Origin of the sequence: Streptomyces sp. NPDC057623 (assembly GCF_042800355.1) — a bacterium.
Taxonomy (GTDB): Bacteria; Actinomycetota; Actinomycetes; order Streptomycetales; family Streptomycetaceae; genus Streptomyces.
This window is the reverse complement of record NZ_JBHVGZ010000026.1, coordinates 1-57413: the sequence shown is the minus strand read 5'-3', so window position 1 is coordinate 57413 and position 57413 is coordinate 1. Positions and strand designations below refer to the sequence as shown.

The following is a 57413-nucleotide window of genomic DNA, read 5'->3' as shown; positions in this document are numbered from 1 at the left end:
CTCCGGCGTCACCACGATCGAGCAGTGCAAGGGCGTCGTGGTGGGCAACGACCGGCTCTACGTGGAGACCAAGCAGCACGACGGCAGCAAGGGCTCGTACGGCATGACCAACGAGATCGTCGCCTTCGACCTGGCCACCGGCAAGCAGACCGGGCAGCGTGCGGACGCGGGCGACAGGTACACGATGACGCCGCTCCGGATGGACGGCGGCAACGTGATCGCGTACAAGCGGCCGCCGTACGACAAGGGCGGGCAGATCGTCAGCATCGACGGTGGCACCTTCAAGGAGACGGAGCTGCTGGAGAACCCGGCGTCCAGGTCGGTGCGGGATGTGGAGACCCGGTTGTCTCCGCAGTACTCCGAGATCATCTACGCGCAGGGGCATCTGTACATGTCCGCGGTGTACGCGAGTGAGTTGACGAGTTCGGACACGAAGAAGGTCCATGTGGTCGCGTTTGGGGCGCAGGGCTGAGCCGCTGGGGGTCCCGGTGGTGTCATCGGCGCGCAGGTACGGCTGCTCCTCGCCGCCGTTTCCGCCACCGCAGCAGCGGGCGAAGTGCTGCCAGGTTTCCTACCCCGGCTACTCACTCAACTCCCTGAGTAGCCGGGGCTGTACGCGCTTTCTATCGTCGTGTTCGCGTCAGATATGGTGGATGCCTTCCGTTTATGTATGGAAGGCAACAAGCCATGGGGGATGTGACGTGTCGACGGGGACGGAAATCGAGGATCCGGCAGCACTCAATCGCGCGGGCACGGGCGCGCGCGAGATCGAGGGGAACACGCGAACCGCCGGTGCTCATCCGGTGGACGAGACGGGTAAGGCATCCCGGGACTTCGGCAATGGCAACTGGGACGGCGGGCTGGGCGGGGCGCTGACCAACCTGGCGGAGACCTGGTCGTCTCAGGTCTCGGCACTCGCGGGCAGGTGCGACACTCTCGCCACTCAGTGCGGGGTTTCGGGAGTGCTGTATCAGCGCACGGAGACCGCGAACACGCAGACCATGAACTCTCTGGCGAGTGACTTCGGCTGAATCAAGGCCTTTCACCGACCGCGCCAGCCAGACACTCACCACTTCACGGGGACTCGCCGAGCTCATGCCGACGTACGAGCAGCTGTATCACCTCAAACTCAGCAACCTCAAAGCGGCCGCTGAGCGCTGGGAGGAGACCGTCACCAAGTTCAAGGGGCTGCACTCCGCCTACGGCGACCAGGTCGTCCGCCCCTTCCGCCAGGCCGGTTGGAGCCAGCCGGTCCTGACGGCGGCCATGGCCGATAAGAACGTACGCGACGCCCAAAAGGAATTCGAGGACGCCCACAAGGAGGCGAAAGGCATCGCCGGTGTCCTCAAGACACTGCATGCCGAGCTGAAAAAGGCGAAGGACGACCTCCATCACCTCGCCGAGTCCGAGGCCAAGGCGCAGGACCTCCACGTCAGTCCCACCGGCGTCGTCACCCCCCGCAATGACCTCTCCCAGACCAGCGCCCGCCACGATCCCGACGGCCAGGCCCTCATACGCGAGCAGGACGAGGCCTGCGACGCCTTCGCCCGCCGTATCGAACGCGTCCTCCAGGGCGCCGCCGACGCCGACGAGACCGCCTGCTGGGCCCTGCGTCGCGACCTCGGCGGCAACAAGACCGACTTCAACTCCAAGGTCGTGACCTCTCTCGACGACGCCGACGCCACCCGCGCCCTGGCACTGGCGAACAAGGGATCGGACATGTCGGACAGGGAGCTCAGGCAGCTCAACAAACTGCTGCGAGCGAACAAGGACGACGAAGAGTTCGCTGAGAAATTCGCCACCAGTTTGGGCGGCCGAGGCACGTTGGAATTCTGGGCCGACATGGCAGACCCGGCTAGGAACAGTACGGACTCGACGCGTCCTGAGCGTGAAAAGCTGCTGGCAGAACTTCAGAAGGACCTCGGCGAAACTCTGGGTACCGCCACCCACTCCGACAGCAAGGAAATGCAGGACTGGAAGAAGGAAGTGATCAGACTCGGACCGAGGGAACTCGGTATCGAAGATGCATCGAATCCGGCCGGATTCCAAGTAGCGAGCAGTCTGATGCGGTTCGGAGAGTACGAGCCAAGGTTCATGGAGGACTACGGCAAGGCTCTCATCGCCACCGACAAGTCATTCGGTAAGGACGTCGAAGCAGGCTGGTACGGTGATAACACGCTGGGTAGGCTGAACTTCGCCGGCGGCGACAATGAGGGAAACACCGACCCTATGACGGGGTACATGGAGGGGCTTGGTCGCTGCCCCGAGGCGGCGACGAACATCTTCGCCAACGACGAGTACTTCAAGTACCTCACCGAAGACCGGAAGTGGTTCCAGGATCAGCAGTATCTAGTCCACGACCCGGAGACCTTCGAACGGATCCCAGGCCCCATCACTGGGTACAACCAGCTGGGCCACGCCTTGGAGGCGGCCACCACCGGCCATGCCTACGACGAGGCGCCGCCGAAGGACCTGCCGGCGCACAGCGACCAGCAGGCCGAGATCATGCAGAAGATCGTCAACGGCGTGTCCATGGACCCGGAGATGGCCCGGGACGGGATGCACGACAGTCTGGGCCGGATGAGCGCCGAGTACATGCCGGACTTCAGCAGGGCTATGTCCAATGACCCGTCTCCCGACCGACTGGACCTCTTCCCTGTGGAGGGTGTACAGGCGAACTTCGGTGAACAGGACGCGACGCGGTTCCTCATGACTGTGGGCACGGACCCTGACGGGTACGCGGCGGTCAACCTCGGACAGACCGCTTATGCGGCCAACCTGTACGACTACCACCTCAAACATCCGGACGCCTATGGCCCGGACACGGATCAAGCCGTACAGGACATTGCTCACTCATCGGGAGAGATCCAAGGAACCATCGCGATAGGCCGACAGGAGTCGGAAATCGGGGATGCCGTGGAGGCCGACAAGAAGTACAACGATGCCCTGGAACGCAAGGGAGCCTGGGCGTCCGGCATCGTAGGCACGGGTATCGGAGTCGGTACGTCCTTCATCGCGACGCCTGCTGCTGGAGCCGCTGTGGGTGGCATAGCCACAACTATCAGTGGCGACATCGTCAGCCAGATCATTGACGGAAAAGAGCAGAACACTACCGGCAAGGTCGTCTATAGCACTGGCCTGGACTGGCAGGGCGTCAAGGACTCCACTTCGCAGTTGAATCAGGACGCCGCGCGGGCAGCAGCTGAAGCCCACGGAATCTCGAACACTGATAATTTCAACAGCGTCATTGCCGAAGGGGCAACTGCGGGAATCGTTGAAGCACAGGGAAACCTGCCCGGATATGGGCGAGACTTTGGTGCGGAAAGCAGGGGTTGATGAAGAGGTCCGTGATAATAGTGGGAGCTGGTGCTGGTGCTGTGGCTTTGGCTGGCTGTCTTGTGGGAGGCTTCTTTACCGGAAGGGCATTTCCTGAGAGTGAGAAGTCTCATCTCGATAGCTGGGACATCTGTAACGCCGATGATTTTCAGCAACAGGTAGCCGCGTTCGAGCGTATTCTTCCGGAGGGGAAGAAGTTTGCGTCATCTGCCAAGCAGCGCATCAGTGACTACGTCGAAGAACTGAGTGAAGATTGCCGCATCACAATTGACGGCAAGAATGCTTTCTATCTCGAGAGCCAGACTGTCCTCAGGTCTGTCGATGAATGGGAGAAATGGATGCTGGGTAACGAGATCATCAGCCGGGATGGACTTAAGACGTTCGACGCTGGGACTCGGGCACTCTCATCACCCAATGCGGCAGCCATTTACTTCCGTTGTTCACGCAAAGACAGCGAAGGCCGGACTATGGCCTTGAGCATCGATGTCTCGGCTCAGGGCGCGGCAGTCTCCAAGACGGGCGCCCATCGTCAGGATCTGGCCGAAATTGCTGTGCAGGCAGCCCGGGTGGCTACTTCGCTGACGCAGTGTCAGTCCGCCGATCCGCTACCCCAAGGCGCGCTGCCTGCGCTGGATTAGCAACGCAGTCCGTTCGACTTCACCACACGCGCCTTCGAGGCGAGAGGGGTGTGACTTCGGACGTCTTGCCGCACCGGCGCGGACGGTCAGCGGGAGATGGGCTATGCCCTTGAGACAGAAGCCTGTGGTCGCAGGTGATCATTAGTGTCCTCCGGGCGGCTTGATCACCTGGACACACGGGCCTTCTGCGTTCAGGTGCCAGACCCGGCACGCCTGACTCACCGGCCCGTAAGTGGGGTGGCGGTAATAGGGAACGCTACCGCTGGTAGGGGTTGCCGCCGGGCGGTGGCTGGTTCGGTGGGGTGGTCGGGGGCGTGGGATGTTGCTGGTAGGGGTTCGGGGGTGTGGCCTGGTTGTTGTACGGCTGCTGTTGGGCGTACGTGGTGAAGGCGGGCGCCGGGTTGGGTGTGCTGTTGCGGCGGGCGCGATTCTTGCTGCGGACGGCGAGGGCGCCGATCACGAGGGCGAGGAGGACTCCGCCTGCGGCGAGGGCGAGGATCGTGGTGGTGCTCAGGGCGCTGGTGTCGTCCGAGCTGTTGGAGGAGGCCGGGGGTGTGGTGGCGTCGTCCTTGTCGGTGCTGCTGGAGTCGGCGGCGGGCATGGTCAGGGGGCCGTTCTTGGGGCCGGCCGGGATGTCCTGCTTGAGGGCGGCGAGCGGCTGGATGTAGCCGTAGCCGTACTTCTCGTCGGGGAGTTTCAGTCCCTTGGCGTCGTCGGGGAGACCGGCCGTCTTGGTGAGGCGGTTGACGATCTGGCCCGCGGTGAGGTCGGGGAACTTCTCGCGGAGGAGGGCGCAGGCGGCGGAGACGTAGGCGGTGGAATCGGAGGTTCCTGATCCCTTCCGGTAACCGCTGGAATCAATTCCGGTGGAGACGATGCCGACGCCAGGGGCCGTCAGCAACGTAGTTGGGCCATAGTTTGACTTCTCCCAGATCTCTCCCGCATTGTTCACCGCTCCCACGGCGACCACGCCGGGGTAGTTGGCGGGATAGGACGGAAGTTCGCTTCCGGTTCCGTCATTGCCGGTGCTTGCAACGACGATGACGTCTTTCTGAACCGCATAGGCGACTGCCGCTTCTCCCGGCTCAGTTGGAGGAGACGTGCCCTGGGAGATGTTGATTACCGAGGCTCCATGGTCCACTGCATAGCGAATCGATGCAGCGAACGGAGATTGGTCTTCGCCTATATCCCGGATCGGGAGAATCTTGGCGTCCGGAGCCAGCCCCTTGACACCATCCGCGCCATTTGCTCCGTGCCCATGACCAGAAATGGCTCCGGCCATGGCGGTGCCGTGGTCTTCGTCCTCAGGTGACGCGTCAGAGTCGCCGTCAACAAAGTCCTTGCCCGGCAGAACGTTGCCCTGGAGATCGGGATGCTGGGCATCCACTCCGTCATCGATGACAGCGACGGTGACGCCCTTGCCTGTGGCGATCTTCCAGATCTTGTCGGCGCCGAAGGCCTCAAGCGGCCACTGGTCCTTCCTTGTCTGGTCCGCCGTAGCGGTCGTCGCCGTGGAGAAGACCAGTGCCCCCGCTGCCGCTGCACCGCACAGGATGCGCAGTGTCTGCTTGAGCGCCATTACGTGTTCCTCTCGTGATCTGCGTGCGGAGTGGGGCTCGCACACCGCGAAGTTCGCGAGCCCCAGCCCACTGTCCTGCTGATCGTGCCCGGCGGACTTCTACTCGATGACCCGGGGGGTGGTGTTCTGCTTGGGCGACACCCAGGTCTCCTCGTCCTCGACGAGGTAGTCGGGACGGTCCTTGGCACTCTTCTTCTTGTCGCGTCCGCTGCCTGCCGCGCCGCCGGCTCCATGGAGGCCGGCCGATCCACGACCTTCCGCAGTGCCGCCGCGGCTGCCGTGCAGGCCTGAACCGACACCGGAACCAGAACGGGAGGGACTCTTGGCTTCGCCGACGACACCGCCCTTCGCACGGGCCAGAGGGCCACGGCTGGAAGCCGACGATGCACCCTTCCCGCCCGCTCCAGCACCCATGCCCGCACCGCCCACTGCGCCACGGCCTGTACCGGTCGCGGCGCCCGTTCCATTCGCCGAGCCGTTGCGTCCGATGCCTGCTTCGCCACCCCTGGAGCTTCCCGGGAAACCAGTCCCTCCACCAGGGACGCCGTTCGCTCCACCAGATCCGGCGCCACCGCCTCCGCCGGGGCCGCCAGCACCGGTCGCGGCTGTGGCTCCTCTGCCTGCACCGCCCGGGCTGGTGGTGGTGACGCTGTCGACATCTGTGCCGACAGTGGAGGGGGCGGCTGTCTTGGATGAGGAACCGGATCCCGGGCCGCCAACGCGGTTCGGGCCGCTGGGGCTCGGGGAAATCACAGATCGGTTCGCGCTGCTGGACGAACTACCGGTGGACGGTGTCCGGCCAACGAGTCTGGGACCGGAATCAGTCGGCATCACCACGATGGGAATCGGCGGCGTACCTCCGGGATCGCCGGGATACTGCTCCGTCTCGTCGTGTCGACTACTTCTCTTCCACGTCCCCATAGCCTTCGTCTGCGAAGCATAAGCAGCCCCCAACTGCTCCATCTTCACAGCCATCTTCAGCTGGGCTTCCTTACCGGCGGACAGGTCCCCCGAGTTGTTGTCCAGTGCCTTCTGCGTGGACGCCCCCTGCCCCAGGTCGTCCTCCAGGCCCTCGTCCGAACGGCTGCCGAGATCGCCGACCGCGTCGAGCACGCTGCTGGTCGTGCCCGGCTTCTCCATCGCCTCGACCTCGGGCTTGATGGTCTCCAGTACGGTGGCCGCGCTGTGCATCGCGGTGGAGGTGTACTGCGCGTACTTCGCTCCGTCCTGGAGCTTCTGCGCGATGATGTCGGCCTGTTCCTTGAACCGGTCGGCCGAGTCGCCCTCCCAGTGTTCGAGTACCGCGGTCACCGCTTTCAGGAAGGTGTCCCGGACGCCTCCGTCGCCACCCTCGCCGACCAGTTTGTTGTTGACCTCGGTCCAGCCCCTGGCGACGTTGTGCACCTCGACCGGTTTGGCGTTGCGGACCATGGCCTTCATCTGGTCCATGTCCATGTGCGCGAAGTCCGACTCGTGCGAGGCGTTGTAGCACATCGCCGCCGGCTGGTACTCGTAGGTGTAGCCGTCGTTCTTGCCGCCGCTCATGGCCTGGTCACTCCCCGCCCTGCATCGACTTCGTCACGTCGGCTTCCTGGTCCTGGTAAGCGCCGTGCGTCTTCTTCGTCTTGGTGCCGAAGTCGTCCATCAGGTCGTGGATGTGCTCCACGATGTCCTCAAGATGCGTCTTCATCTCCGCGTGCGCGACGTGGAGCTTCTCCGCCTCCACGAACTGCGCGCCCGCGACGCTCTCGCCCAGTGCCCCTGGCGGCAGGTACGTCTTGTACTTGGAGTCGGATTTCGCGTCACCCAGGTCTGAAATGACCCAGTTGAGCTTCTTGACGACCTCGTCTAACTCGCTCAGATCAACTCTGTAGCGTCCGCTCGCCACCGCGAGTCAGCCCCTCTCCCCGTTCACCGGTGCAACGCCGTGGCCGCAAGGTCATCTAAGCGGCCGTCCGGCTGTCTTCCGCTCGTCTGCAGGACTTTATCGGCAGCCCGGGCAACACCCCAGGTGCTCCTGTGAATTGTTCGCCATGGCTCACTCGCAGTCATGGGCCGCCGCATTCGCCCTTGTCGCAGTGACGGACAGGGCAGTCGCCTTGCTGTCGTCTGCACGGCGACGTCTGCGTGGGCGCGTGCCGTGTTCTGCGGGAGTGGCGATGCCTTGAAGAGGTGCACGCTGTGCGTCAGGAAGAGGTCCCGTTGCCCTCGGGCTCGTCGGCGGGCGGGGGTGTCTCGGGCTTCCTGATGACGAATACGCCCTTGCCCTGGACGCCCTGAACGATTCCCTCGGCGGCGAGTGCGTCGATGGCGGATTTGATGGTGCGGCGACTTACCGCACCTCCCGTCTCTTGCTCCAGCTCGTAGTGAGAGGGGATGCGACGGCCAACCGGAATCTCGCCGCGTCGGATGCGCTCGCGCAGGGCGGATGCCAGTTGCAAGTACATCGGGGTGATGCTCTCCCGGTCGATCTCGATCATGCCTGGAGCGTAAGAGGTCAGCTAGGGCCAGCATAGAACGTGCTTGCACGTGAAAAGACGTACCAAGACGTACTAAGTTGGCGTAGAGTCATGTGGCAAGAGAAGACCCCGGCGGTCTGGCAGGACCCCGGGGCGAGGCCAACAGCTATCAGAGGAGCTGATGACGATGGGCATTATCCATGCCTTCCTACGGTGGGTGCTGGAAGTCTTCGGCCCTCACCCCCGAGGCCGGCACCGCGCCGACCGCCCGGCCGCCGTGCCGCCACTGCTCACCCCTCCTGCACCCGCACCCCCGGTTCGTCCCTCGTCGCCGAGGAGCCCCTACGGGCTGGAGTCGCCGCTCGACGGCGAGGAGACCGCCTTGGTCCGCCCCTACCTGGTCGCGTTCGAGGAGAGGCGGCGGCGAAGGGAGCGCCGCCTCGTCCTGGTCCATGCCGCGGACTTCGGTATCTACCTTGATCGGCTTGATCAGTACGTGACCGGCACGCGGGAGGTGGCGTGATGGCCGCCACCGGCACCTCCACCGGTACCGCGCTGTGCGGCGCCCGCCGCCCCGGGTGGGAGCGGCCGGGGCACGGACGTCGCCGCCTGCCCTGCGTCCTGGGCCAGGATCACGACGGAGACCACCGCGACGCCTTCGGCCACGCCTGGCTCCAGCAGCCGCCCGGAATGGAGGAGTGCGGGGCACCGCTCCCCGGTGCACAGGGGCTCGCATGCCTGCGGGCCGAGGGGCACGACGGCCCGCACCGTGACATCGCCGACCTCGTGCCAGCTGACGTGTGCGAAATGTGCGGGTCGGCCGAGCCGCCGCACGTGACCGTCACCACGGACAGCGGCGGAACCGTCCGGCACCGGCAGGTCTGCCAGCGGTGTGCCCGCACGGACGCGTCGGCCGTCGTACGGCGGCCCGTGCGGATGTGCGTGCGCTGCGACCGGACCACCGACAGCCCGGTCCTCGTCTCCGAGGTGCACCAGAACTCCGGGCCGGGATTCAACGTGTACGCGTGCGGTGACTGTGCGTCCTGCTTCCCGCCGCCGCCCGACGTGTTCGACCTCTTGTAGGCCGGGCCGGGCCGGGCCGGAGAGGCGGGCGGCGGCCGGCCCGACCGCAGGGTGCATCCGTCCCTAGGTGCTGTCCGCCCCGCCCTGGCGGAGAACAGGGCGGGGCGCACACGCGACGGAGGCCTCGGAGGCATCGACATCCCGCTTCCGGGGCCGTCTGTTGCTTCGCCCGCACCAGCGTGGCTTGATCGCGAGGCCGGGGCAGGACCCCGACGCACAGGTGGTCATCGTGGATCGCAGCGCCCTGCTTGGGGAGCATCGCGCGGCCGCTCACGATGCCGAGAACGTCCAAGTGGTCCTGACGGGACGCCCTGGTGGGCGCCCGTCGTAGGTCGAGCCGATCTTTCCTCGCAGCTGACAGGACCCTCGACAAGCCCCATCGTTGCAGGTCAGCAGTACTCTCCGCACTCTCCACTTATTTGATCAAGACCCGCACAGCCTCACTCGCGAAAGCGCGAGGCTAGCGCGAGGTGCGCTCCCCTGGCCCTGGGTGAGCGGGTCAGGGCTTGCCGATGTCCACGGCCCATACCCCCGTACCGTCATAGACCTCAGGCGTGGCGGTCAGCACTTGTCCTTCGACGGCACCGGCAGCCGCTGCGTAGACGGCGTGCCCGTACGTCCAGCCCAGTCCTGTGGCCACGGTCTGCTCGACAGCGGCGGCACCGGCGAAGTCGAGTGGGAGGAACTCCAGGCCGGGGAGTGCACCGATGTGTGCGACCACCCCCGGGAGTTCGAGAGTCGCGGCCACCAGACACAGCGCCGGCACGTGCGCGCGCTGGTAGGGGTCGTCGACCTCGACCACGGCCAGCCCTGACAGCAGCCGGTGGCCGCGGCACAGGGCGAGGACCGCCGTATGGTCCAGGACGATCACCTGCGTTCCCCCACCTGTCGGGCTGCGATCGAGGCACGCCATTCCTGCGCCGCGCGTACGTCGTCTTCGGAGAGGTCCGGGCACAAGTTGGCCCGGACGTAGGCGATCGCCCGGGCCGTACGCTCCGCGCGCTCCGCCTCCGTGGGCGCCGCGGCGACCACGCGCTCGACGTAGGCACGCGTACTGAGGCCGCGTTCCTCTGCGAGGGTGCGCAGACGGTCCCTTATCGGCTCGCTGATCTTGATGGTGGTGTCAGCCATGCCGCAAGAATACAAGTGAATACCGAGGGTGTCCGGAAAATCCGAAGGGGCGCCGCCCGAGCGGTGCGACCGGCGGCGGTGCGACCGGCGGCTCTGCGTGCGGCTCTGCGTGCGGTTCCCGCGGGTGGTGCGGCGACCGACGGCGGGCCGGCGGCGACGGGCGTGGAGGGTCACGGGTCCCTGGCGAGTGCTCTGTCAAACGCCGTGCGGTGCGGCCCGTTGCGCCGCTTTGCAGGAGTGAGTCGAGGCGTACGTCAGGGTGAGGCCGCTCGCGCTACTCGACTCCTTCGAAGCCCTGTTCAAGCCAAGTGGGCGCAGACACGCCTGAACTGCTTGGAACACAGTCAGACCCCTGAGTTACGGTACTGATTTGCGACAGCAGTGATCAAAGTCGATCGATTTCTTGCCTGAAGCTGTGCGCACGCCAATTGGTGAATCGACGACGGGGGCTGACGTGAGCGCCGACGCATTGCGGCTGCTACTGACGGATCTGGCGGAGACCGGGGACGGCGATCTGCGGGCGGCGGTGGGGGAGTTCCGCCGCAGCGAGGTGCTCGTGCCGGTGGTGGACGACTCGCTGGTCTCGGTCGAGGCGGCCGGCATCCGCTGGATCTTCGCGTTCACGGACGACGCCGCGCTGACACGTTTCGCCGAGGCCCGGGGCGAGACGCTCGACGAGCGCGTCCCGGCGTACGGCGCATGGCTGTTGGACCGGGTGATCCCGCGCGTGCAGGGGCCGGTCGGGATCGCGGTGGACGCGGGCAGCGCCACAGGCATGATCCTGCCGCCGGTGGCGGGGATCGTGCCGGTTACGGCGGTTGCGGTGGCAGTGCCGGTGGACGGGCAGGGGGCGAGCGCGTGAACGGCGGCAGTGGCTACCGAGTTGATCCGGAGGCGCTGGAGCGGATCACCAAGGGCATCAACCTGGCGATCGATGAGTTGAAGGAGCTGGGCTTCGACGTCGAGGCGTCCCAGGGTCTCGGCTTCGACGAGTTGGAGTTGGCGGGCCTGGAGGTGGGGGACGCCGGTCTGCGGCAGGTCTTCGCCGATTTCTGTGAGCGGTGGGGCTGGGGTGTGCGCTCGTTGTTGCGGGACGCCAACGAGTTCGCGGAGCGGCTGAACCTGTCGGCGGGGCTGTATCACGAGCAGGAGCAGTACGCCTCGAACACCCTGAAGACGGTGTGGGCATCGACCATGGGCACTCCCTCTCTGACCATGACCCCGGAGGAGGTCGCCCAGCGTTCCTGGTCGGACACGTTGAAGGACAACCCCGTATCCCAGGTCATGAACCCGGACTACAGCGCGGAGTCCGTGCGGGAGGCCGACGAGGCGTCCGAGCAGGCCTGGGATCAGGCCATGAAGGACGTGGCGACTTCGACGGTGACCCCGGACGCGCCATTCGACCCGAACACGGAGTGGCAGCCGGACGGCCCGTCGCAGGCCTCGTTCGGGGAGGTTGAGCGCTGATGGGCCTGGGGGACCTGGTCAACGACGTCGGGGACGGCCTGGACAGTGTCGCCGACGGCGTGCAGAAGGGCGTCGGCGAGGCCGTCAACTGGACTACGGACAAGGCCGCGGACGGCCTGTCAGCGGTCGGCGCGGACTCCGCGGCCGAGGGGGTCCGTGACTTCGGGGAGGGAGTGAACAACCGGCTGGGCGGCGATGTCGCCGAGCGCCGGTTGGGAGAGAGCGAGGACCCCAAGGAACTGGTCCACGGCAGTGCGCAGGCCCTGGAGGCACGCGCCCGGCACCTTCGCGACTTCTACCGGGCGTTCGAGAACGTCGGCCAGGGAATGCGTTCGTTGGACGGCGACGGCTGGCAGGGCCAGGCGGCGGACGCCTTCCGCGAGAAGTTCGACATGCATCCCAGGCAGTGGCTGACGGCGGCTGACGCTTGTGAGGCGGCGGCCAAGGCGCTGGAGGCGTACGCGGACACGGTGCGCTGGGCGCAGGGGCAGGCGCAGGTGGCGATCGACGCCTATCGCAAGGCTGAGGATGCCAGTCGGCAGGCGGTGGACGCGCACAACGCCCAGGTGACGGCGTACAACCAGGCGGCCGACCGCTACAACGCCGCCGCATCGGCGGGGCGCAACCCGGGACGGAAACCGACCGAACCGGGTGACTTCGTCGACCCGGGTGTGGCGCGTCGGCAGGAGGCGCAGGACATCCTTACCGAGGCGCGCCGTCAACGCACCGATGCCGCCCGCGACGCGCAGCGCCGGGTGGCGGCCGCCCTGGAGACGGCTCCTCCGAAGCCAGAGTTCACCGACCGGATGAAGGCCGACGCCGTGGACGCCGTCGTGGGCATGTCGCTGAACCAGGCTCATGTGGTGGGTGGTTTCCTCAAGGGCGGCGCGGACCTGGTGAAGCTGGTCCGCACCGTCAACCCGTACGACCCCTACAACCTCACCCACCCCGGCGACTGGCAGAAGAACACCAACATGCTGCTGGCCGGGCTGATAGGCACCGCCGCTCACCCCGAACGCCTGCCCAAGGCCATCATCGGCAGCGGCTGGAGCAGCGACCCGGCCGACTCCATGGGCTACCTCGCCTCGAATCTGATCGGCGCCAAGGGCGCGACCGGCGCGGCCCGAGGGGCCGCGCGAGGTGCCGCGGAAGGCGCGGCGACCGGAGCGGCGCGCAGGAGCATCGGCCAGGCGATCAAGGACTTCGCCAGGGAGAACAAGTGCAAGTGGTTCGGCGACCCCATCGACATGGCCACCGGCCGGATGGCGCTGCCGCAGACCGACGTGACCCTGCCCGCCAAGCTGCCCCTGGGTCTTCTCCCGGCAGTTCGAGTCGTCGTACGAGGCCGGCCGCTGGTTCGGTCCGAGATGGACATCAACCGCCGACCAGCGCCTGGAGGTCGACGCGGAAGGCGTCATCCTCATCCGCGAGAACGGCGCGCTGCTCGCCTACCCTCACCCCGCCCCGGGCGTGCCGACCCTGCCCCTGGAGGGCGGCCGCTACCCGCTGACCATCGATGCCTACGGCGACTACGCCGTCACCGACCCCGCCGCCGGCCGCAACTGGCACTTCGCGGCCCCGGGCGGCGACGGCAACGGTATCGCCTTGCTGGAGCAGATCACCGACCGTTCCGGCCAGTGGCTCACCTTCGAGTACGACCACGAGGGCGCTCCCACGGGGATCGTGCACTCGGCGGGCTACCGCCTGAAGATCGAGACGACCGGGGGGCGGATCACCGCCCTGCACCTGGCCGACACCGTGTCGCCCGACGCTGGGGACGTGACGCTGGTCCGCTTCGGCTACGACGAGCACGGCCACCTGGCGGCGGTGACGAACTCGTCCGGCCTACCGACCCGTTTCGCCAACGACGAGCTGGGTCGCATCACCGCCTGGACCGACACGAACGACTCGTCCTACCGCTACGTCTACGACGAAGAGGCCCGCTGCACATCCCAGTCGGGCGATGCGGGGCACCTACGCAACACGTTCACATACGGCGACATCGACCCGCAGACCGGGCACCGCACCATCACCGCGACCGACTCCCTGGGCCACAGCACGCGCTACGAGGTCAACAGCGACCTCCAGGTGGTGGCCGAGACCGGACCCGACGGAGCGACGACCCGCACGACCTACGACCGCTATGAACGCCCGCTGACGGTCACCGACCCGCTCGGCCGCACCACCAGCTACGCCTACGACAACGCGGGCCGCCCGATCATGGTCGTCCGCCCCGACGGCCGCTACGCCAGCATCGGCTACAACGACCATGGCCTGCCCGTCTCATTGGTCGGCCCCGACGGCACCCATGTCTCCCAGCAGTTCGACGAGTTCGGCAACCGCACGGCCGTAACCGACGCGTCGGGGACCACGACCCGCTACACGTACGACGACCTCGGCAACCTGGCGGCGGTCACGGACGCGACCGGCGCGACCACGACGGTCCGCTGCAACACCGCGGGCCTGCCCCTGGAGATCACGGACCCCCTGTGTGCCGTGACCCGCTACGAACGCGACGCCTTCGGCCGCCCGGTCACCCTCACCGATCCAACGGGCGCGGTGACCCGCCTGGAGTGGACGGTGGAGAGCCGCCTGTCCCGCCGTACAGCCGCCGACGGCACCACCGAATCCTGGACCTACGACGGCGAGGGCAACTGCACCAGCCACACCGACGCCATGGGCGCCGTCTCCCGGTACGAGTACACCCACTTCGACCTGATGTCGGCCCGTACCGGCCCGGACGGAGTGCGCTACGAGTTCGCGCACGACACTGAACTCCAGCTGACGAAGGTCACGAATCCGCAGGGGCTGACATGGTCGTACGAGTACGACGCGGCCGGACGTCTGGTCGCGGAGACGGACTTCGACGACCGGCGGCTTACGTACGAACACGACGGGGCAGGCCAGCTGACCGCCAGCATCACGGCCTCCGGCCAGACTATCCGTTTCGACAGGGACGTCCTGGGCCGCGTGGTGCGGAAGGACGCGGCCGGCGCGGTCACGACGTACGCGTACGACGCGACGGGCGGCCTGGCGGAAGCGATGAGCCCGGATGCGGCCCTGACGTTGCAGCGGGACGGGAGGGGCCGGCTGACAGCCGAGACGGTCAACGGCCGTTCACTCACCTACACATACGACTCCTTGGGTCGCCGCACCGGCCGCACCACGCCGACCGGCGCGAGCAGCACATGGACGTACGACGCGTCTGGCAACCGGACCGAACTGATCAGCTGCGGCCGTACTCTCACCTTCACCCATGATGCGGCGGGCCGCGAGCTGGCTCGCCGCATCGGCGACACCATGACCCTCGCCAGCGCATTCGACTCACTGGGCCGCGTCACCGAGCAGGAACTAACCGGACCCGCTGACCGGCGTCTCCAACACCGCGCCTACTCCTACGGCGCCGACGGCAACCTGATCGGCATCGACGACCACCTGGGCGGCACCCGCCGGTTCGACCTTGACGCGGCGGGACGAGTGTCCGCCGTCCGTGCCGCGAACTGGACGGAGTCCTACGCCTACGACACCGCAGGCAACCAGACCCACGCCACGTGGCCGGACTCCATACCGGGCCAGGAAGCGACAGGGAGCCGCGCTTATGACGGCACCCGCATCACGCGTGCGGGCAGCGTCCGCTACGAACACGACGCGGCGGGCCGGATCACCCTGCGTCAGAAGATCCGCCTGTCCCGCAAGCCGGACACCTGGCGCTACGTCTGGGACGCCGAAGACCGCCTTACGTCTGTGATCACCCCAGACGGCACCACCTGGCGCTACCGCTACGACCCGCTCGGCCGCCGCATCGCCAAACAACGCCTCGCCCCCGACGGCGAAACGATCCTGGAACAGGTCGACTTCACCTGGGACGGCACGACCCTCGCCGAACAGACCACACACAGCCCCGGCACCGACCAGCCGGCCATCACCCTCACCTGGGACCACCAGGGCCTGCACCCCCTGACGCAGACCGAACGCAAAACGAGGCTCGCTACCTCCATCACACCCCAGGAAGAGATCGACTCCCGCTTCTACGCCATCGTCACCGACCTCATCGGCACCCCCACCGAACTCGTCGACGAACACGGCGACATCGCCTGGCACACCCGCACCACCCTCTGGGGCACCACCACCTGGAACCGCACCGCCACCGCCTATACCCCGCTGCGCTTCCCCGGCCAATACCACGACCCCGAAACGGGCCTGCATTACAACTACTTCCGCCACTAAGACCCCGAAACGGCCCGCTACCTGTCCCCAGATCCTCTGGGGCTGCACCCGGCTCCCGACCCTTTCGCGTATGTCACCAACCCTCTCGCCTGGGTAGATCCATTCGGCCTCGCACCCTGCGAGATAGCCTTGGGGTATCAGTGGGCAGAGACGGCGAAGTTCGCGGACGACCTAGGCGTGAAACACTTCCTCGACCTGGGTCCCACTGAATGGCAGGGGCCGGTTTTGTCGGCAATCCAGGACGGGTCAGTAAGAATTCACGTGAACATGAAAGGGTTCTCTGGCGGATTCGAAGGAATGGCGAGGAGAGGTCTGGGGATCGAAAAAGTTGATGGCCCTATTCATGCGACCGAGGAGGAGATGGGATGGATCGCTAGGGCGGTGCGACATGGGCACAGGGACTGGAGTAGTGTCACATGGTACGACGCGACAGGGAAAATTGTAAATGACCTGGCCGAGCCCGATTGGGGAACCTTTGGTAGAGTGCGTGACTTTATCATGTGACGCGCACGGATCATTTCATTACTGAGCCCCTGGAAGGGAATTGCAAGATGAGGGCCGACGAAGACAGCGCCTGGCAGGAAATTGCAGACATCGTGGATTCCTCGTTGTATCCCGATCTGGTGGAGCATGGTGGCCTGGTGGCGGCACTCTCTCATGAGGCTTCCGAATGCGGGATGGATCTTGGCGAGATTGGACCGGGCGGCTCCAGTGCCGCCTCTCATCTGATTAGCGCGCATTTGAACTCGGATCGAGGTCCCGTATTCGTCCGTCTTGGCGCTCAAGAGCGCTGGTTCTCCATCAGCATCGAAAGCAGTGTCCGACCCTGGGCGGCAGGCGGAACCGACGACCTTCGTACCGTGGTAAAGGCCCTTGATGCCTGGCGCAAAGGCGCTACCCTCATCGAACTGAATGCCCGGTTCCCCTTCCTGGGATACGATGAACTTGCCTTGGCCTACGAAAATGGCGACCCCGTAGCCACCCAATGGGATTTGCTCTTTCGGTACGAAAAAAGGCCCATTTTCCGCGAGATGCTGCAGGCTGTCCATGCTGATGCCTGGCTTCGGACTCTTTTCCCCTACTTGAGTATGGGGCGTTTTGGGCTCACGCGAGACCATGCCTCCCGAATGGGGGGAGGGGTCAGGATGGCTCCCCTGAAGGGCGGGGGTTACTGCGTTGAAAAATACCCCAGTGGAGAGCGGATTGAGGTCGAATCGTTGGGAAAGGTGATCGGCGCCGCACGCGAATTCCTGGATTACCCTTGAAGTCGATCCTCATCCGGAACCCGGTCGGGATCTCAAATCGGACTCAACAGCAGTCCTCTGCGGCCATTCCTCGATAGGCAGACGGAAGCTGGTGAGGTCGGCATGGTAAAGAGTTGGATCCCTCTCGGTAAGGAACGTGGACGCCAGGTGAGCGGGAGTCGAAGATTGAAGTTGACGGCCGGAGGGTCTCGCTCGGTGGGGCGGAAGTTCGAGTCTTCTCCCCATCTGGTCTGTGGATGATCACCCCAGATCTAGTTGTCCACTATGTCCTAGATCATTTCTGTAGACCGCCAGAAGATTTCCTCGAGGCCGTCTGGAGTTCCAAGGAATGACTAAAAGGTTCGTTGGATTGTTTGGGGGCAACTGTTGTGAGGGCGGACCGTCGGCTCCGGGTCGCTCGCGTGGAATCGGATAGTTCACGATGATCTTCTTCCTGTTCAGCCGGCGATCGTCGTCTGTCCCAGTAGTCCGGACACCTTTCATCTCCCACGCAATCCACGGGCACCGGGCGCGGCGCATGGGTGTGCGAAATTCGCGGCGCTGGGTACGGTGTAGCTGTTAACCGAGCGTTGGGGGCGCCATTCGCTCCTGGATAAAGGCACTGGCTTCCCGTCCGAACGAGAAGTGATTTTCAGGGATATTCGCCCGAGTGATATTGTCCATACTCCGGGCCGGGAACCAGCGTGTATGCGTGCGGTGACTGCGCGCCCCATTTCCCGCAACTGCCCGACGTGTTCGACCTCTTGTAGGCCAGGCACTGGCTGGGCGGCAGCCAGCCCGAACCGTAGCCCGGCTCCCTGCCCGTGAGTATGACGAAGCTACGCCTACGACGAGGCAGGCCGCCTGCTGATGGCGGTCCGCCCCGACGGCCGCTACACCAGCATCGGCTACGACGACCAGGGCCTGCCCGTCTCCATATCCGGGGCCGACGGCGCGCATGCCAGCCAGCAGTTCGACGAGTTCGGCAACCGCACGACGGTGACCGACTCCTCCGGGGCGACGACCCGCTTCACGTACGACGACCTCGGCCACCTGAGGGCGGTAACGGACGCAACGGGCGCGACAACCACAGTCCGCTGCAATACGGCGGGCCTGCCCCTGGAGGTCACGGACCCGCTGGGCGCCGTGACCCGCTACGAACGCGACGCCTTCGGCCGCCCGAGGACTATCACGGACCCCCTCGGCGCGGTCACCCGCCTGGAGTGGACGGTCGAGGGCAAGGCGTCCTGCCGCACGGCCCCGGACGGCAGCACGGAGTCCTGGACGTACGACGGCGAGGGCAACTGCACCAGCCACACCGACTCCATGGGCGCCGTCTCTCGGTACGAGTACACCCACTTCGACCTGCTGGCCGCCCGCACGGGCCCAGACGGCGTCCGCTATGCCTTCACCCACGACACCGAGCTACGCCTCACCGGCTTCACCAACCCCCAGGGCCTGAACTGGAGTTACGAGTACGACCCGGCGGGTCGCCTGGTCGCGGAGACGGACTTCGACAACCGCACCCTGACGTATGCGCACGACGCGGCGGGCCAACTGACGGCCACCACCACGGCCTCAGCACTGACCGTCCGCTTCGAGCGGGATGCGCTGGGCCGAGTGGTACGCAAGGACGCGGCCGGAGCGCTCACCACGTACATGTACGACACGACAGGCGGCCTGGCGCGGGCAACCAGCCCAGACACGGTCCTGACCTTGCAGCGGGACGAGACGGGCCGCCTGATATCCGAGACGGTCAACGGCCGCACACTCACCTACACCTACGACGTACTGGGCCGCCGCACCAGCCGCACCACCCCGACAGGGTCGACCAGCACGTGGACCTACGACGCCGCCGGCAACCGCACCGAACTCACCACCGCCGGCCGCACCCTCACCTTCACCCACGACGCCGCAGGCCGCGAACTGAGCCGCCACATCGGCGACACCCTCACCCTCACCAACGCCTTCGACCCCCTGGGCCGCCTCACCAAGCAGGAACTCACCGGCCCAACCGGTCGGCCCCTGCAGCACCGCGCCTACACCTACCGAGCCGACGGCAACCTGACCGGCATCGACGACCACCTGGGCGGCAGCCGTCGCTTCGACCTAGACGCGGCGAGCCGTGTCACCGCCGTCCACGCCGCGAACTGGTCCGAGTCCTACGCCTACGACACCGCAGGCAACCAGACCCACGCCACCTGGCCGAACTCCATGCCAGGCCAGGAATCAACCGGCGACCGCACCTACACCGGAACCCGCATCACCCGCGCGGGCAACGTCCGCTACGAACACGACGAAGCGGGCCGCATCACCCTGCGCCAGAAAACCCGCCTGTCCCGCAAACCGGACACCTGGCGCTACACCTGGGACACCGAAGACCGGCTGACGTCCGTGATCACCCCCGACGGCACCATCTGGCACTACCGCTACGACCCCCTGGGCCGCCGCATCGCCAAACAACGCCTCGCCCCAGACGGCGAAACCGTCACGGAACAGACGGACTTCACCTGGGACGGCACCACCCTCACCGAACAGACCACCCACGCCCCCGGCACCACCCAACCCGCGATCACCCTCACCTGGGACCACCAGGGTCTGCACCCCTTGGCCCAAACCGAACGCAAAACCGCTACCGCTGCCGCTACCGGCGCGCCCCAGGAAGAGATCGACTCCCGCTTCTACGCCATCGTCACCGACCTGATCGGCACCCCCACCGAACTCGTCGACGACCAAGGCGACATCGCCTGGCACACCCGCACCACCCTGTGGGGCACGACAACCTGGAACCGCACCGCTACCGCGTACACGCCGCTGCGTTTCCCCGGCCAATATCACGACCCTGAAACCGGCCTTCACTACAACTTCTTCCGCCACTATGACCCCGAGGCAGCCCGCTACCTCACGCAGGACCCACTGGGCCTCGCCCCTGCACCCAACCCAACCACCTACGTCCACAATCCCCATACCTGGTCCGACCCGCTGGGACTCATACCGTGCAAGTGGGATATGAGTGCGGTCGACGAAAAATATGACAAGCATGTTCTCGGTATCGATAAGCGTCCTGGAGAGCGTCCGGACATGCCAGAGTATGCGGACGAGGTCGATGGAGTCGACGGCTTTGATCGCTATGTCAGGGATGCTGAGAAGCTCATGAGTGATCCGCTCCCTCCCGGTGTCCGCGAGGTGGTCCGTGCAGGTGACGGCGCCATACTTCGTATGGATTCAGAGGGCAGGCTTGTCATTTCGCAGGGCGGGAAGATTGTCAATTATTTCCGCCCCGATGATCCACTTAGGTACATGGAGGATGAGAGTGTCAGGTAGTAAGTACGAGGATCAGCGTGAAGAATTTTCTACCCTCTTCTCGAATGCGGGTTGGACTTCTCGGATCGCACCGCATGAAGTGATCGAGCGATGGTGCGCCTTTGGGGCCGACTGTATCGACGGCTTCCCGTGGGATATTGAGGATTATCTGAACGATGTAACCATGCGTAGTGCACTCGAGGAAGTGGAAGATTCTTTTCGGGATCTGGATCCCATTGGTGCGGAAGCGCTCATGCGTGAAATCCTTACCGTCGATGTGTCGTTGCAAACCGTGTTCGAACGCGAGGTTTTCCCTAATGCTCCAGAAGGTCGGTGGTGGGTGCGGAGGGTGCCATCCTATGCGGCGCGGAAATTTTGTCGGGAGTTCAAAGAAGCTTACAATGTAAAAATTCTCCCCATGTCGAAATTTGATGACGATGTTGATGCGATGAAATGTCTTCTTGCTGAGGGGGGTGAATTGGTTGACGTTTTCATTAATGTTAGGCGGGAAAATTGGTACGTGGCTGGACGTCCAGGGCTCCTTTTTCGGGCCTGTAAGAGTTCGGCGCGACTGCCTCGAAGTGCGATGGGCGCACTTTGGTCCTGGGCTTCCGGTGAACTGCCTGATTCGCGACTTCGTGCAGATATCAATCCTTCATGAGGGGCCGGTAAGTGGTGGACGCGGTCGCGGAATATTGATATGTACCGAGAAGGGCTATGGCGTCTGCACCCCCTCGCCCAGGCCGAACGCAAACCGCCTGCTCTGCCGGCGCACCCCAGGACGAAATCGACTCCCGCTTCTATGCCATCGTCACCGACCTGATCGGCACCCCCACCGAACTCGTCGACGAACACGGCGACATCGCCTGGCACGCCCGCACCACCCTCTGGGGCACCACCACCTGGAACCGCACCGCCACTGCCCACACCCCCCTCCGCTTCCCAGGCCAGTACCACGACCCTGAAACCGGCCTTCACTACAACTACTTCCGCCACTACGACCCCGAAACCGCCCGATTCACCACCCCCGACCCCCTCGGACTCACCACCGCACCCAACCCCGCCACCTACGTCGACAATCCTCTGGCTAAGACCGCCCACCTACGGGCTGGCGTCACCGCTCAACGGTGAGGACGCTGCCACGCGTACACGCTGAAGCCCGGCCCGGTCCAACTCGTTAAAACCGGGGCCCAGATTCGGCAAACGTCCTCTCAAGTTGCGCGCCCATAATCCGTCAACGGCCTGTGATGATCGGCTGGACGTCACTGGCGGGGCCTGGCGGTCAAGCGAGAAGCGCGCTCTTAGCAGGTTCGGAGAACTTGCATGGTTCTCTTTACCTCTAGAAAGAAACCCCTATTATGGATATCCGCAGGTGCTGGCGTTACAAGTCGCCCCAAGGGAATGTTGCGGAGCTAGTAGAAGAGGCTGTAAGGGGTGGCGCGAACCCAGGTTGACTGGACGCTCGACAGGGCCAGGAGGAATTGGATTCTCTTGCCGTCTCGGATTCTGAGTGAAGCTCACGACTTGAAGATCCCGCATTCTCGAGCGTTGTCCACTCGATCAACGCTCGAGATCAGGAATTCTGCTTCAAGGCGCTAGCGGATCTTGAACTGATTATTCGGCACCTTCAGAATTCCCAGATTTCGGAAGGTTGACGCCGACGGAGCTCGTCCCGCCGATAGGAGAGATCGAATGGAGCATCCCGGTCGGCGGCTGCCGGGGTGGACACGTGGCTCTGACGGCCACTACACGGAGGTCACGGTCCGCTGCGATACGGCGGGCCCTCACTGGAGGTCACGGGTTCGCTGGGCACCGTGAGGCTACGATCGTGGCATGTTTGGCCGTCCCGTCGGGCCTACGGATCCCGCTACCTCGTGAGCGTCTCATCGTCCTCGAATGCGGGGAAAGCAAGAAAATCCGTCTTTCCGGGGCACTTCTCACTGGTAGGGGCGCGCAACGTCGAACAAGCGTGTAGCTTCCCGGGCATGATGGGCGGGGGAGCAGGGGGCTCGTTCCGCCCGCGCGGACCAGTGGTCGTCCATGGTGAGTCTCCGTAGTGAGGCGCCGATGGCATCCCGCTGGGGGAACTGGGACGGGGACTGGGTGACTGGGGGGTTGCTCGATGGGAGTGCGGCTCATGGTGGTCGACGACCACCGATTGCTCGCCGAGGCGTTGGCCTCGGCGCTGAAGCTGAGGGGGCACCGGGTGCTGGCCGCGGCGGCGCCGGCCGCGGGGGCGGCGGAGTTGGTGATCACGCGGGCGCCCGAGGTGTGTCTGCTGGGGACGGCTTCCCCCGCGGAGCCGGGGATGTTCGATCCGGTGGTGAGGATCAAGCGGGAGCGGCCGCAGGTGGCTGTGCTGGTGTTGGGCCCGGTTCCGAGTCCGCGCGGCATCGCGGCGGCGTTCGCGGCCGGAGCCTCCGGCTATGTGCGCCATGACGAACGCATAGAGGGCGTCGAGCGGGCGATCATGAAGGCTCGGGCGGGGGAGGCGGCCGTGGCGCCGCAGCTGCTGCAAGGGGCGTTCAGCGAACTGCTCAACCCCGCCGCCCAGCCGGACGACGAGGGGCAGCGGTTGCTCCAGATGCTCACCCCGCGAGAGGTCGAGGTCCTGGTCCGAGTGGCCGACGGCGAGGACACCCGCCTGATCGCCGCGGGCATGGGCATCGCACCGTCGACGGCACGTACGCATGTGCAGCGGGTGCTGATGAAACTGGGCGTCGGTTCGAGACTTGAGGCGGCGGCGTTGGCGGCTCGGACGGGGTTGCTGGACCGGGCAGGGCCCCTCCCGCGTATGTCCGGAGAGACAGGGGTGGGGCCGGAGTCGTAAGAACTCCTGTCCCGGCCATGCCTGTTGGCCCGCCTGGCCGAGAGGCCGCTTCGCCGTCTCCCGGTCACTGGCCGTGCTGATCAGCGTCGTCCCCGTGCCGATCACCGACGCCCCGCCCTTGTACGAGCAGGTGGCGCCGCGGCTCCGGAGGGCGGGGACGCCGTCGCGGGTGACCGTGCCCCAGGGGCAGCGGGGACGACGAGATCAACGACAGCGGTCCATGAGCACGCTCATGAGCCCACTGCCGTCTTCTGCTTCGTCCCATCCGTCTCATCGGCGATATTCTGAAGGTAGCGCACAAGGAGTGTGCACATCATGTGCGAAAGGCCGGTGCATGAGCGCGACGAACATAGAGGTCAACCCCGAGCTGCTGGCCGACGCCATGCGTCTGCTGGGGACCAGGACCAAGAAGGACACGGTCAATACGGCACTGCGGGAGGTCGTCCAGCGTCTGAGGAGGCTGGAGGCGCTTGAGCAGATGACAGCGCGTGCCGCACGAGGTGAACTCGATCCCGCCATCCATGCGTACGAGGCCCGCAAGAGCGCACAGCGGAGCGGTACGTGATCGGTTCCTATCTGATCGACACTTCAGGGATCTGGCAGATCCTTCGTGACAGAGACGTTCAGTCCCGGTGGACGGGGCCCATCGAGGCAGGGCTGCTCAAGGTCTGTGCCCCGACTCGCCTCGAATACCTGTACTCGGCGGAGAGCCCCGCAGACCGGGACGAGATGGAGGCAGAGCTGGCCACCCTCTTCGAGGGAGTCGCCGTCCCCAAGGACGCTTGGCGCTGGGCCGAGAACGCCCAGTACAAGCTCACTCAGAAGGGGCAGCACCGTGGTCCCGGGCCGGCTGATCTGGTGCTGTGCGCCACCGCCGTTCACCACGGTCTCACCCTGCTGCACGCGGACAACGATTTCACCACCGTCTCCCGAGTCCTCCCCGAGGTCGTGGAACGGGACATCCGGCGCGCCGAGTCGTCCCCGCTCGGCTGAGCGCCCCAAGGCCGGGGCCTGAGCCCGTTCAACAGACCCCGGGCCGTGCCCCCAGCCCGCTATGCGGAAGGCCCGTCCTCCTGCGACGGCCGCGACGCCAGCGGCGGCGGCGCCGGATGTGCCGTGGGCCGCAACCTCAGCCACAGCAGGAAGAAGACCCCGAGGGCCAGCATGCCCAGCCCCGTCCAGAGGTTGATGTTGACGCCCTGGGCCTTGTCGATCGCCGCGTCGTCGTCCGTGAGCCCGGTGATCGTGACGATGACGCCGTAGAGGACGAAGAGGCCGCCGATGATCCGCCGGATGTCGAAGAGCCGGGCGGCGGTCTCGGACTTGCCCTCCAGCTCGGTGACCTCGCGCAGTACGTCCTTCTCGGAGTAGCCGGGGTGCCGGGGGCGGTCGGGCCGACCGGAGTTGTCGGAGTTTTCGGCGTGGTCGGAGTCGTCGGAGTGGTTGGAGTGGTCTGTCATGGCTTCAACCTCCGCGTCAGAACGAGAACGAGAACGGGATGTAGCAGGCCGCAGCCAGTACCACCGCGCCCCAGCCCAGCAGCGCCGGCTTCCGGTACCACGCGTCGTCGCCCTCGGCCGGCGGCTCGGCCATGCCGGGGGAGCGGGTGCCGTAGACCAGGCCTTGGAGGTCTTCCGCCGGCTTGGGTGCCGTGAAGAGGGAGACCGCGACCATGACGACCCCGCCGGCCACGAAGCCCGCGATCGCGGAGACGAAGTTCGCGCCCTGGTCGGAGGGGATGCTGATGACGTCCTGCTTGTAGAGGACGAAGTAGTTGATCATTGCCGCCGTGGTGCCTGCCAGGAGGCCCCAGAAGCCCGACTTCATCGACGCCCGCTTCCAGAACATGCCGACGATGAAGACCACGAACATCGGCACGTTGAAGAAGGAGAACAGGGTCTGGAGGTAGCTCATGATGTTGGAGAAGGACGAGGCCAGGAACGCCGTGCCGATCGAGGCGAAGACGCCGATGGCTGTGATGAGGCGGCCGAAGCGGACGTAGTAGGAGTCCTCGCGGTCCGTCACCACGTACTTCGCCCAGATGTCCGTGGTGAACACGGTGTTGAAGGACGACACGTTCGCCGCCATGCCCGCCATGAACGCGGCCAGGAGGCCGGTCACCGCGATGCCCAGGACGCCGTTGGGCAGCAGGTCCTGCATGAGGTACGGGATGGCGTCGTTGTACTGGTAGCCCGACTCCTCGGTTCCGAAGCCGGGGACCAGGGCCGCGGCCGCCAGGCCGGGAATCATGACCAGGAACACGATGAAGATCTTCGGGAACGCCGCGATCAGCGGGGTGCGCTGGGCCGCCGAGAGGTTCTTCGCGGAGAGGGCGCGTTGGACCTCGGCGAAGTTCGTCGTCCAGTAGCCGAAGGACAGGACGAAGCCCAGGCCCAGGACGATCGTCAGCCAGTTCGCGCCGAGGGGGTTCGCCTCGCCGATGCCCGTGCCGCCCCAGGCGGTGACGAAGTCGTCGCCGTGGGACTTGGTCAGGGTGTCCGTCAGGCCGTCCCAGCCGCCCGCCTTCTTCAGGGCCAGGACGGTGATCGGGATCAGGGCCGCCAGGATCACGAAGAACTGGAGGACCTCGTTGTAGATGGCCGAGGACAGGCCGCCGAGGGTGATGTAGGCCAGCACGAAGAAGCCCGCGACGACGATCGCCACCCACTGGGGCCAGCCGAGCAGCGCTTCGACCACGATCGCCAGGGCGTAGAGGTTCACGCCGGCGATCAGGATGGCCGCGAAGGCGAACAGGACCGAACTGAGCAGGTGTGCCCCCTTGTCGAAGCGGAGGAGGAGGAACTCGGGTACCGAGCGGACCTTGCTGCCGTAGTAGAAGGGCATCATCACCAGGCCCAGGAAGACCATGGCCGGGATGGCGCCGATCCAGTACCAGTGCACGGTGTAGGCGCCGTACTGCGCGCTGTTCGCCGCCATGCCGAGGATCTCCGTCGCCGCCAGGTTGGCGGAGATGAACGCGAGGCCCGTGACCCAGGCGGGCAGGGAGCGGCCGGAGAGGAAGAAGTCGAGGGTGGTCTTCACGGAGCGGCGGGCGGCGAAGCCGATGCCGAGGACGAAGACGAAGTAGATGCCCAGGAGCGTGTAGTCGAGCCAGTTCGTGGGGAGCCGGAGCTCGGCGGCGAGGTAGGCGGGGGATTGTGTGGGGGTTTGCATAAGTACTCGCTTCGTTGCGCGAACCGATACAGCGCGGAACCTACGCCTCTGTGTTCAGTAATTGAACATGGCGGGTGGTGCTCTTTGTTTGATTGTGATGTTGACGCTGGTGGTGAGTTGTGTTTCTCTGTGTTCGGTTATGTTTGATGGAGGCTCGGAGGAGTCTCGGAAGATCTGAGTGGCTCGAATGGAGTCCGCCGTGAAGAAGACCTCGACCCAGCTGGCCGACGGTCGTGAGCTCGTCTACTACGACCTGCGCGACGACACCGTGCGGGACGCCGTCGACCAGCGGCCGCTGGACCGGACCGTCACGACGTCCGAGGTCCGCCATGACGAGTTGCTCGGCGACTCCGTCGCCATCGCCTCGCACCGGCAGGGGCGGACCTACCACCCGCCGGCCGACGAGTGCCCCCTGTGCCCCTCCGAGGGCGGGCGGCTGAGCGAGATCCCGGACTCGTCGTACGACGTCGTCGTCTTCCAGAACCGTTTCCCCTCGCTCGCCGGTGACGCCGGGCGCTGCGAGGTCGTCTGCTTCACCTCCGACCACCAGGCGGCCTTCGCCGACCTGACCGAGGAGCAGGCGCGGCTCGTCCTCGACGCGTGGACCGACCGGACCTCCGAGCTGTCCTCCCTGCCCTCCGTGCAGCAGGTGTTCTGCTTCGAGAACCGCGGCGCCGAGATCGGCGTGACCCTGGGGCACCCGCACGGGCAGATCTACGCCTACCCCTTCACCACCCCGCGTACGGCTCTGATGCTGCGTTCCGTCGCGGCGCACAAGGACGCCACCGGTGGGGAGAACCTCTTCGACGCCGTACTGGAGCGTGAGCTCGACGGCGAGCGGGTCGTCCTGGAGAGTGAACACTGGGTGGCCTTCGTGCCGTACGCCGCCCACTGGCCGTACGAGGTGCACCTGTACCCGAAGCGCCGGGTGCCCGATCTGCTCGCGCTCGACGAAGAGGCACGCTCAGAGTTCCCCAAGGTTTATCTGGAACTGTTGCGGCGGTTCGACCGGATCTTCGGGGAAGGTGAGCCTCCGACGCCCTACATCGCCGCCTGGCACCAGGCGCCGTTCGGGCAGTTGGAGGACTTCGAGGGTGTCGTGCGGGACGACTTCGCGCTGCACCTCGAGCTTTTCACCATTCGCCGCACTTCCGGCAAGCTGAAGTTCCTCGCGGGTTCCGAGTCCGGCATGAACGTGTTCATCAACGACGTGCCGCCGGAGCGCGCGGCCGAGCGACTGCGAGAGGTAGCGAGTTCATGAGTGGGAAGTACCTGGTCACCGGTGGCGCCGGCTATGTGGGCAGCGTGGTCGCCCAGCATCTGCTGGAGGCGGGTGGCGAGGTCGTGGTCCTGGACAACCTTTCGACCGGCTTCCGCGAGGGCGTGCCGGCCGGGGCTTCCTTCATCGAGGGCGACATCCGCGACGCCGCCAAGTGGCTGGACCCCTCCTTCGACGCGGTGCTGCACTTCGCCGCGTCCTCGCAGGTCGGCGAGTCGGTCGTGAAGCCCGAGAAGTACTGGGACAACAACGTCGGCGGCACCATGGCGCTGATCGGCGCGATGCGGGAGGCGGGCGTGCGCAAGCTCGTGTTCTCGTCGACGGCTGCCACGTACGGCGAGCCGAAGGAGGTGCCGATCGTCGAGTCGGCGCCGACGCAGCCGACGAACCCGTACGGCGCCTCCAAGCTCGCCGTGGACCACATGATCACCGGCGAGGCGGCGGCCCACGGGCTCGGTGCCGTCTCGCTCAGGTACTTCAACGTCGCGGGCGCCTACGGCGACTGCGGCGAGCGCCACGACCCCGAGTCGCACCTCATCCCGCTGGTCCTCCAGGTCGCCCAGGGCAGGCGCGACGCGATCTCCGTCTACGGCGACGACTATCCGACGCCCGACGGAACCTGCGTCCGCGACTACATCCACGTCGCCGACCTGGCCGAGGCCCACCTGCTGGCGCTCAAGGCCGCCAAGCCCGGCGAGCACCTCATCTGCAACCTCGGCAACGGCAACGGCTTCTCCGTCCGCCAGGTCGTCGAGACCGTCCGGCAGGTCACCGGCCACCCGATCCCCGAGGTCGTCGCCCCGCGCCGGGGCGGCGACCCGGCGGTCCTGGTCGCCTCCGCCGACACCGCCCGCGAGCGGCTCGGCTGGAACCCGTCCCGCGCGGACCTCGCGGGCATCGTCGCCGACGCGTGGGAGTTCGCGCAGCGGCGCGCAGGTTAAGGTCTACGGCCGGTACGGACGGCCGTAAGTTCCACGGCTGTTCGGCCGGTCAACTCACCGGCTCCTTCGGTCGGTTCAGCAGGGAAGGTCAGGGTCAGGGGATGAGCGTCGACACGGCAGCCGCGGTCGCCGAGCGGTTCAGGGAGCTGTACGGGGCCGAGCCGGAAGGGGTGTGGGCCGCGCCGGGCCGGGTCAACCTGATCGGCGAGCACACCGACTACAACGACGGCTTCGTCATGCCGTTCGCGCTGCCGCACACCGCGGTCGCGGCGGTCTCACGGCGGGACGACGGTGTCCTGCGCCTGCACTCGGCGGACATCGAGGGCGGCGTCGTCGAACTGCGCGTCGACGCGCTGGAGCCCGAGTCGGACCGGACCTGGACGGCGTACCCGTCGGGCGTTCTCTGGGCGCTGCGCCAGGCCGGGCACGCCGTGACCGGCGCCGACATCCACCTCGCCTCGACGGTCCCGGCGGGCGCGGGACTGTCGTCCTCGGCGGCCCTGGAGGTCGTCGTCGCGCTCGCCCTCAACGACCTCTTCGACCTGGGCCAGAAGGGCTGGCAGCTGGCCCGGCTGTGCCAGCGCGCGGAGAACGTGTACGTCGGCGCCCCGGTCGGGATCATGGACCAGACGGCGTCCGCGTGCTGCGAGACCGGCCACGCGCTGTTCCTCGACACCCGGGACCTCTCCCAGAAGCAGATCCCCTTCGACCTGGCCGCCGAGGGCATGCGGCTGCTCGTCGTCGACACCCAGGTCAAGCACTCCCACAGCGAGGGCGAGTACGGCAAGCGCCGTGCGGGCTGCGAGAAGGGCGCCGCGCTGCTCGGCGTCGACGCGCTCCGGGACATCGCCTACGACGACCTGGACGCGGCGCTCGACCGGCTCGGCGACGACGAGGAGGTGGTCCGCCTGGTGCGCCACGTCGTCACCGAGGACCAGCGCGTCGAGCGGGTCGTCGCCCTGCTGGAGTCGGGCGAGACGCGCGCGATCGGCCCCGTGCTGGTCGAGGGCCACGCCTCGCTGCGGGACGACTTCCGCATCTCCTGCCCCGAGCTCGACCTGGTCGTCGACACCGCCCTGGTGAGCGGCGCCCTGGGCGCCCGTATGACGGGCGGCGGCTTCGGCGGCTCCGCGATCGTGCTGGCGGAGGCGGCCGACGTCGAGACCATCACCAAGGCCGTCGAGGCGGCCTTCGCCGCCGCCGGGTTCACGGCACCGCGGGTGTTCGAGGCGGTGCCGGCCGCGGGGGCGCGGCGGGTGAGCTGACCTGGTGGAACTCGGGTCCGGGGGCGGCGACGCCTTCGGACCCGGCTCAGTCCGCCGCCAGACGCTTGGTCAGCGTGTACTCCGTGATCCCCGGCGGATAGTCCGGGATCACGCACACCACGTCGTACCCGTGCTTCTTGTAGAACTCCGGCGCCTGGAAGTCCCATGTCTCCAGGCGTACGGCCGTACAGCCCCGCTCGTCGCGGGCCGTGTCCTCCGCCCGGGCGAGCAGTCGCGAACCGAGACGGGCGCCCCGGTGGCGTTCGTCGACCCAGAGGTACGTGACATGGAGCCAGGTGGTCCAAGTGTGACCGACGAGTCCGCCCGCCACCGCGCCGGAGTCGTCCAACGCCCAGACCTGGAGCGGACGTTCCCGTTCACCTGGGGTTCCGCGCAGGGCGCGCAGGACCGGCGAGGCCGCGGTGTTGGTGTGCAGCAGCCTCCGGCGGAGCAGATCGTGCCGCGATTTGTCGACTTCTGTCTCCAGACGAAACATGCGGCTCACCATAAACGCGTCGGCCAACCAGTTCTGCAAATTACCTTCCGCTCCTGCCCCCCAGCCGTACTCTGATGAACGGCACCGGTGGGGGCCGGTGCTGATCAGGGGGCGAGACAGGTCGGGTACGACGCCCGAAGTGGCGGTAGCTGTTCCTGCATGGCGGCGGCCGTGCGGTCATCCGCGCTTCGGGCGTCGCGCCCGCGACGATGATCGTCTCCCGGTGTCGTCCTTATGACGATGGGGTATCCCCTGCTCTTCGAGAGCGTGGGGAAGGGGGTTTCGTGGTTCGCATCCGTGTCCTGGTCGTCGACGACCATCGCATCTTCGCCGAGTCGCTCGCCGCCGCCCTGGCGGCCGAGCCCGATGTCGAGGTCTCCGCCGCCGGCAGCGGCCCGGCCGCGCTGCGCAGCCTGGAGCGCGCGGCGGGCGAGGGGCGCCGGTTCGACGTCCTGCTCGTCGACGCCGACCTGGGCGGCAACGTCCAGGGCATCCGTCCGGCCGTGCCCGTCCAGGAGGCGGGCGAGGACGGCCTTGTCGACGGCATCTCGCTGGTCGCGGGCGTCCGCACCGCGCAGCCGGCGGTCCGGATCGTCGTCCTCGCCGAGAAGGACGATCCGCGCCGGGCCGCGCTCGCCCTCCAGGCCGGGGCCTCCGGGTGGGTGGCCAAGGACTGCTCACTGTCCCGGCTGCTCACCGTCATCCGCGGGGTGCTGCGCGACGAGACCCATCTGCCGCCCGCCCTGCTCACGGGCGTCCTGCGGGAGCTGACGGCCGCGCGCAAACACCGCACCGAGAGTGAACGGCTGGTCGAGTCACTGACGCCGCGCGAACGCGAAGTGCTGCGCTGCATGGTGGCCGGCCTGGGCCGCAAGGCGGTCGCCGAGCGCCTGTACCTCTCTCCGCACACCGTCCGCACCCACATGCAGAACGTCCTCGGCAAGCTGGGCGTCCACTCGACGCTGGCCGCGGTCGCGCTCGCCCGCCGGGCGGGGGTCGGGCCGGTCGACCTGTCCGGGGACGTGGTCGAACGGGGCGGTCAGCTGGCGTAGGGGCCGAACTAGCCGGGAATGTTGTCGAACGGCGCGGTCAGCTGGCGCAGCAGCCCGGCCAGTTCACCCCGCTGGGCACGCGACAGCTCCGCGAGGATCGCGCGCTCCTGGTCGAGCAGGCCGGCCAGTGCCTGGTCGGCGCGGTCGCGGCCCTCGTCCGTGAGGCGGACGAGCACTCCGCGCCGGTCGGTGGGGTCGGGGAGGCGCTCCACCAGGCCCTTCTTGGCCAGGCGGTCGATGCGGTTCGTCATCGTGCCCGAGGTGACCAGGGTCTGGGTCAGGAGTTGCCCGGGGGAGAGCTGGTACGGCGTTCCCGCGCGCCGGAGCGCGGTCAGCACGTCGAACTCCCAGGGCTCCAGGCTGTGCTCGGAGAAGGCGAGCCGGCGTGCGCGGTCCAGATGCCTGGCCAGTCTGCTCACCCGGCTGAGTACCTCGAGTGGTTCCACGTCGAGGTCCGGGCGCTCCCGGCGCCACGCTGCGACCAGCCGATCGACCTCGTCCTCCATGACGATCAGTGTAATGGTTGTGTCGACGTGAAGTCTCTTGACGTCAAGATACTTTGGGGGGCAGGCTGGAGAGCGACAGTCAGGAGGCTTCCCCCATGTCCACTGCCACCCCCACCTGGGACCCCGCCCAGTACCTGCGTCACGCCGGCCACCGCGCCCGCCCCTTCGTCGACCTCCTCGCCCGCGTCCCCGACCTCCCCGGCGACCGACCCCGCATCGCCGACCTCGGCTGCGGGCCCGGAAACGTCACCGCGTTGCTCGCCGAGCGCTGGCCGGGCGCCCACATCACCGGCTACGACAACTCCGCCGAGATGCTCGACCAGGCCCACGTCGAGCACGAGGGGCCGACCCCGGGCGGCGGCCGACTCGACTTCGCCCACGCCGACGTACGGACCTGGACGCCCGACGAGCCGTACGACCTGATCGTCAGCAACGCCACCCTCCAGTGGGTGCCCGGGCACGTGGAGCGGTTCGCGGAGTGGGTGCGGGGCCTGCGGCCCGGCGGCACGTTCGCCTTCCAGGTCCCCGGCAACTTCGACGCCCCGAGCCACCGGCTGATGCGCGACCTCGCGCCCCGCCACGGCCTCACCGACACCCTGCGCCACGACGACGCCGTCCTCGCCCCGCAGGACTACCTGGCCCGCCTGACCGACCTCGACTGCGCGGCGGACGTGTGGGAGACGACGTACGTCCATCTCCTGACCGGTGAGGATCCGGTACTGGACTGGGTGAAGGGGACGGGACTGCGGCCGGTCCTCACCGCCCTCGCCGACGAACCCGAGGCGCGGGACGCCTTCCTCGACGAGTACCGGGCGGCCCTGCGCGCGGCCTATCCGTCCGGAGCGCACGGCACACCCTTCCCGTTCCGGCGGATCTTCGCCGTGGCCTGCAAGGGAGGGTGATGATCACCGCCGTCGATCACGTCCAGCTCGCGGCCCCGCCCGGTTCCGAGGAACGGCTGCGGGCGTACTACGTGGGTGTTCTCGGGATGGCGGAGATCCTCAAGCCGGCCGTGCTCGCCGCGCGCGGGGGTTGCTGGTTCCAGACGGGACCCGTGCAGCTGCATCTCGGCATCGAGGAGGACTTCCGGCCCGCCAGGAAGGCCCACCCCGGGCTGCGGGTCACCGCGATCGAGACGTACGCCGCCCGACTGGCGGCCCGGGGAGCGGCCGTCACCTGGGACGAGCGCCTGCCGGGGCACAAGCGGTTCTTCTCCTACGACCCGGTGGGGAACCGGCTGGAGTTCCTGGAGCCGGTCGACTGACAGCCCGCGCCCGGGCTCAGGCGCCGGGCTCGGCCTGGTGACGGGAACTCACGGGCTCAGCCCGAGCACCCTCCTGACCTCCTCGTGCGGGATGCCCTCTCCGAGGGTGCCCTCGGCCTTGCGCCGCCGGTAGTCGGCGACCGCCAACGCGTCTTCGAGATCTTCGATCACCTCGGGGCCGGCCTCACTGACCGGGATCTTCGGCATGTCCAAAGGGTCCCACCCCCCAGGTCGCCGTTTGAGTGGCCCAGCACAGGGTCACCCGATCGATGACCCCGACATCGAGCCTCGTGAGGAGTGAGGAACGTGGCGAAGGAAGAGAAGACCCGCGCCAAGAAGGAACAGGTCAAGGGCAAGGCCAAGGAAGCCATGGGCCGGATGACCGGCAACGAGCGGATGACCGCCGAGGGCAAGGCCGACCAGATGAAGGGCGACGCCCGGCAGGCGAAGGAGAAGGGCAAGGACACCTTCAAGCACTGAGCGCCTTCGGGCAACGGCACCCATGCCCCGGGCGCCGCGCGCGTCAGTTCTTCCGGCGCCCGATCAAGTGCGGCTTCGCCTCCAGCCCGTCCAGCCCGTGCCACGCCAGATTCACCAGGTGCGCCGCCACCTCCGCCTTCTTGGGGCGGCGGACGTCGAGCCACCACTGGCCGGTCAGGGCGACCATCCCGACCAGGGCCTGCGCGTACAGCGGGGCCAGCTTGGGGTCGAAGCCGCGGCTCTTGAACTCGCGGCCCAGGATGTCCTCCACCTGGGTCGCGATGTCCGAGATCAGCGAGGCGAAGGACCCCGTCGACTGGGGGATGGGCGAGTCACGGACCAGGATGCGGAAGCCGTCCGTGTACTCCTCGATGTAGTCCAGGAGCGCGAAGGCCGCCTGCTCGCACAGCTCGCGCGGGTGGCCGGCCGTCAGCGAGCTGGTGACCATGTCCAGCAGGCGACGCATCTCGCGGTCCACCACGACCGCGTAGAGGCCCTCCTTGCCGCCGAAGTGCTCGTACACCACCGGTTTGGAGACCCCGGCCTTCGCCGCGATCTCCTCCACCGACGTGCCCTCGAAGCCCTTCGCGGCGAACAGGGTGCGACCGATCTCCAGCAGCTGCTGGCGGCGCTCCGCACCGGTCATCCGGGTACGGCGCGCCCGCCGGGGCTTGTCGTTGCTGGGGGTGCTGCTGGAGTCGGTCGCCACGGCGTCAATCATGCCGCCTCGGCGGGCTCCTTCTGGCGCCGAGAGCCGCCTTCCCCGGCGTTCCGGCGCGAATCGATACGCGAGCGTGACGGCCAGCGCACGTCGGACGCCCAGCCGAGCATCTCGCACCAGCGGATGATCCGCGCGGAGGAGTCGATCTGCCCGCGCTCCACACCGTGCCGCGCGGACGTCGGGTCGGCGTGGTGGAGGTTGTGCCAGGACTCGCCGCACGACAGGACCGCCAGCCACCACACGTTGCCCGAGCGGTCACGCGACTTGAAGGGGCGCTTGCCGACCGCGTGGCAGATCGAGTTGATCGACCACGTCACGTGGTGCAGCAGGGCCACCCGCACGAGCGAGCCCCAGAAGAAGCCCGTGAACGCCCCCCACCAGGACATGGTCACCAGACCGCCGATCAGCGCCGGCAGGGCCAGCGACAGCACCGTCCACCAGAGGAACTGACGGGAGATCGCCCGGATCGCCCGGTCCTTGATCAGGTCGGGCGCGTACTTCTCCTGCGACGTGCGCTCCTCGTCGAACATCCATCCGATGTGCGCCCACCACAGGCCCTTCATCAGCGCGGGGACGGTCTCCCCGTAGCGCCACGGGGAGTGCGGGTCGCCCTCCGCGTCGGAGAACTTGTGGTGCTTGCGGTGATCGGCGACCCAGCGGACCAGCGGGCCCTCCACCGCCATCGAGCCCGCGACGGCGAGTGCGATGCGCAGCGGGCGCTTCGCCTTGAAGGAACCGTGGGTGAAGTAGCGGTGGTAGCCGATCGTGACGCCGTGGCAGGCGAAGAAGTAGAAGAAGACCAGCAGACCGAGGTCCAGCCAGCTCACGCCCCAGCCCCACACCATCGGCACCGTGGCAGCGAGCGCCAGGAACGGGACGACGATGAAGAGGAGGAGCGCGAACTGCTCGACCGACCCCTTCTTCTCGCCGCCGAGCGTGGCTGAGGGAAGTCGGGTGTCGTCGTGCGCCTCCGGGGCGTCTTCGATCACATCGGAGCTCGTGGTCATGGGCGTCCCCTGTGGGGTTCGAGGGTTGTGGCAGGTGCCGGGTCGCGGGAAGTGTTCCCAGGTTCCGTTACTTCGGTCCCTACGGTTCCGTAACCTACGGCGTCGTAAGTATGGCAGTGCGGCGCCCGGCGGCAAGAGCCCGCGAGTCTGCGCGTCCGCATGGACACCTATCCTGGGAGTCGGTCGGACAGCGCGGTCCGCTCTGATTTCTTCCCGGATGCCAGGAGCCGTATGCGGCGCCCGCCGCGCGACACCTGTGCCGGGTTCCCTCCAGACGAGCTTCAACACTGCAAGGAGCCGCACCTGTGAGCAGTGCCGACGACCAGACTGTGCCCCAGGCGACCACCAGCACCGAGCTGCGCGCCGACATCCGCCGACTGGGTGACCTGCTCGGCGAGACCCTGGTCCGCCAGGAGGGCCCCGAGCTGCTGGAGCTCGTCGAAAAGGTCCGCCGTCTCACCCGCGAGGACGGCGAGGCCGCCGCCGAACTCCTCCGCGGAACGGAGCTGGACACCGCGGCCAAGCTGGTCCGCGCCTTCTCCACCTACTTCCACCTGGCCAACGTCACCGAGCAGGTGCACCGTGGCCGTGAGCTGCGGGCCCGGCGCGCCGCCGAGGGCGGTCTCCTCGCCCGTACGGCCGACCGGCTCAAGGACGCCGACCCCGAGCACCTGCGCCAGACGGTCGAGCACCTCAACGTCCGCCCCGTCTTCACCGCGCACCCCACCGAGGCGGCCCGTCGCTCGGTCCTCAACAAGCTCCGGCGTATCGCCGCGCTCCTGGAGACCCCCGTCCTCGAAGGTGACCGCCGCCGGCACGACACCCGACTGGCGGAGAACATCGACCTCGTATGGCAGACGGACGAGCTGCGCGTCGTACGTCCCGAGCCCGCCGACGAGGCCCGCAACGCCATCTACTACCTCGACGAGCTCCACGCCGGCGCCGTCGGCGACGTCCTGGAGGACCTCACGGCGGAGCTGGAGCGCGTCGGCCACAAGCTCCCCGACGCCACCCGCCCGCTGACCTTCGGCACCTGGATCGGCGGCGACCGCGACGGCAACCCGAACGTCACCCCGCAGGTGACCTGGGACGTCCTGATCCTCCAGCACGAGCACGGCATCAACGACGCCCTGGAGATGATCGACGAGCTGCGCGGCTTCCTGTCGAACTCCATCCGCTACACCGGCGCCACCGAGGAACTCCTGGAGTCCCTCCAGGCCGACCTCGAAGCCCTTCCCGAGATCAGCCCCCGCTACAAGCGCCTCAACGCCGAGGAGCCCTACCGGCTCAAGGCCACCTGCATCCGGCAGAAGCTGGAGAACACCAAGGAGCGCCTCGCCAAGGGCATCCCGCACGCGGACGGACGCGACTACCTCGGCACCGGCGAGCTGCTGACGGACCTCACGCTGATCCAGACCTCGCTGCGTGAGCACCGGGGCGGGCTGTTCGCCGACGGCCGCATGAACCGCACGATCCGCACGCTGTCCGCGTTCGGCCTCCAGCTCGCCACCATGGACGTCCGCGAGCACGCCGACGCCCATCACCACGCGCTCGGCCAGCTCTTCGACCGGCTCGGCGAGGAGTCCTGGCGCTACGCCGACATGCCCCGCGACTACCGCTCCAAGCTCCTCGCCAAGGAGCTCAGGTCACGGCGCCCCCTCGCGTCCACCCCGGCGCCCGTGGACGCGGCCGGCGAGAAGACCCTCGGCGTGTTCCAGACCGTGAAGCGGGCCCTGGCCGTCTTCGGACCCGAGGTCATCGAGTCGTACATCATCTCGATGTGCCAGGGCGCCGACGACGTGTTCGCGGCCGCCGTCCTCGCCCGCGAGGCCGGTCTCGTCGACCTGCACGCCGGCTGGGCCAAGATCGGCATCGTCCCGCTCCTGGAGACGACGGACGAGCTGAAGGCCGCCGACACGATCCTGGAGGACATGCTCTCCGACCCGTCGTACCGCCGGCTCGTCGCCCTGCGCGGGGACGTCCAGGAGGTCATGCTCGGCTACTCCGACTCCTCCAAGTTCGGCGGCATCACCACCTCGCAGTGGGAGATCCACCGCGCCCAGCGCCGCCTGCGCGACGTCGCCCACCGCTACGGCGTCCGGCTGCGCCTCTTCCACGGCCGCGGCGGCACCGTCGGCCGCGGCGGCGGCCCCTCGCACGACGCGATCCTCGCCCAGCCCTGGGGCACCCTGGAGGGCGAGATCAAGGTGACCGAGCAGGGCGAGGTCATCTCCGACAAGTACCTCGTGCCCTCGCTGGCCAGGGAGAACCTGGAGCTGACGGTCGCCGCCACCCTCCAGGCCTCCGCCCTGCACACCGCGCCGCGCCAGTCCGTCGAGGCGCTCGCCCGCTGGGACGCGGCCATGGACGTGGTCAGCGACGCCGCCGAGGCCGCGTACCGCAGGCTCGTCGAGGACCCCGACCTGCCGACGTACTTCCTCGCCTCCACGCCGGTCGACCAGCTCGCCGACCTGCACCTGGGCTCGCGGCCCTCCCGCCGCCCCGGCTCGGTGTTCTCGCTCAACGGACTGCGCGCCATCCCGTGGGTGTTCGGCTGGACCCAGTCCCGGCAGATCGTCCCCGGCTGGTTCGGCGTGGGATCGGGGCTGAAGGCGCTGCGCGAGGCCGGCCTCACTGCAACATTGGGAGGAGAGGGCGTGCTCGACGAGATGCACCAGCAGTGGCACTTCTTCCGCAACTTCATCTCCAACGTCGAGATGACGCTCGCCAAGACGGACCTGCGGATCGCCGCCCACTACGTCGACACGCTGGTGCCGGACGAGCTGAAGCACGTCTTCGACGCCATCCGCGCCGAACACGACCTGACCGTCGCCGAGGTCCTCAAGGTCACCGGCGAGCAGGAACTCCTCGACGCCCAGCCGGTACTCAAGCAGACCTTCGCCATCCGCGACGCCTACCTGGACCCGATCTCCTACCTCCAGGTCACCCTCCTCAAGCGCCAGCGTGACGCGGCCGCCGCGGGCGAGACGGCGGACCCGCTGCTCGCCCGTGCCCTGCTGCTCACCGTGAACGGCGTGGCAGCCGGCCTGCGCAACACCGGCTGACCAGCGAAAAGAGCTGACCAGCGAAAAGAGAGGTGCCCCCGTGCTGCGTACGAGCACGGGGGCACCGTTCGTTCACGCCGGCCGTCAGGCCCTGCGACGCCGGAACACCAGGTACCCGCCCGCACCCAGCAGCGCCGCGGCGGCCGCGGACAGCAGGCCCACCGGCGCCCCGTTCCCGGTCTCGGCGAGGTCGCCCGCACCGCCCTGCGGCGACGGGGACGGCGACGCGGCGGCCTCGTCCGGTGCGGAGGGGCTCGCGGAGGGCTCGGTCGTGGAGTCGCCCGGCGTCTCGGAGGGGGACGGCGACGCGGACGGCGTGCCGCCGCCCGGCTCCTCGTCCTCGCAGTCCGTCCAGAACACCTTGTGCTTGGCGGACCCCTTCTCCCCCTCGAAGTTCCAGAACAGCTTGTAGTGGCCGTCGGGCAGCGTCATGTCCGCCGTACGGCCATGGCCCGCGCCGTCCAGCGTGATCGCACCGGACTTCACGGTCTCGCCCTTGACCGCGGCCGTCGGGGCCCATGCCTCGATGTGCCAGGAGACCTGCTGCACGCTGTCGAAACCGAACGCGTCCAGGTAGAACTCGCACACGTGCGGCTCGTTCCTGCGCAGTTCCTCGCCAGTGGAGGCGTCATGGATCTTCACGGTGCCGTTGTCGCCAGGGCCGGAGGCAGTCGCTGTGGCGTGGGCGGCGGCCGGCGCGGACAGCAGCGCGGCCGCGGCGACGGCGGACAGGGCGCCGACGCGGTTGAGGGTACGCATGAGGCAGTAGTCCATCTTCGAGAAGGAACGGGAAGATGTGGAGGGGGCGGCTCAGCATCCAGCCCGCACTGACCCCCGGTCAATCACGAACAGACAACACACAGATCCTCCACAGCCGGGGAGGAGGGCGGCGAGAACCGCGGAACCTCAGACCGCCAGGAACGCCGCTGTCAGCAGCGCGACGCCGGACCCCGCCAGCACCCACGCCACCCGCGTCCGCCGCAGCCCGCCTGCCACGACAACCGACGCCAGCAGCAGCGCGCCACCCATCGGCACCCACGCGTACAGCACGCCGCCGGGCCCCGAACGCACCACGTCGTCACTGCCCGGCTTCACCACGACCGTGTACGTCTGCCCTTTGCGTACCGCCGCGTTCTTCTCGATGACGACCGACCCACGCGGCTGCGACCCCGCCGAAATCGGCGTGTACGGCCCACTGCAGGTGTCCGCGCCACACCGGGTCACCTTGATCGTGCCGCTCTCCCGGCCCTTGGTGAGCATCACGTGCTGGGCACTGCCCCACGACGCCCACACGCCCGCGATCAGAATCAGCACCGCGACCGTACCCATCGCCGCGAACCGCCCGAACCGCAGCGCGGAGAAAGCGCCCTGACTGGAGACAACGGCAGAAGGCATGGCCGCGATCCTTGGCCATGCCCCTACGCCGGGTCAACCTCGGCCCGGCCGACCGCCCCGACAAGTCACGAGTTGTACGTGCTTTGCGCCCGCTCCAGCCCCTCGATCACCAGGCACTCCACCGCATCCGCCGCCCGGTCCACGAAGTAGTCCAGCTCCTTGCGCTCCGCCGAGGAGAAGTCCTTCAACACGAAGTCCGCCACCGGCATACGTCCCGGAGGCCGCCCGATCCCGAACCGCACCCGGTGGTACTCCGCGCTCATCGCCTTCGTCATCGACTTCAGCCCGTTGTGCCCGTTGTCACCGCCACCCAGCTTCAACCGCAGGACGCCGTAGTCGATGTCCAACTCGTCGTGCACGGCCACGATGTTGCCCACCGGCACCTTGTAGAAGTCCCGCAGAGCGGTCAGCGGACCACCCGAGAGATTCATGTACGACATCGGCTTCGCCAGAACCACCCGCCGGTTCAACGGCCCCGGCGGCCCGATCCGCCCCTCGACCACCTGCGCCTGGGCCTTGCCGGCCCGCTTGAACTTCGCCCCGATCCGCTCGGCCAGCAGATCCGCCACCATGAACCCGACGTTGTGCCGGTTCCTGGCGTACTCGGGTCCCGGATTGCCGAGGCCGGCGATCAGCCAGGGGGCGCTCGGGTCGGTCGTCACGTCCATGTCTCCTTGCTGTGCTTCCCGGGGGCTGTGAGACGCGCCAGCCGCTGCCCCCGGTGGGAACAGCGGCTGACGAACCGATGGCAGAGCCGAGGATCAGGCCTCGGCGACGGCCTCGCCCTCGGCGGCCTCGCCCTCCGGGGCCTCCTCGGCCTGCGCGGCCAGGACCTGGAGGACGACGGCGTCCTCCTCGACGGCCAGCGTGGTGCCCTTCGGCAGCGTGATGTCCTTGGCCAGGACGGAGGCGCCGGCCTCAAGACCCTCGATGGACACGGTGACCGACTCGGGGATGTGGGTGGCCTCGGCCTCGACCGGCAGCGCGTTCAGGACGTGCTCCAGCAGGTTGCCACCGGCGGCGAGCTCGCCCTCGGTGTGCACCGGGACCTCGACCGTGACCTTCTCGCCGCGCTTGACCAGCAGCAGGTCGACGTGCTCCAGGAAGCCCTTCAGCGGGTCGCGCTGCACGGCCTTCGGGATCGCCAGCTCGTTGGTCTTGCCGTCGATGTCCAGCGCGATCAGGACGTTCGGCGTACGCAGCGCGAGCAGCAGCTCGTGGCCCGGAAGCGTGAGGTGCAGCGGGTCCGAGCCGTGGCCGTACAGGACACCGGGGACCTTGCTGTCACGACGGATACGACGGGCGGCACCCTTACCGAACTCGGTACGGGTCTCAGCGGCGATCTTGACCTCGGACATACGGATCACTCCTCGTAGAACTAGAGACGGACGTGGTCACCCGGCCACGAACGGCCTGCTACGAAGAGCGCGTCGATAACGGACAGCCGACACCTGAGCGAACAGGTACGGCCTCCCTCGCCGAGCAACTGAAGCAGTCTACTCGGACAGGGAGGCCGCACCCAAAAGGATCTCTACGGCAGATCTCTACTGCTCGTCGAAGAGGCTCGTCACCGAACCGTCCTCGAACACCTCACGTACCGCACTCGCGATCGTCGGCGCGATCGACAGCACCGTCAGCTTGTCCAGGTCCCGGCTCAGCTCACCCGGCGTCGGCAGCGTGTTCGTGAACACGAACTCGCTCACCCGGGAGTTCTTCAGCCGGTCCGCGGCCGGACCGGACAGCACACCGTGCGTCGCGGTGACGATGACGTCCTCGGCGCCGTGCGCGAACAGCGCGTCGGCGGCGGCGCAGATGGTCCCGCCCGTGTCGATCATGTCGTCGACCAGGACACACACCCGCCCCTTGACCTCACCCACGACCTCGTGGACGGTCACCTGGTTCGCCACGTCCTTGTCCCGCCGCTTGTGCACGATGGCGAGCGGGGCACCGAGACGGTCGCACCAGCGGTCGGCCACCCGCACCCGGCCGGCGTCCGGCGACACGACGGTCAGCTTCTCGCGGTCGACCTTGCGGCCCACGTAGTCCGCGAGGAGCGGAAGCGCGAAGAGGTGGTCGACCGGCCCGTCGAAGAAGCCCTGGATCTGGTCGGTGTGCAGGTCCACGGTAAGGATCCGGTCCGCACCCGCGGTCTTCATCAGATCCGCGATCAGACGCGCCGAGATCGGTTCACGGCCACGGTGCTTCTTGTCCTGCCGGGCGTAACCGTAGAAGGGCACGATGACCGTGATGGAGCGGGCCGACGCACGCTTCAGCGCGTCGATCATGATCAACTGCTCCATGATCCACTGGTTGATCGGAGCCGTGTGGCTCTGGATCACGAAGCAGTCCGCACCGCGCGCCGACTCCTGATAACGGACATAGATCTCACCGTTGGCGAAGTCGAAGGCCTTCGTCGGGACAACCCCGACCCCCAACCACTGGGCGACCTCCTCGGCAAGCTCGGGGTGGGCGCGGCCGGAGAAGAACATCAACTTCTTCTCGCCGGTCGTCTTGATCCCGGTCACAGCACTGTCTCCTCAGAGGTGTCTCAGCTGGGATGTCGAACGACCTCGGCTGGGCATGGTGGAGGCCGTCTCAGCTGGTGGGGTGCGGGTGTGCACTTATCACGGTACGCCGTGTTTGACGCACCTGTTTCCGGTCAGCCTTCGCCTTCCTCCTGGCGGGAGGCCGCCTCGGCCGCCTTCGCGGCCGCACTGCCCGGACGCTTACGGGCCACCCAACCCTCGATATTCCGCTGCTGACCGCGGGCCACAGCCAGCGAACCGGGCGGCACGTCCTTCGTGATCACCGAGCCGGCCGCGGTGTACGCGCCGTCCCCGATCGTGACCGGAGCCACAAACATGTTGTCCGATCCGGTACGGCAGTGCGAGCCGACCGTGGAGTGGTGTTTGTCCTGTCCGTCGTAGTTCACGAAGACACTCGCGGCACCGATGTTGGTGTGGTCACCGATGGTCGCGTCACCGACGTAGGAGAGGTGAGGCACCTTGGTCCCCTCGCCGATGGACGCGTTCTTGGTCTCGACGTAGGTGCCGATCTTGCCCTTCGCCCCCAGCCGCGTCCCCGGCCGCAGATAGGCGTACGGCCCCACGCTCGCCTGCGCCCCGACCACGGCACCGTCGGACACCGTGTTGTCCACGCGAGCCCCCGCGCCGACCCTCGTGTCCTTCAGCCGGCTGTTGGGTCCGACCTCCGCGCCCTCGGCGAGATGCGTGGAGCCCTGCAACTGCGTACCCGGCAGGACGACCGCGTCCTGCTCGAAGGTGACCGTCACGTCGACCCATGTGGTCGCCGGGTCGACGACGGTGACGCCGGCGAGCATGGCGGCGGTCAGCAGCCGGTCGTTCAGGATCCGCCGGGCCTCGGCGAGCTGCACGCGGTTGTTGATCCCCGCGATCTCACGGTGATCGCCCGCGACCGAGGCGCCGACCCGGTGACCGGCCTCGCGCAGGATCCCGAGGACGTCGGTGAGGTACTCCTCGCCCTGGCTGTTGTCCGTACGGACCTTTCCGAGCGCGTCGGCGAGCAGCTGCCCGTCGAAGGCGAAGACACCCGAGTTGATCTCCCGAACGGCCCGCTGCGACTCGGTGGCGTCCTTGTGCTCGACGATCGCCGTCACGGCACCGGAGGCGCCGTCCCGGATGATCCGCCCGTACCCCGTCGCGTCCGGGACCTCGGCGGTCAGCACGGTGACCGCGTTGCCGTCCGCGGAGTGGGTGGCGGCGAGGCGGGTCAGGGTCTCGCCGGTGAGCAGCGGCGTATCGCCGCAGACGACCACGACGGTTCCGTCGACACCGCCGCCGAGCTCTTCGAGGGCCATCCGTACGGCGTGCCCGGTGCCGTTCTGCTGCGCCTGCACCGCTGTGCGTACCTCGGGGTCGATCTCGCCGAGGTGGGCGGTGACCTTCTCCCGCGCGTGCCCCACGACCACGACCAGGTTCTCGGGCCGCAACTCGCGTGCCGCGGCGAGCACATGACCCACGAGGCTGCGTCCGCAGATGTCGTGCAGGACCTTTGGTGTGGCCGACTTCATACGGGTGCCCTCACCCGCTGCGAGAACGACGACGGCTGCCGGGCGAATGGCGCTCACGGGATGCCCTTCGGCTGTGGAGAGGGTGGGGTGACATCCGCAGGATACCGGGGTGTTTCGTGGGGGACATGAGAGCGGGCCCCGACTGAGCTGTCAGCAGTCAGGGCCCGAACGTGCGCTATTGCTCCCCCGCCAGGACTCGAACCCGGACAGATGGCACCAAAAGCCACAGTGCTGCCAATTACACCACGGGGGAATAAGCTCAACCGGGCCGGACAATTGGCCAGACCGTCGAGCGGCGCCTCCTACTATGCCGCACCGGGCGCCTTCCGTGCGACGGTGCCTGTCGCCCGGGTCGCCCCTCGGAGTCGGCGCATGGGCTCACCGGATATGCCACAGGTATGCCGTCCGGCTGGAATAACCGGTTCCGGTGTCGAACGGTGTGCGATTTTGCAGTTCGAGGGATATCGGGCGGTTTCGCTTCCGTTCGGTTGTGCGATGTGGTGTAGGCCAGTCCATGAAAGTCACCGGAAAACGGGGGCCGGGCGCCCGTAGGCTGGAGCCATGACCACGACGGGGGAAGCCCACGCAGAGGCGCCGCCACCGGGGGCGGGGCCGTGGTGGTGGGGCAGGGTGCGCGGTGCCGTGCTGGACGTGAGTCTGGGCGTGGTGTCCGCGGTGGAGTGCGGTTTCGAGGGGGCCAGGTTCGGGCGGGAGGCCGGGATCCCGGAGGCCGCCGGGGTGGTGTTCGGGGTGCTGGCCGGCTCGGTGCTGGTGGTGCGGCGCCGGTGGCCGATCGCCGTCGTCCTGGTGTCCATCGCCGTGATGCCTGCCCAGATGGGGTTCCTGCTGGGCATCGTCGGCCTCTACACCCTCGCCACCACCGAGCTCCCGCGGCGGATCATCGCCGCACTGGCGGGGATGTCGTTCGTCGGAACGCTGATCGTGACGTTCGTGTGGCTGCGGCAGGACATGGCGCGGGGGAACCTGACCTTCGGGGACTGGGTGATTCCGTTCGCCTCGGTCACCACCGCCCTGGGGCTGACCGCGCCGCCCCTCCTGCTCGGTCTGTACGTGGGGGCTCGGCGGCGCCTCATGGAGAGTCTGCGGGAGCGGGCCGACAGCCTGGAGCGGGAGCTGCAGTTGCTGGCCGAGCGGGCGGAGGAACGGGCCGAGTGGGCGCGCAACGAGGAGCGGACCCGGATCGCGCGGGAGATGCATGACGTCGTCGCGCATCGGGTGAGTCTGATGGTGGTGCATTCCGCCGCGCTCCAGGCAGTGGCCCGGAAGGATCCCGACAAGGCCGTGAAGAACGCGGCGCTCGTGGGGGACATGGGCCGGCAGGCGCTGACCGAGCTGCGGGAGATGCTCGGGGTGCTGCGCAGCGGGGGCGTTCACGCGGAGCGGTTGCGGGGGGCTGTCGTGCCGCTGGCCGCGGTGGGCGCCGCCGCGGCCGCCGCCGCTGATCGGGAGCGGTTCGGCGGGGACGAGGGGTCGGCCGAGGGCCCTTGCCTGTCGGAGCTGGACGCGTTGATCGGGCAGTCGGCCGCCGCCGGGATGGTGGTGGATCTGTCCGTGGAGGGGGAGACGCGGCCGTATGCGGCGGAGATCGAGCAGACGGCGTTCCGGGTGGTGCAGGAGGCCCTGACCAACGTCCACAAGCACGCGGCGGGGGCGAAGACGCACGTACGGCTCGCGCATCGGGTGTCGGAGATCGCGATGCAGGTGGAGAACGAGCCGCCGCCGGAGCTGTCGCCGGCCTCCCTGGCCCGGTTGCCGTCGGGGGGCAACGGCCTGGTGGGGATGAAGGAGCGGGTCGCGGCGCTCGGCGGGGTGTTCGTGTCGGGGCCGACCGATGCCGGGGGCTTCCGGGTGTCGGCGGTGATTCCGGCGGCGTAGGGCGGTGTCGGTCGCTCAGCCCGCCGTGAGCCGTGCCGGTTCTATGCCTGCGACGAGCGCGGCGAGGGCCTGGTCGATGTCGGAGCCGAGGTACCAGTCGCCGGTGTGGTCGAGGCCGTAGACGCGGCCTTCGGTGTCGATGGCGAGGAGGGCCTGGGTGTCGGTCTCGGCGCCGAGGGGGCAGACCTCGGTGTCGAGGGCGCGGCCGAGGTCGCCCAGGGTGCGGGCCATGTGGAGGCCGTGGAGCGGGTCGAAGTGGAGCGCGGCCGGGGCGACCTGGCGGCCGGGTCCGCTGGGAGTGATGTGCAGGCCGCCGAATTCGGCCCAGGCCTCCACCGCGGCGGGGAAGACCGCGTGGGTGTGGCCGGCGGGCGAGGCGTGTTCACGCAGGGCGTCGGCCCAGATCTCGGCCTGCTTGATGTCCCAGCGTCCGGGTTGCCAGCCGGCGGCGCGCAGGGCGGCGTCGACGGGGACGGGGAAACGGGTGGTGGAGGTGCGGTCGGTGTGCATCTGCCCTTCGTTCGTCGGTGCCTACGGATGTGCCGGTGGGTGCGCGCTGGGAGAGACCGGGGGCTAGCCGTCGGTCGTCGGGTCGACGATGCGCACGCCGAAGTGGGCGCTGAGGGCGGTGCAGGCGCGGCAGGGTGCGGCGAAGCTGCCGTGCAGGGGGTCGCCGTCCTCGCGGATGCGGCGGGCGGTGAGCTTGGCCTGCTTGAGGGCCTTGCGGGCTTCGCCGTTGGTCATGGGTTTGCGGGCGGAGCGTTTGCTGCGGGTGGCGTCGGCCGCGGCGATGTGGCGCGAGATGAGGATGGTCTCGGCACAGCGGCCGGTGAAGCGGTCGCGATCCGAGCTGGTGAGGGTGTCGAGGAAGTCCTGGACGAGGTGGTGCAGGGGCGGGGGCTGGTCGCCGCGGGCGGCGGTGCCCGTGAGGGTGGCGCCGCGGACGGAGAGGGCGGCGGCGACGGTCGGGAGTATGCCGTCACGGCGGTGGAGGAGGGCGGGTGTGTGGGGGGTCTCGGTGGCGCTCCAGCCGATGCGAGGGTCGCCGGACTGGGCTGCGTGTGGGCCTGTCTGCGTCGCGTTCATGATCGTCATCCCCTCCCGAGCATCCCCCGGGCATGCTCTCGGACGTCACAGAGTGCCAAATGGCGTGGCGGGTGCGGAAGCTGGGGCGTCGCGACACGCCCGGGTTTGGGCGGGCTGTCACGGCGGGGTGACGGCTGGTCACGGAAGCGGAGGGGGGCGTGACCGGCGCCGGTGACCGGTGTCGTCGTACCGCATAGGCTGTCGGCACCGCTTTCCATGCGGTGACGCGTGGACGCAGACGAGACAGCCGATACGTGGCGTTGTGACCGAGAGTGGTCATGGTGGCGCGTATCAGAACGCCGCAGGGGGCAACCGCCATGACGACAGGTCGGCTCGGGCTCGGGGCACCTCCCGGCCGCCAGGCCGGGGGACAAGCCGCGCCGCCGAACGCGGCCTACGCCGGGCAGGTCGTGCATTTCCCGGATCCGGTCCGGGCGACCCGTCACCCGAGAGGAGTACGGGTCGACGAGCGCGGTTACCCCGATTTCTCGCCCTACGCGCGGGCGGCGGCGGAGATCGCGGAGCCGCCGCAGGGTTTCGGCGTCGACGAACTGCGGCTGACGGACTACGTGTCGGCGAACGCGGCGCTGGCGGCGTCGGGGCACGAACTGTGGGACACCATCCCCGCGGTGGCGACGCCGCACGGCTGGACGTGGCACCACGTGGTGGGTTCACGGCGGCTGGAGCTGGTTCCGGTCGAGGTGAAGGCGTTGCTGCGGCACCACGGCGGGATCGCGACGTCGCCGGTGGACCACGACAAGCGCGGGACGCGGCCGTTGCAGGAGACTCGGCCCGCGCACTTCCGGCTGCCGAAGTCGGGTGTGGCGGTGACGGAGGCCCAGGCGCTGGGCGTCGAGGAGGACCTCGGGTACCGGCTGCCGGGCGCGTACCGGTCGTTCCTGAAGGCGGCGGGCGGGTGTGCGCCGGTGGGGACGGCGCTGGACCCGGAGTTGGGCCTGCTCGTCGACCAGCCACTGTTCACGGTGCGGGACGAGGCCGCCGTCAACGACCTGGTGTACGTCAACAAGTGCCTGCGTGACCATCTGACCAAGGACTACCTGGGCGTCGGGTTCGTGCAGGGCGGGTTGCTGGCCGTGAAGGTGAAGGGCGAGCGGCTCGGTTCGGTGTGGTTCTGCGCCTACGACGACGCACGGGACGTGGATCCCTCGTGGCCGCCGGCGGAGCGGGTGGAGCGGCTGCTGATGCCGTGCGGTGAGGACTTCGACGCGTTTCTGTCCCGGCTGGCGGGCTCTCCGCCGGAGTTGGAGACGGTGGCGAATCTGATGGTGGACGGTGGGTTCGCGGGTGCGGTGCCCGCTGCGGCTGTGGGGGAGTGAGCTTCGCGATGGTGACGTTCGCGCAGGCGCAGGAGCGTGCGGAAGAGTGGATCAACGGTGATGTGCCGGCGTACCAGCACCGTGAGGTGCGGGTGCGGGAGTTCGGACTCGGGTTCGTGGTGTGGGCCGAGGACCGTTCGGACGGACCGCGTTCGGACGGGGGCGCGCAGCGGCTGGTGATCGCCCGGGACAGCGGGGAGGCCACGTTGTGGCCCTCGCTGCCGGTGGGCGAGGTGGTTCGCCGGTACGAGGAGGAGTACGGCCGTGGGGACGCGGACGCCGAGCCGGCGCCGGCCGCTCCGGCCCGGGTGGATCTGAATCAGACGTCGTTCCTGTTGACTCCGCCGGAGTGGTTGCAGGAGGCGGCGGACAAGCTCGGGATCCAGGGGGGCCGGGACGGGGGTCCGGGTTCGGCCTCCGATGGTGGCGGGTCCGGTGGCGGGGCGCTTCCCGAGACGCAGGGCGGGGTTCCGCTGGGCGCGGCCGGTCCGTCGTCGACGCCACCGCCACCGTCTGCGCCTTCGGTGCCCGGTGTGCCGGACGGGGCGACTCCCTGGGCCGGTACGGACACCAACGCCGATGCCGGTGAGGACCGTTCCGTGCCCTTGCCGGAGACCGTGTTCGCGCCGCCGTTGAGCGGTGACGACGCCACGCCGCCGGACGCCAAGACGGCGCTGATGTCGGGCGGCAGCGCGCTTCCCTCGACGGCCGTCGAGCCGGCGCTGGACGAGCCGCCCACGCCGGGCGCCCCGACGCCGCCTCCGCCTCCGGGGGCGCCTTCGTACGGCTATCCGCAGGGTGCCGGGGCCCCGGGTGCGCCCCCGCCGGGCGCCACGCCTGCGCCCGCGCCCTCCTACGGCTACCCGCAGGGCGGGCCGCAGGCGCCGGGTGGCCCCGAGACGCCGGGGCGGCCGCTCGCGCCGAACGCCGGGGACATCGCCGATGCCGCGACGAGCAAGGCGGCGCCTCCTCGGGCGCGGGGTGCGGGGACGCCGCCTCCGCCGCCGTCGGCTCCGGGTGTACCGGGTGTACCGGGGGCTCAGGGCGCACCCGGTGCGGGGAGTACGTCCCCCCAGCCGCCTTCGACTCCGGCGGCTCCGGGTACGCCGGGGGCTCCGGGTGCTCCGGGTGCTCCGGCGGGTGGGTACATTCCGACGCAGCTGGTGTCGGCGCTCGGTCCTGACGGCCCCCAGGGTGCTGCCGGACCGGGGATTCCGCAGCCGCCCGGTGCTCCGGGCGCCCCCAACCCGCCCGGCACGCCCGGTGGTACACCCCCCGGCGGGGTGCACCATGCCGCCACCATGCTGGCCGACCCGAACCAGATGGGCGGCCCGCCGCAGCCGCCGGGGCCTCCCGGCGTACCGGGTGCTCCGGGTGCGCCGAATCCGCACGGCATCCCCGGCCCGCCCGGTGCTCCGGGTGCCCCGGGCACGCCGGGCGCACCCCAGCCTCCTGGTCCCCCCGGCGCTCCGGGTGCTGGGGGTTCCTCGGGTGGTGCTCGCGGTGCCGTTCACCACGCGGAGACCGTGCTGGCCGCGCCCGCGGTGGGCGGCCCCGGTGTGCCCCCGCCGCCGCCGGCGCCGGGCGCGCCGCAGCCTCCCGGCGCTCCGGGGATGCCTCCGGGCGGCCCCGGTATGCCACCGGCCGGCCCCGGTACGCCGCCTGGCGGGCCCGGCATGGCGCCGCCCGGCGCCCCCCAGCCCCCCATGCCTCCGGGTGCGGTCGCCCCGCAGCACGGGCAACCCGGCCAGCCCGCGCCGGGTCAGCCCCCGGCGTACGGCTACCCGCAGCAGCCGACCGGTCAGCCGACCGTCGGCCCGGGCTACCAGGCCGTGCTGCGCTACCGGGCGCAGGACGGCTCCGAGCAGCAGCTGATCCGGCGTTCGGCGCCGGGTACGCCGCATCCGGAGTGGCAGATCTTCCACGAGCTGCGGGCCATGAACGTGCCGTCGGACCAGGTGCTGGAGCTGCACACGGAGCTGGAGTCGTGTGAGCTGCCGGGTGCGTACTGCGCGCGGATGATCCGGGAGCAGTGGCCGCAGGCGCGGATCACGTCGATCGCGCCGTACGGCACGGATCACGCGAGCCGGCAGCAGGGCATGCAGCAACTGCTGGCGCATCAGGGCGAGCTGCACCAGGTGGCCGACGGGCCCGCCCGTCCGGCGCCGGTGCGCGCGCCGTTGCCGCAGGTGCAGGCGGCGCCGCCGGTTCCGCCGGAAGGCGTGGCGCAGGAGCTGGCGGGGGCGTTCGGGCCGGGGCTGTTCCGGTTCGAGCAGGCCGCCGTGTCGCGGCAGGGTGTGCCGCCGGTCGTGGCGCACAGCCTGATGGTGGGCGGTCTGCCGATGGACATGGGCCCGTTCTTCTGGGCGCAGGCCCAGCCGGGGCGGCCGGTGCCGACGCTGGCGGAGCTGGCGCAGGAGCGCGGGGTGCAGCCGGCGTCGGACGCGGGTTCGTACCTCGTCATGGGCAGCGACTTCGGCAAGGCGCTCTGTGTGCAGTACGGGACGGCGCACATCGTCGCCGTGCCGGTGGAGGCGGGGCCGGGCGGCGCGCCCGTACCGCCGCAGTTCGTGAACACGGGGCTGCCCGAGTTCCAGCGCTGCCTGGCGCTGCTGGGCCGGATGTGGCGGCTTCGCTTCGGCCTCAACCAGGAGCAGGCGGGCCGTTGGACCGTCGACTTCCAGGCTCAGCTCGCCTCCCTCGACCCGGCGGCGCTCGGGTCGCCGGAAAGCTGGTGGTCGGTGCTGCTGGAGCAGATGTGGGACGGCCTGTTGTGACGCCGTTCGGGCTGTTTCTCGTGAGGTGATGTCACCCGGCTGCCGCTGACCGCGGCGTGCGGGTGTGAAGGGGCCGGCTCCCGGTGCACGACCGGGAGCCGGCCCCTTCGTATGCGCTCCTCGTCTTGTCGCGCGCCGTTCGTCCTCCCGTGCGCCGCCGGTCTTCGTGTGCGCCGCCCGGCGTGCCTCCGTGCCTCCGTGCCCCTGCGCGGTGCCTCCTGCGCGGAGTGTCGCGTTATGAACGCTTCCGCCCGATACATCAAGATGTGCGCTAAATCATCATTTCGCATCCGTTCGGCGGAGAGGGGCTCCAGGATGACCAGCGCACCGATCCCGCTCTACGACTTTGTGGTCGTACGAGGGCGTGGCTACCGTCCCGAACAAGTCGACCCCTACATCGACGCCCTCTTCCGGGACCGGGACGCCGCCTGGGAGCGGGCCGCCCGGCTCACCGTGCTCGCCCGGGAGATGGAGGGGGAGGCGGAACGGCTGCGGGAGGTGGTGGAGCAGCTCGACCCGCAGACGTACGACGAGCTCGGGGGGCGCGCTCGGCGACTCTTCGAGATGGTGGAGGAGGAGGCCGCGGCCGTGCGGGAGGGTGCGCGGCAGGAGACGCAGCGGCTGATGGAGGAGGCGCAGTCGTACGCGGACGAGGTGCGGGACGCGGCGCAGGCGCACGCCGACGCCGTGCACTCCGAAGCCGAGGAGTGGGCCCGTCAGCGGTTGCTCGCGGCTCGGGCCGAGGCGGGCGAGGCCCGTGTCGCCGCCCGGCGTGATGTGAAGGAAGAGCGCGGGGAGGTGCTCGGCCCGTTGCGCCAGGCGCGGCAGCAGACCGCCGGGCTGGTGGCGCGGCAGGCCAAGGAGCACGCCGAGCGGTCGGAGGAGGCCGAGCGGGAGGCCGAGCGTCGGCTGGCCGCGCTGGAGAGGTCGGAGACGGAGGGCGTGGCACGGGCCGAGGCGTCGCTGGCCGAGGCGCAGCAGGAGCTCGCCGACGCGCGGGCCTCGGCCGAGCGGCTTCAGGAGGAGGCGGGGGCGCGGGCGGCGGAGCTGCTGGAGCAGGCCCGGCAGCGGACCGAGCGGGTCGCCCGGGAGACGGAGCGGGTGCTGCGCGAGCACGGGGAGATGTGGGACGAGGTGCGGTTGCAGATGGACCAGATGCGCAACAGCCTGTCGACGCTGGAGCGGCAGGCCGCGATGGAGTGAACCGGGGCCGGGGTCCGGCGAGGACCCCGACCCCGGCGCGGGTCTCCGAGAGGCGGATGCCCGGGGCCTGCTTAGTCCCCCCGCCGCACCGCCCCCGCCAGGATCCAGCCCTCCACGGCCTCGTACTGCCGCCGCTGTTCCTCCGACTCGTCCTGGCCCGACAGGACCGTCCCCAGCCAGCCGAGGAGGAACCCGGCCGGGATCGACACCAGCCCGGGCGTGGTGAAGGGGAACCAGTTGAAGTCGGCGTCGGGGAACGCCGAGGCCGGCGACCCGGAGACGAGATTGGTCCCCGGCATCAGCACCAGCACCACGACCGAGCCGCCGATCAGCGTCCACATCAGTCCGGCCCGGGTGTACCGGCGCCAGAAGAGGCTGTAGACGAGGGCCGGGGCGATCGCCGAGGCACCCAGGGTGAAGGACAGGGTCACCAGCGGCTGGAGGCTGCGGTGCTGGACCATCGTCGCCAGCACGATCGCGGGGACCCCCACGGCCAGCGCGGACAGTCGCGCCACCATCATCTCGCGGCGGCCGGACAGCTCCCGTACCCGCACGGCGAACACGTCATGGGCGAGGGAGTTCGCGCAGGCCAGGATCATGCCGGCGACCGAGGCGAGCACCGTCAGGAAGATGGCCGTGGTGACCGCCGTGAAGAGCAGGGTCTCCGCGGTGGAGACCTCGGCGCCGAAGGCGGCCCTGGAGCCCAGCAGATACGCCGTGTTGCCCTGCGGGTCCGCCCCGGCGATCACCTCCCGCCCGATCAGCGCCGTGGCGCCGAAGCCGACGATCGTGATCACCAGCACGAACAGCGCCACGCTCGACACCGCCCAGGACATCGAGCGCCGCACCTGACGTGCGCCGGACGCCGTGTACATGCGCATCGTGATGTGCGGCAGACACGCGCCGCCGAGGACGACCGCGAGCTGGGAGCTGATCATGTCGAGGCGGGGGTGCGGGCCGCCCGAGAACTGCAGGCCCGACTCCAGGAACGCCGAGCCGACCCCGCTCTGCTGCGCCGCGGCGTTGAACAGCGTGCCCGGATTCCAGTCGAACCGTGCCAGCACCAGCAGGGCCACCACGGCGCCCGACCCGAGCAGCATCACGATCTTCAGGATCTGGATGAGCGCGGTGCCCTTCATCCCGCCGATGGCCGCGTAGCTGATCATCAGCACGCCGAGGCCGACGATGGTCCCCGTCTTCAGGGAGTCGCCCGAGAAGCCGAGGATGAACGCCAGCAACTGCCCGGTCCCCGCCAGCTGCACCAGCATCAGCGGCACCAGGGCGGCCAGCGTCACCGCGCACGCGGCGATCCGCACGCCCCGGCCCGGCATCCGGCGGGCCAGCGCGTCGCCCATGGTGAACCGGCCCGCGTTGCGCAGGGGTTCGGCCAGCAGGAACATCAGCAGCATCAGTGACAGGGCGGTGCTCAGCGCCAGCACGATGCCGTCGTAGCCGCACAGGGCGACCACGCCGGTCGTGCCCAGCACGGTCGCCGCGCTGATGTAGTCGCCCGCGATCGCCAGGCCGTTGCGCACGGGGGACAGGGAGCTGTAGCCCGTGTAGAACTCGTCGAGGTCGTCCCGGTCCGGGCCCGTCATCACGCACAGCAGCAGCGTGATGGTGGCCACGGCACAGAACGCGACCAGCGACATCGCCTGCGCGTCTCCGCTGAAGTCCGTCATCGTCCCGTCCCCCGGTTCCCCGACTCCCGCTTGGCGTCCACCTCGGCCTGCTTGCGGATGCGGTCCGCGAGCGGGTCGACGTAACGGCGGGCCGTGTGCTCGTACAGACCGATCGCCAGCCAGGTGACCGGCAGTTGGATCAGTGCGAGCAGCAGGCCGGCGGGCAGTCCCTCGGTGACCGTGCTCGTCATGAACCCGGGCGCGCACGCGGACAGGATCAGGAAGAGGGTGAAGTAGCCGAGCGCGGTGAGCGTCGCCACGCGCCGCTGCCAGCGGTAGGCGGTGCGCAGGATCCGCAGGTCGCTGTGGTGTCCGAGGGGTGGGTGGTCGGGGGTTCGGTGGTGTGGTGGTGGTTGCGGTGGGGTCGGTGCCTGCCAGGGATAGGTGTTGTAGGTGTCGTACGACGGTGACGTGTCGCCCGGGCCGTACTGGTACGGCGGTGACGGGTCGAAGGACGGGGACATCCCGTTGCTCCTTGCGTGACTCGGGTCCGGTGCGGCGGACCGCAGGGAGGTGGGGGGCGGGCGAGCCACGCACGTTACTTCGGAGTACGGCCATGCGCGAGGGTTTCATCAAACTGAGTGGTCGGTATGCGCTTTCTCCATCAAACCGTGTCTGACCTGGTGTGTTACCGGCGTTAACTCAGACTTTTGAGCCCGCTGTGGGGCTACAGGAGGCGACCGTGGCACTACTTGAGGTGAACCAGCGCCACACTGCCGGGCACCTCGCCCCCGCCGTCGAGCCTCGCCCCGAACGCCAGCCGACGGTCCGTCCGCCGCCGCACCCGACGCCCCGCCAGCACCAGGAACTCCACGCCGACCCGCCCTCCGGCCGGCACGCACACGCGCGTGCCGGCCACCGCCCGAACCGACCATCCCGACCCCGCTCCAGCCCTCGTCTCCCCCGCCTCCATCGGCTCCGGCGTGACGGTCACATACCGCCCCGCGGAGCCGAAGTTGTAGACATCGACGGTCATGCGCGTACGACGGCCCAGGCGGTAGCCGTACGGCGGTGGCGCGTCGCCGTTGTCCTTGCCGGGCGCTGCGTTGCGGGCGGCGTAACGCTGGCTGAGCACGATGTGTTCGGCGGGGGAGAGAGGGCGCCGCTCGGGTTGCCCGGTCGCCGGTGCGGTCGCCGGCGCGGTGGTCCGCGCGCCGGGGGAGAGGAGGTAGACGGGGTCGCGCGAGGCGGTCACGGCGCCGCCGGGCAGTCGGCGGCCCATGATGTCGTACGCCGCCCCCGCCGCCGGGACGGGCACCGGCCGCGTCGCCCACACCACGGTGACCAGCTCACCCCGCCCGCTGTCGAAGACGAAACCGTCGGCCCCGGCCGGGAGCTCCTCGGCCCGCCCGACGAAGCGGGCCGCGCCCAGCAGCGAGGCGAGAGCGGCGAAGGCGCTGTACGCGGGCAGCGGGCCGAAATCCCGGTCCAGGAGCCCGAAGTACACCCCGTCGTCGTGCAGCGGCGGCCCCGCGAACCAGAACTGCCGGGCGTTCCCGGCGGCCAGCCCTTCGACCATCGACCGCACCAGGTACCTCGCCTGCACGGCCTCCCGCGCGGGCGTCAGGTCCTGTTGGGGCCGCGCCTGGAGGAACGCCCCGCACTCCGTCATCCACAGGGGCACGTCGGCCGCCCCGTGGCGCCGGGCGAGCGCGTGCTGCTCCTCGGCCGCCCCGGGGAAGCCCGGCTCGTCCTGCTCGGCCGGGTCGGGGTAGCCGTGGAAGGCCCAGGCGTCGGCGTATCGGACGACGTCGCTCGCGAGCATCAGGTCCTGGAAGGGGCCGGCTTGCGCGATGCCCGGCAGGACGACGAGCGGCGCTTCGGGGCAGGCGTGCCGCGACTCGGCCGCCGCGTCCGCGATGCCGAGCGCGGCCGCCTTCACGAACGCGGCGTGGGCGTCGCCGGTGCTGCGCGTGGTGTCGACGTCGGGTTCGTTGGACAGCTGGAGCGCCTCGGGGGCGGCCAGAGCGAGGCGCCGGGCATAGCGGTAGGCGTGGCGCAGGTCCGCCGGGAGGGGGAGCGAGGCGTCGGACATCGCCCACTCGGGGGCGGGGGAGAGCACGTCCAGGACCGCGAGACCGTGGGCGCGCAGCGTGCGGGTGACGCGGTCGTGGTGGGCGGTGTCGTATGCGCCGGGCGCGGGCTCGGCGACCGGCCATGACTGCCCGTCGCGGACCCAGCCCGCGCCCATGTCCCGCACGGCGGCGGCGAATTCCTCCAGCCGTGAGGGCGGCACGAGGGAGGAGGCCCAGAGGTTGACGCCGAAGCGGTTGGCGGTCGGGTCGGTGACCGCGGGGCGGGCGGGGAGGCGGGCGAACCGGGCTTCCTTGGCGGACTGCTCGCCGGAGGTCGCGTCGTGGTCGGCGCGGACGCGGTAGTGGCCGGGCGGGAGGTCGGCGGGGAGGGCGACGGTCGTGGTCGTGCGGCCGGCGGGGATCGTCGTACAGCCGTCGGCGACCTGGTGGCCGAAGTAGTCGGTGACGGTGTAGCGGACGGGGTGCGGGCGGGCGGCGTGGCCGTTGAGGGTCAGGCGCAGGTGGGCGGGTTCACCGACGCGGTGACGGGGGACCGAGACCTCGCCGAGGGCCGGGCCGGGCAGGGGGCGCAGGGTGAGGTGGTCCAGGGAGAGGGCGTACACGATGGAGTTCTCAAGGATCGCGGGCTCGATGACCCGTAACGTCAACGCGTTGTCCCCGGCGCCGAGTTCCACCTCTCCCAGATCCAGGACGGAGAGGTCGCCCCAGGCGGGCCGGGACTCGTACCAGTGGGGTTGTGAGCGGGCGAGCGCGCTGAACGGGCCGTCGTTCACGCGGAGCTGGAGGTAGGAGGCGACGGCTTCGGTGTGCGGGGTCTCGACGGGGGCGGTGGCGACGGCGGAGAGCGCGTACACGCGCGCGTGCGGGACGCGGACGCGGTACGTGGCGTACCAACCGGTGTCCGAGGGCGGTCGCTCGGGTGTCAGCAGGGCGAGGTACCGGCCGCCCAAGGCGCGGCGGTCGCGGGCGACGGGGATGTTCGTACGGGACGGGGACTCGCCCTGGATCGTGATCACCGGCGGGCCGGCCGCGCGGGCGGCGGCGGGCCCGGTGCCCACCGCCGCCGTCGCTGCCGCGCCGAGTCCCGCCGCCATCGCCGTACGCCTGTTGAAGTCCATGACTCCAGCAGACGGGCAAGGGCCGTCGCCGGGCGTCCTACCGGAGGGTGGACGGTCCCGGAGACGGTGTTCGGGGTGGACCCTGACGCGGCCCCGTTGCCCGGTCCCTCGGGCGCCTTGCTCCCCGGGCTACCGGAGATCATTCGCAGTGCTCCGGCCTTCAGGCCGGGGGTGAAGCGAATCCTGTGGTTGCGACGCGGAGCGTCGCGGTCTCGTTCCGGCGGAGCCGGACCCTGCTTCGTGACGGTGACGGATCGTTCACATGTTCCCGGTGACGACGTGGGT

Annotated in this window: 48 protein-coding genes, 1 tRNA gene and 4 pseudogenes (1 of these 53 running past the window's edge); 28 read left to right on the top strand and 25 right to left on the bottom strand. The window is 68.8% G+C overall.

The features are described 5' to 3' along the window. The 4 genes from ACFU95_RS25480 to ACFU95_RS25465 form a co-directional block, all read left to right on the top strand. Window positions 1–472: the 3' portion of a PQQ-binding-like beta-propeller repeat protein gene (locus ACFU95_RS25480; RefSeq protein WP_383831668.1), read on the top strand. 1382 nt of this gene lie to the left of the window's left edge; the window shows 472 of its 1854 coding nt (coding positions 1383–1854); its start codon lies beyond the left edge, outside the window; the stop codon is at window positions 470–472. A gap of 229 nt (window positions 473–701) precedes the next feature. Continuing rightward, window positions 702–1031, top strand: a complete 330-nt coding sequence (locus ACFU95_RS25475) for a hypothetical protein (RefSeq protein WP_383831666.1) — start codon at window positions 702–704, stop codon at window positions 1029–1031. After that, window positions 1018–3336 (top strand): hypothetical protein, encoded by a 2319-nt coding sequence (locus ACFU95_RS25470; RefSeq protein WP_383831664.1) that lies wholly within the window; start codon window positions 1018–1020, stop codon window positions 3334–3336. Before ACFU95_RS25475 ends, ACFU95_RS25470 begins: the two co-directional genes overlap by 14 nt. A gap of 41 nt (window positions 3337–3377) precedes the next feature. Then, complete coding sequence (locus ACFU95_RS25465) at window positions 3378–3974, top strand: hypothetical protein (RefSeq protein ID WP_383831662.1); 597 nt, start codon at window positions 3378–3380, stop codon at window positions 3972–3974. Between the two features lie 256 nt (window positions 3975–4230). On the opposite strand, the gene mycP is transcribed toward ACFU95_RS25465, so the two are convergent. The 4 genes from mycP to ACFU95_RS25445 all read right to left on the bottom strand — a co-directional run bounded on the left by mycP (window position 4231) and on the right by ACFU95_RS25445 (window position 8033). Beyond that, a complete protein-coding gene (gene mycP, locus ACFU95_RS25460) occupies window positions 4231–5553 on the bottom strand; it encodes a type VII secretion-associated serine protease mycosin (RefSeq protein WP_383831660.1) in 1323 nt (440 codons plus the stop codon). Window positions 5554–5652: 99 nt separating this feature from the next. Continuing rightward, window positions 5653–7098 (bottom strand): hypothetical protein, encoded by a 1446-nt coding sequence (locus ACFU95_RS25455; protein WP_383831658.1) that lies wholly within the window; start codon window positions 7096–7098, stop codon window positions 5653–5655. A gap of 7 nt (window positions 7099–7105) precedes the next feature. Further along, entirely contained in the window at window positions 7106–7441 is a 336-nt protein-coding gene (locus ACFU95_RS25450) for a hypothetical protein (protein WP_383831656.1), read from the bottom strand. 298 nt (window positions 7442–7739) lie between these two features. Next, on the bottom strand, window positions 7740–8033 hold the full coding sequence (locus tag ACFU95_RS25445) for a GntR family transcriptional regulator (RefSeq protein ID WP_383831654.1): 294 nt from the start codon (window positions 8031–8033) through the stop codon (window positions 7740–7742). Between the two features lie 160 nt (window positions 8034–8193). Here ACFU95_RS25445 and ACFU95_RS25440 point away from each other — a divergent pair, with 160 nt between their 5' ends. Together ACFU95_RS25440 and ACFU95_RS25435 are read left to right on the top strand one after the other, a co-directional pair. Then, a complete protein-coding gene (locus tag ACFU95_RS25440) occupies window positions 8194–8535 on the top strand; it encodes a hypothetical protein (RefSeq protein WP_383831652.1) in 342 nt (113 codons plus the stop codon). Further along, window positions 8535–9095 (top strand): hypothetical protein, encoded by a 561-nt coding sequence (locus ACFU95_RS25435; RefSeq protein WP_383831650.1) that lies wholly within the window; start codon window positions 8535–8537, stop codon window positions 9093–9095. The genes ACFU95_RS25440 and ACFU95_RS25435 overlap by 1 nt, the downstream gene beginning before the upstream one ends. A 499-nt stretch (window positions 9096–9594) precedes the next feature. Here ACFU95_RS25435 and ACFU95_RS25430 read toward each other — a convergent pair whose 3' ends face one another. Both ACFU95_RS25430 and ACFU95_RS25425 read right to left on the bottom strand, forming a co-directional pair. Then, window positions 9595–9966: a hypothetical protein gene (locus ACFU95_RS25430; RefSeq protein ID WP_383831648.1), complete on the bottom strand. Its 372-nt coding sequence runs from the start codon at window positions 9964–9966 to the stop codon at window positions 9595–9597. Further along, window positions 9963–10226: a hypothetical protein gene (locus ACFU95_RS25425; protein WP_383831646.1), complete on the bottom strand. Its 264-nt coding sequence runs from the start codon at window positions 10224–10226 to the stop codon at window positions 9963–9965. The genes ACFU95_RS25430 and ACFU95_RS25425 overlap by 4 nt, the downstream gene beginning before the upstream one ends. Before the next feature lie 454 nt (window positions 10227–10680). On the opposite strand from ACFU95_RS25425, the gene ACFU95_RS25420 reads away from it, so the two are divergent. The 10 genes and pseudogenes from ACFU95_RS25420 to ACFU95_RS25375 all read left to right on the top strand — a co-directional run bounded on the left by ACFU95_RS25420 (window position 10681) and on the right by ACFU95_RS25375 (window position 24290). Continuing rightward, on the top strand, window positions 10681–11088 hold the full coding sequence (locus tag ACFU95_RS25420; RefSeq protein WP_383831644.1) for an SseB family protein: 408 nt from the start codon (window positions 10681–10683) through the stop codon (window positions 11086–11088). Next, a complete protein-coding gene (locus ACFU95_RS25415) occupies window positions 11085–11693 on the top strand; it encodes a hypothetical protein (protein ID WP_383831642.1) in 609 nt (202 codons plus the stop codon). Before ACFU95_RS25420 ends, ACFU95_RS25415 begins: the two co-directional genes overlap by 4 nt. Continuing rightward, window positions 11693–16424 (top strand): annotated as a pseudogene (locus tag ACFU95_RS25410) (putative T7SS-secreted protein). The gene ACFU95_RS25415 and the pseudogene ACFU95_RS25410 overlap by 1 nt, the downstream one beginning before the upstream one ends. 47 nt (window positions 16425–16471) lie before the next feature. Further along, window positions 16472–17185: a hypothetical protein gene (locus ACFU95_RS25405; protein WP_383831641.1), complete on the top strand. Its 714-nt coding sequence runs from the start codon at window positions 16472–16474 to the stop codon at window positions 17183–17185. 825 nt (window positions 17186–18010) lie between these two features. After that, a pseudogene (locus ACFU95_RS25400) lies at window positions 18011–20488 on the top strand (RHS repeat-associated core domain-containing protein); the annotation flags it as partial. Further along, entirely contained in the window at window positions 20478–21128 is a 651-nt protein-coding gene (locus tag ACFU95_RS25395) for a hypothetical protein (protein WP_383831639.1), read from the top strand. The pseudogene ACFU95_RS25400 and the gene ACFU95_RS25395, both read left to right, overlap by 11 nt. Before the next feature lie 104 nt (window positions 21129–21232). Then, window positions 21233–21553, top strand: a pseudogene (locus tag ACFU95_RS25390) (RHS repeat-associated core domain-containing protein); the annotation flags it as partial. Window positions 21554–22589: 1036 nt separating this feature from the next. After that, complete coding sequence (locus tag ACFU95_RS25385; RefSeq protein ID WP_383831637.1) at window positions 22590–23297, top strand: LuxR C-terminal-related transcriptional regulator; 708 nt, start codon at window positions 22590–22592, stop codon at window positions 23295–23297. A gap of 334 nt (window positions 23298–23631) precedes the next feature. After that, window positions 23632–23862: a type II toxin-antitoxin system VapB family antitoxin gene (locus tag ACFU95_RS25380; protein WP_383831636.1), complete on the top strand. Its 231-nt coding sequence runs from the start codon at window positions 23632–23634 to the stop codon at window positions 23860–23862. Next, on the top strand, window positions 23862–24290 hold the full coding sequence (locus ACFU95_RS25375) for a PIN domain nuclease (protein WP_383831790.1): 429 nt from the start codon (window positions 23862–23864) through the stop codon (window positions 24288–24290). The genes ACFU95_RS25380 and ACFU95_RS25375 overlap by 1 nt, the downstream gene beginning before the upstream one ends. Before the next feature lie 59 nt (window positions 24291–24349). On the opposite strand, the gene ACFU95_RS25370 is transcribed toward ACFU95_RS25375, so the two are convergent. Both ACFU95_RS25370 and ACFU95_RS25365 read right to left on the bottom strand, forming a co-directional pair. Further along, window positions 24350–24757 (bottom strand): hypothetical protein, encoded by a 408-nt coding sequence (locus ACFU95_RS25370; RefSeq protein WP_383831634.1) that lies wholly within the window; start codon window positions 24755–24757, stop codon window positions 24350–24352. 16 nt (window positions 24758–24773) lie between these two features. Next, window positions 24774–26471, bottom strand: a complete 1698-nt coding sequence (locus ACFU95_RS25365) for a sodium:solute symporter family protein (protein ID WP_383831632.1) — start codon at window positions 26469–26471, stop codon at window positions 24774–24776. A 199-nt stretch (window positions 26472–26670) separates the two neighbouring features. Here ACFU95_RS25365 and galT point away from each other — a divergent pair, with 199 nt between their 5' ends. From galT to galK, 3 genes are all read left to right on the top strand, one after another. Next, entirely contained in the window at window positions 26671–27732 is a 1062-nt protein-coding gene (gene galT, locus ACFU95_RS25360; protein ID WP_383831630.1) for a galactose-1-phosphate uridylyltransferase, read from the top strand. Further along, a complete protein-coding gene (gene galE, locus ACFU95_RS25355) occupies window positions 27729–28691 on the top strand; it encodes a UDP-glucose 4-epimerase GalE (RefSeq protein WP_383831628.1) in 963 nt (320 codons plus the stop codon). Before galT ends, galE begins: the two co-directional genes overlap by 4 nt. 101 nt (window positions 28692–28792) lie before the next feature. Then, complete coding sequence (galK, locus tag ACFU95_RS25350; protein WP_383831626.1) at window positions 28793–29956, top strand: galactokinase; 1164 nt, start codon at window positions 28793–28795, stop codon at window positions 29954–29956. 46 nt (window positions 29957–30002) lie between these two features. Here the strand turns inward: galK and ACFU95_RS25345 are convergent, their stop codons facing one another. After that, entirely contained in the window at window positions 30003–30464 is a 462-nt protein-coding gene (locus tag ACFU95_RS25345) for a GNAT family N-acetyltransferase (protein WP_383831788.1), read from the bottom strand. A gap of 272 nt (window positions 30465–30736) precedes the next feature. Between ACFU95_RS25345 and ACFU95_RS25340 the strand changes: the two genes are divergently transcribed. After that, on the top strand, window positions 30737–31504 hold the full coding sequence (locus ACFU95_RS25340) for a LuxR C-terminal-related transcriptional regulator (protein WP_383831624.1): 768 nt from the start codon (window positions 30737–30739) through the stop codon (window positions 31502–31504). A gap of 8 nt (window positions 31505–31512) precedes the next feature. Here the strand turns inward: ACFU95_RS25340 and tamR are convergent, their stop codons facing one another. Further along, window positions 31513–32010, bottom strand: a complete 498-nt coding sequence (gene tamR / locus ACFU95_RS25335; protein WP_048583098.1) for a MarR family transcriptional regulator TamR — start codon at window positions 32008–32010, stop codon at window positions 31513–31515. Between the two features lie 95 nt (window positions 32011–32105). On the opposite strand from tamR, the gene ACFU95_RS25330 reads away from it, so the two are divergent. Both ACFU95_RS25330 and ACFU95_RS25325 read left to right on the top strand, forming a co-directional pair. Beyond that, window positions 32106–32912, top strand: a complete 807-nt coding sequence (locus ACFU95_RS25330) for a trans-aconitate 2-methyltransferase (RefSeq protein WP_383831622.1) — start codon at window positions 32106–32108, stop codon at window positions 32910–32912. After that, window positions 32912–33274 (top strand): glyoxalase, encoded by a 363-nt coding sequence (locus ACFU95_RS25325; protein ID WP_383831620.1) that lies wholly within the window; start codon window positions 32912–32914, stop codon window positions 33272–33274. The genes ACFU95_RS25330 and ACFU95_RS25325 overlap by 1 nt, the downstream gene beginning before the upstream one ends. A 48-nt stretch (window positions 33275–33322) precedes the next feature. Here the strand turns inward: ACFU95_RS25325 and ACFU95_RS25320 are convergent. Beyond that, window positions 33323–33451: pseudogene (locus tag ACFU95_RS25320) on the bottom strand (type II toxin-antitoxin system prevent-host-death family antitoxin); the annotation flags it as partial. Between the two features lie 129 nt (window positions 33452–33580). Here ACFU95_RS25320 and ACFU95_RS25315 point away from each other — a divergent pair. Beyond that, window positions 33581–33754 (top strand): CsbD family protein, encoded by a 174-nt coding sequence (locus ACFU95_RS25315; RefSeq protein ID WP_383831618.1) that lies wholly within the window; start codon window positions 33581–33583, stop codon window positions 33752–33754. Between the two features lie 43 nt (window positions 33755–33797). On the opposite strand, the gene ACFU95_RS25310 is transcribed toward ACFU95_RS25315, so the two are convergent. Together ACFU95_RS25310 and ACFU95_RS25305 are read right to left on the bottom strand one after the other, a co-directional pair. Continuing rightward, entirely contained in the window at window positions 33798–34475 is a 678-nt protein-coding gene (locus ACFU95_RS25310; RefSeq protein ID WP_383831616.1) for a TetR family transcriptional regulator, read from the bottom strand. Continuing rightward, window positions 34472–35482: an acyl-CoA desaturase gene (locus ACFU95_RS25305; RefSeq protein WP_383831615.1), complete on the bottom strand. Its 1011-nt coding sequence runs from the start codon at window positions 35480–35482 to the stop codon at window positions 34472–34474. Before ACFU95_RS25305 ends, ACFU95_RS25310 begins: the two co-directional genes overlap by 4 nt. 305 nt (window positions 35483–35787) lie before the next feature. Here ACFU95_RS25305 and ppc point away from each other — a divergent pair, with 305 nt between their 5' ends. Next, the gene (ppc, locus tag ACFU95_RS25300; RefSeq protein WP_383831613.1) at window positions 35788–38547 is read left to right on the top strand and encodes a phosphoenolpyruvate carboxylase; all 2760 of its coding nucleotides are present in this window, start codon (window positions 35788–35790) and stop codon (window positions 38545–38547) included. A gap of 84 nt (window positions 38548–38631) precedes the next feature. On the opposite strand, the gene ACFU95_RS25295 is transcribed toward ppc, so the two are convergent. The 7 genes from ACFU95_RS25295 to ACFU95_RS25265 all read right to left on the bottom strand — a co-directional run bounded on the left by ACFU95_RS25295 (window position 38632) and on the right by ACFU95_RS25265 (window position 44246). Further along, window positions 38632–39306, bottom strand: a complete 675-nt coding sequence (locus ACFU95_RS25295; RefSeq protein ID WP_383831611.1) for an LPXTG cell wall anchor domain-containing protein — start codon at window positions 39304–39306, stop codon at window positions 38632–38634. Between the two features lie 147 nt (window positions 39307–39453). Then, window positions 39454–39942, bottom strand: a complete 489-nt coding sequence (locus tag ACFU95_RS25290; protein WP_383831609.1) for a hypothetical protein — start codon at window positions 39940–39942, stop codon at window positions 39454–39456. A 65-nt stretch (window positions 39943–40007) separates the two neighbouring features. Further along, on the bottom strand, window positions 40008–40610 hold the full coding sequence (pth, locus tag ACFU95_RS25285) for an aminoacyl-tRNA hydrolase (RefSeq protein WP_383831607.1): 603 nt from the start codon (window positions 40608–40610) through the stop codon (window positions 40008–40010). A 93-nt stretch (window positions 40611–40703) separates the two neighbouring features. Continuing rightward, a complete protein-coding gene (locus tag ACFU95_RS25280; RefSeq protein ID WP_383831605.1) occupies window positions 40704–41300 on the bottom strand; it encodes a 50S ribosomal protein L25/general stress protein Ctc in 597 nt (198 codons plus the stop codon). 186 nt (window positions 41301–41486) lie between these two features. Then, window positions 41487–42467: a ribose-phosphate diphosphokinase gene (locus ACFU95_RS25275; protein ID WP_383831603.1), complete on the bottom strand. Its 981-nt coding sequence runs from the start codon at window positions 42465–42467 to the stop codon at window positions 41487–41489. A gap of 134 nt (window positions 42468–42601) precedes the next feature. Then, a complete protein-coding gene (gene glmU, locus ACFU95_RS25270; RefSeq protein ID WP_383831601.1) occupies window positions 42602–44050 on the bottom strand; it encodes a bifunctional UDP-N-acetylglucosamine diphosphorylase/glucosamine-1-phosphate N-acetyltransferase GlmU in 1449 nt (482 codons plus the stop codon). 124 nt (window positions 44051–44174) lie between these two features. Continuing rightward, window positions 44175–44246: transfer RNA gene (locus ACFU95_RS25265), tRNA-Gln, on the bottom strand. A 308-nt stretch (window positions 44247–44554) separates the two neighbouring features. On the opposite strand from ACFU95_RS25265, the gene ACFU95_RS25260 reads away from it, so the two are divergent. Beyond that, a complete protein-coding gene (locus ACFU95_RS25260; RefSeq protein ID WP_383831599.1) occupies window positions 44555–45889 on the top strand; it encodes a sensor histidine kinase in 1335 nt (444 codons plus the stop codon). Window positions 45890–45904: 15 nt separating this feature from the next. On the opposite strand, the gene ACFU95_RS25255 is transcribed toward ACFU95_RS25260, so the two are convergent. Both ACFU95_RS25255 and ACFU95_RS25250 read right to left on the bottom strand, forming a co-directional pair. After that, complete coding sequence (locus tag ACFU95_RS25255; RefSeq protein WP_383831597.1) at window positions 45905–46399, bottom strand: SUKH-3 domain-containing protein; 495 nt, start codon at window positions 46397–46399, stop codon at window positions 45905–45907. A gap of 63 nt (window positions 46400–46462) precedes the next feature. Then, window positions 46463–46984 carry a YwqJ-related putative deaminase gene (locus ACFU95_RS25250; RefSeq protein WP_383831596.1) on the bottom strand — a complete coding sequence of 174 codons (522 nt, stop codon included), beginning with the start codon at window positions 46982–46984 and terminating at the stop codon, window positions 46463–46465. 308 nt (window positions 46985–47292) lie between these two features. On the opposite strand from ACFU95_RS25250, the gene ACFU95_RS25245 reads away from it, so the two are divergent. The 3 genes from ACFU95_RS25245 to ACFU95_RS25235 all read left to right on the top strand — a co-directional run bounded on the left by ACFU95_RS25245 (window position 47293) and on the right by ACFU95_RS25235 (window position 52292). Further along, entirely contained in the window at window positions 47293–48312 is a 1020-nt protein-coding gene (locus tag ACFU95_RS25245) for an SMI1/KNR4 family protein (protein WP_383831595.1), read from the top strand. Window positions 48313–48320: 8 nt separating this feature from the next. Then, entirely contained in the window at window positions 48321–51089 is a 2769-nt protein-coding gene (locus tag ACFU95_RS25240; protein ID WP_383831593.1) for an SUKH-4 family immunity protein, read from the top strand. A gap of 315 nt (window positions 51090–51404) precedes the next feature. Further along, window positions 51405–52292, top strand: a complete 888-nt coding sequence (locus ACFU95_RS25235) for a cellulose-binding protein (RefSeq protein WP_383831591.1) — start codon at window positions 51405–51407, stop codon at window positions 52290–52292. Between the two features lie 71 nt (window positions 52293–52363). On the opposite strand, the gene ACFU95_RS25230 is transcribed toward ACFU95_RS25235, so the two are convergent. The 3 genes from ACFU95_RS25230 to ACFU95_RS25220 form a co-directional block, all read right to left on the bottom strand. Next, a complete protein-coding gene (locus ACFU95_RS25230) occupies window positions 52364–53974 on the bottom strand; it encodes a cation acetate symporter (protein WP_383831589.1) in 1611 nt (536 codons plus the stop codon). Further along, on the bottom strand, window positions 53971–54438 hold the full coding sequence (locus ACFU95_RS25225; protein ID WP_383831587.1) for a DUF485 domain-containing protein: 468 nt from the start codon (window positions 54436–54438) through the stop codon (window positions 53971–53973). The genes ACFU95_RS25230 and ACFU95_RS25225 overlap by 4 nt, the downstream gene beginning before the upstream one ends. 224 nt (window positions 54439–54662) lie before the next feature. Beyond that, complete coding sequence (locus ACFU95_RS25220) at window positions 54663–57128, bottom strand: hypothetical protein (RefSeq protein WP_383831585.1); 2466 nt, start codon at window positions 57126–57128, stop codon at window positions 54663–54665. Window positions 57129–57413: the final 285 nt, after the last annotated feature.

Excerpts from the sequence above, each read along its gene's own strand:
- galK (WP_383831626.1), top strand. The coding sequence starts at position 28,793 with ATGAGCGTCGACACGGCAGCCGCGGTCGCCGAGCGGTTCAGGGAGCTG.
- ACFU95_RS25230 (WP_383831589.1), bottom strand. The coding sequence starts at position 53,974 with ATGACGGACTTCAGCGGAGACGCGCAGGCGATGTCGCTGGTCGCGTTC.
- ACFU95_RS25250 (WP_383831596.1), bottom strand. The coding sequence starts at position 46,984 with ATGACGATCATGAACGCGACGCAGACAGGCCCACACGCAGCCCAGTCC.
- ACFU95_RS25330 (WP_383831622.1), top strand. The coding sequence starts at position 32,106 with ATGTCCACTGCCACCCCCACCTGGGACCCCGCCCAGTACCTGCGTCAC.
- mycP (WP_383831660.1), bottom strand. The coding sequence starts at position 5,553 with ATGGCGCTCAAGCAGACACTGCGCATCCTGTGCGGTGCAGCGGCAGCG.
- ACFU95_RS25380 (WP_383831636.1), top strand. The coding sequence starts at position 23,632 with ATGAGCGCGACGAACATAGAGGTCAACCCCGAGCTGCTGGCCGACGCC.
- ACFU95_RS25280 (WP_383831605.1), bottom strand. The coding sequence starts at position 41,300 with ATGTCCGAGGTCAAGATCGCCGCTGAGACCCGTACCGAGTTCGGTAAG.
- ACFU95_RS25345 (WP_383831788.1), bottom strand. The coding sequence starts at position 30,464 with ATGGTGAGCCGCATGTTTCGTCTGGAGACAGAAGTCGACAAATCGCGG.
- ACFU95_RS25370 (WP_383831634.1), bottom strand. The coding sequence starts at position 24,757 with ATGACAGACCACTCCAACCACTCCGACGACTCCGACCACGCCGAAAAC.
- ACFU95_RS25325 (WP_383831620.1), top strand. The coding sequence starts at position 32,912 with ATGATCACCGCCGTCGATCACGTCCAGCTCGCGGCCCCGCCCGGTTCC.
- tamR (WP_048583098.1), bottom strand. The coding sequence starts at position 32,010 with ATGGAGGACGAGGTCGATCGGCTGGTCGCAGCGTGGCGCCGGGAGCGC.
- ACFU95_RS25455 (WP_383831658.1), bottom strand. The coding sequence starts at position 7,098 with ATGAGCGGCGGCAAGAACGACGGCTACACCTACGAGTACCAGCCGGCG.
- ACFU95_RS25260 (WP_383831599.1), top strand. The coding sequence starts at position 44,555 with ATGACCACGACGGGGGAAGCCCACGCAGAGGCGCCGCCACCGGGGGCG.
- ACFU95_RS25290 (WP_383831609.1), bottom strand. The coding sequence starts at position 39,942 with ATGCCTTCTGCCGTTGTCTCCAGTCAGGGCGCTTTCTCCGCGCTGCGG.
- ACFU95_RS25255 (WP_383831597.1), bottom strand. The coding sequence starts at position 46,399 with ATGCACACCGACCGCACCTCCACCACCCGTTTCCCCGTCCCCGTCGAC.
- ACFU95_RS25435 (WP_383831650.1), top strand. The coding sequence starts at position 8,535 with ATGGCCGCCACCGGCACCTCCACCGGTACCGCGCTGTGCGGCGCCCGC.
- ACFU95_RS25385 (WP_383831637.1), top strand. The coding sequence starts at position 22,590 with ATGGGAGTGCGGCTCATGGTGGTCGACGACCACCGATTGCTCGCCGAG.
- ACFU95_RS25425 (WP_383831646.1), bottom strand. The coding sequence starts at position 10,226 with ATGGCTGACACCACCATCAAGATCAGCGAGCCGATAAGGGACCGTCTG.
- galE (WP_383831628.1), top strand. The coding sequence starts at position 27,729 with ATGAGTGGGAAGTACCTGGTCACCGGTGGCGCCGGCTATGTGGGCAGC.
- ACFU95_RS25295 (WP_383831611.1), bottom strand. The coding sequence starts at position 39,306 with ATGCGTACCCTCAACCGCGTCGGCGCCCTGTCCGCCGTCGCCGCGGCC.
- pth (WP_383831607.1), bottom strand. The coding sequence starts at position 40,610 with ATGGACGTGACGACCGACCCGAGCGCCCCCTGGCTGATCGCCGGCCTC.
- ACFU95_RS25235 (WP_383831591.1), top strand. The coding sequence starts at position 51,405 with ATGACCAGCGCACCGATCCCGCTCTACGACTTTGTGGTCGTACGAGGG.
- ACFU95_RS25220 (WP_383831585.1), bottom strand. The coding sequence starts at position 57,128 with ATGGACTTCAACAGGCGTACGGCGATGGCGGCGGGACTCGGCGCGGCA.
- ACFU95_RS25405 (WP_383831641.1), top strand. The coding sequence starts at position 16,472 with ATGAGGGCCGACGAAGACAGCGCCTGGCAGGAAATTGCAGACATCGTG.
- ACFU95_RS25225 (WP_383831587.1), bottom strand. The coding sequence starts at position 54,438 with ATGTCCCCGTCCTTCGACCCGTCACCGCCGTACCAGTACGGCCCGGGC.
- ACFU95_RS25310 (WP_383831616.1), bottom strand. The coding sequence starts at position 34,475 with ATGATTGACGCCGTGGCGACCGACTCCAGCAGCACCCCCAGCAACGAC.
- ACFU95_RS25245 (WP_383831595.1), top strand. The coding sequence starts at position 47,293 with ATGACGACAGGTCGGCTCGGGCTCGGGGCACCTCCCGGCCGCCAGGCC.
- ACFU95_RS25240 (WP_383831593.1), top strand. The coding sequence starts at position 48,321 with ATGGTGACGTTCGCGCAGGCGCAGGAGCGTGCGGAAGAGTGGATCAAC.
- ACFU95_RS25440 (WP_383831652.1), top strand. The coding sequence starts at position 8,194 with ATGACGATGGGCATTATCCATGCCTTCCTACGGTGGGTGCTGGAAGTC.
- ACFU95_RS25365 (WP_383831632.1), bottom strand. The coding sequence starts at position 26,471 with ATGCAAACCCCCACACAATCCCCCGCCTACCTCGCCGCCGAGCTCCGG.
- ACFU95_RS25305 (WP_383831615.1), bottom strand. The coding sequence starts at position 35,482 with ATGACCACGAGCTCCGATGTGATCGAAGACGCCCCGGAGGCGCACGAC.
- ACFU95_RS25445 (WP_383831654.1), bottom strand. The coding sequence starts at position 8,033 with ATGATCGAGATCGACCGGGAGAGCATCACCCCGATGTACTTGCAACTG.